This window comes from Streptomyces sp. NPDC059895, assembly GCF_042731035.1.
Classification (GTDB): Bacteria; Actinomycetota; Actinomycetes; order Streptomycetales; family Streptomycetaceae; genus Streptomyces.
Map to the genome: position 1 here is coordinate 56,964 of NZ_JBHWKO010000029.1, position 56,409 is coordinate 113,372.

At 72.2% G+C, this 56,409-nt stretch carries 46 protein-coding genes, 1 tRNA gene, 2 pseudogenes and 1 riboswitch (1 of these 50 cut by a window edge); of the genes and pseudogenes, 17 read left to right on the top strand and 32 right to left on the bottom strand.

Going from position 1 to position 56,409, the window contains the following annotated elements; translation table 11 throughout:
* Window positions 1–840, top strand: partial view of an oligopeptide:H+ symporter gene (locus ACFV9M_RS27925; protein WP_385069303.1) — the 3' portion only. 657 nt of this gene lie to the left of the window's left edge; only the last 840 of its 1,497 coding nucleotides appear in the window; the start codon falls outside the window, past its left edge; it ends in the stop codon at window positions 838–840.
* 409 nt (window positions 841–1,249) lie between these two features.
* On the opposite strand, the gene ACFV9M_RS27930 is transcribed toward ACFV9M_RS27925, so the two are convergent.
* The 3 genes from ACFV9M_RS27930 to ACFV9M_RS27940 form a co-directional block, all read right to left on the bottom strand.
* Window positions 1,250–1,732 carry an ATP-binding protein gene (locus tag ACFV9M_RS27930; RefSeq protein WP_385069305.1) on the bottom strand — a complete coding sequence of 161 codons (483 nt, stop codon included), beginning with the start codon at window positions 1,730–1,732 and terminating at the stop codon, window positions 1,250–1,252.
* Window positions 1,733–1,760: 28 nt separating this feature from the next.
* Window positions 1,761–1,952, bottom strand: a complete 192-nt coding sequence (locus tag ACFV9M_RS27935) for a hypothetical protein (RefSeq protein WP_385069307.1) — start codon at window positions 1,950–1,952, stop codon at window positions 1,761–1,763.
* A gap of 216 nt (window positions 1,953–2,168) precedes the next feature.
* Complete coding sequence (locus ACFV9M_RS27940; protein ID WP_385069309.1) at window positions 2,169–2,546, bottom strand: STAS domain-containing protein; 378 nt, start codon at window positions 2,544–2,546, stop codon at window positions 2,169–2,171.
* Window positions 2,547–2,782: 236 nt separating this feature from the next.
* On the opposite strand from ACFV9M_RS27940, the gene ACFV9M_RS27945 reads away from it, so the two are divergent.
* On the top strand, window positions 2,783–3,712 hold the full coding sequence (locus ACFV9M_RS27945; RefSeq protein ID WP_385069311.1) for an RNA polymerase sigma factor SigF: 930 nt from the start codon (window positions 2,783–2,785) through the stop codon (window positions 3,710–3,712).
* A 220-nt stretch (window positions 3,713–3,932) separates the two neighbouring features.
* A complete protein-coding gene (locus tag ACFV9M_RS27950; RefSeq protein ID WP_385069312.1) occupies window positions 3,933–4,913 on the top strand; it encodes a DMT family transporter in 981 nt (326 codons plus the stop codon).
* Here ACFV9M_RS27950 and hutI read toward each other — a convergent pair.
* The 4 genes and pseudogenes from hutI to hutU form a co-directional block, all read right to left on the bottom strand.
* On the bottom strand, window positions 4,853–6,166 hold the full coding sequence (hutI, locus tag ACFV9M_RS27955; protein WP_385069314.1) for an imidazolonepropionase: 1,314 nt from the start codon (window positions 6,164–6,166) through the stop codon (window positions 4,853–4,855). The two genes, ACFV9M_RS27950 and hutI, sit on opposite strands and share 61 nt — an antisense overlap.
* The gene (locus ACFV9M_RS27960; RefSeq protein WP_385069316.1) at window positions 6,163–7,512 is read right to left on the bottom strand and encodes a formimidoylglutamate deiminase; all 1,350 of its coding nucleotides are present in this window, start codon (window positions 7,510–7,512) and stop codon (window positions 6,163–6,165) included. The genes hutI and ACFV9M_RS27960 overlap by 4 nt, the downstream gene beginning before the upstream one ends.
* On the bottom strand, window positions 7,509–8,711 hold the full coding sequence (locus tag ACFV9M_RS27965) for an allantoate amidohydrolase (protein WP_385069376.1): 1,203 nt from the start codon (window positions 8,709–8,711) through the stop codon (window positions 7,509–7,511). Before ACFV9M_RS27965 ends, ACFV9M_RS27960 begins: the two co-directional genes overlap by 4 nt.
* Before the next feature lie 383 nt (window positions 8,712–9,094).
* Window positions 9,095–10,753 (bottom strand): annotated as a pseudogene (hutU, locus tag ACFV9M_RS27970) (urocanate hydratase); the annotation flags it as partial.
* Between the two features lie 502 nt (window positions 10,754–11,255).
* On the opposite strand from hutU, the gene ACFV9M_RS27975 reads away from it, so the two are divergent.
* Genes ACFV9M_RS27975 through ACFV9M_RS27990 form a run of 4 tightly spaced genes read left to right on the top strand, consistent with a single transcriptional unit; the run spans window position 11,256 to window position 13,544 of the window.
* On the top strand, window positions 11,256–11,654 hold the full coding sequence (locus ACFV9M_RS27975; RefSeq protein WP_385069318.1) for a hypothetical protein: 399 nt from the start codon (window positions 11,256–11,258) through the stop codon (window positions 11,652–11,654).
* Entirely contained in the window at window positions 11,651–12,475 is an 825-nt protein-coding gene (locus tag ACFV9M_RS27980) for a transcriptional regulator (protein WP_385069320.1), read from the top strand. The genes ACFV9M_RS27975 and ACFV9M_RS27980 overlap by 4 nt, the downstream gene beginning before the upstream one ends.
* 34 nt (window positions 12,476–12,509) lie before the next feature.
* The gene (locus tag ACFV9M_RS27985) at window positions 12,510–13,157 is read left to right on the top strand and encodes a roadblock/LC7 domain-containing protein (protein ID WP_385069321.1); all 648 of its coding nucleotides are present in this window, start codon (window positions 12,510–12,512) and stop codon (window positions 13,155–13,157) included.
* A 12-nt stretch (window positions 13,158–13,169) separates the two neighbouring features.
* Window positions 13,170–13,544, top strand: coding sequence for a hypothetical protein (locus ACFV9M_RS27990; RefSeq protein ID WP_189934487.1), 375 nt, complete (start codon window positions 13,170–13,172; stop codon window positions 13,542–13,544).
* 51 nt (window positions 13,545–13,595) lie between these two features.
* Here the strand turns inward: ACFV9M_RS27990 and ACFV9M_RS27995 are convergent, their stop codons facing one another.
* A complete protein-coding gene (locus ACFV9M_RS27995) occupies window positions 13,596–14,180 on the bottom strand; it encodes a hypothetical protein (RefSeq protein WP_385069323.1) in 585 nt (194 codons plus the stop codon).
* A gap of 198 nt (window positions 14,181–14,378) precedes the next feature.
* The gene (locus ACFV9M_RS28000) at window positions 14,379–15,248 is read right to left on the bottom strand and encodes a MurR/RpiR family transcriptional regulator (protein WP_385069325.1); all 870 of its coding nucleotides are present in this window, start codon (window positions 15,246–15,248) and stop codon (window positions 14,379–14,381) included.
* Window positions 15,249–15,564: 316 nt separating this feature from the next.
* Between ACFV9M_RS28000 and ACFV9M_RS28005 the strand changes: the two genes are divergently transcribed.
* On the top strand, window positions 15,565–15,993 hold the full coding sequence (locus tag ACFV9M_RS28005; RefSeq protein ID WP_385069377.1) for a hypothetical protein: 429 nt from the start codon (window positions 15,565–15,567) through the stop codon (window positions 15,991–15,993).
* Between the two features lie 602 nt (window positions 15,994–16,595).
* Here ACFV9M_RS28005 and ACFV9M_RS28010 read toward each other — a convergent pair.
* The gene (locus tag ACFV9M_RS28010; protein ID WP_385069326.1) at window positions 16,596–17,984 is read right to left on the bottom strand and encodes a cystathionine beta-synthase; all 1,389 of its coding nucleotides are present in this window, start codon (window positions 17,982–17,984) and stop codon (window positions 16,596–16,598) included.
* Between the two features lie 161 nt (window positions 17,985–18,145).
* On the opposite strand from ACFV9M_RS28010, the gene ACFV9M_RS28015 reads away from it, so the two are divergent.
* The 3 genes from ACFV9M_RS28015 (at window position 18,146) to ACFV9M_RS28025 (ending at window position 21,826) form a co-directional block, all read left to right on the top strand.
* Window positions 18,146–19,186, top strand: a complete 1,041-nt coding sequence (locus tag ACFV9M_RS28015) for an SGNH/GDSL hydrolase family protein (protein WP_385069328.1) — start codon at window positions 18,146–18,148, stop codon at window positions 19,184–19,186.
* Window positions 19,187–19,352: 166 nt separating this feature from the next.
* Window positions 19,353–20,573, top strand: a complete 1,221-nt coding sequence (locus ACFV9M_RS28020; protein ID WP_385069330.1) for an acetyl-CoA C-acetyltransferase — start codon at window positions 19,353–19,355, stop codon at window positions 20,571–20,573.
* Window positions 20,574–21,043: 470 nt separating this feature from the next.
* Window positions 21,044–21,826, top strand: coding sequence for a hypothetical protein (locus tag ACFV9M_RS28025; RefSeq protein WP_385069379.1), 783 nt, complete (start codon window positions 21,044–21,046; stop codon window positions 21,824–21,826).
* Window positions 21,827–21,873: 47 nt separating this feature from the next.
* Here ACFV9M_RS28025 and ACFV9M_RS28030 read toward each other — a convergent pair whose 3' ends face one another.
* A complete protein-coding gene (locus tag ACFV9M_RS28030) occupies window positions 21,874–22,185 on the bottom strand; it encodes a hypothetical protein (RefSeq protein WP_385069331.1) in 312 nt (103 codons plus the stop codon).
* 103 nt (window positions 22,186–22,288) lie between these two features.
* On the opposite strand from ACFV9M_RS28030, the gene ACFV9M_RS28035 reads away from it, so the two are divergent.
* Window positions 22,289–22,516 carry a DUF4287 domain-containing protein gene (locus tag ACFV9M_RS28035; RefSeq protein WP_385069333.1) on the top strand — a complete coding sequence of 76 codons (228 nt, stop codon included), beginning with the start codon at window positions 22,289–22,291 and terminating at the stop codon, window positions 22,514–22,516.
* Between the two features lie 135 nt (window positions 22,517–22,651).
* Here ACFV9M_RS28035 and ACFV9M_RS28040 read toward each other — a convergent pair whose 3' ends face one another.
* The 3 genes from ACFV9M_RS28040 to ACFV9M_RS28050 all read right to left on the bottom strand — a co-directional run bounded on the left by ACFV9M_RS28040 (window position 22,652) and on the right by ACFV9M_RS28050 (window position 25,782).
* A complete protein-coding gene (locus ACFV9M_RS28040) occupies window positions 22,652–23,566 on the bottom strand; it encodes a Bax inhibitor-1/YccA family protein (RefSeq protein WP_385069335.1) in 915 nt (304 codons plus the stop codon).
* A gap of 367 nt (window positions 23,567–23,933) precedes the next feature.
* Window positions 23,934–25,325: an IS1380 family transposase gene (locus tag ACFV9M_RS28045; RefSeq protein WP_385069336.1), complete on the bottom strand. Its 1,392-nt coding sequence runs from the start codon at window positions 25,323–25,325 to the stop codon at window positions 23,934–23,936.
* Between the two features lie 374 nt (window positions 25,326–25,699).
* Window positions 25,700–25,782: transfer RNA gene (locus tag ACFV9M_RS28050), tRNA-Leu, on the bottom strand.
* Window positions 25,783–26,185: 403 nt separating this feature from the next.
* Here ACFV9M_RS28050 and ACFV9M_RS28055 point away from each other — a divergent pair.
* Window positions 26,186–26,956 carry an ABC transporter ATP-binding protein gene (locus ACFV9M_RS28055; RefSeq protein WP_385069338.1) on the top strand — a complete coding sequence of 257 codons (771 nt, stop codon included), beginning with the start codon at window positions 26,186–26,188 and terminating at the stop codon, window positions 26,954–26,956.
* A 52-nt stretch (window positions 26,957–27,008) separates the two neighbouring features.
* Window positions 27,009–29,537 carry an ABC transporter permease gene (locus ACFV9M_RS28060; protein WP_385069340.1) on the top strand — a complete coding sequence of 843 codons (2,529 nt, stop codon included), beginning with the start codon at window positions 27,009–27,011 and terminating at the stop codon, window positions 29,535–29,537.
* A gap of 63 nt (window positions 29,538–29,600) precedes the next feature.
* Here ACFV9M_RS28060 and ACFV9M_RS28065 read toward each other — a convergent pair whose 3' ends face one another.
* From ACFV9M_RS28065 to ACFV9M_RS28120, 12 genes are all read right to left on the bottom strand, one after another.
* On the bottom strand, window positions 29,601–30,890 hold the full coding sequence (locus tag ACFV9M_RS28065; RefSeq protein WP_385069341.1) for a class I SAM-dependent methyltransferase: 1,290 nt from the start codon (window positions 30,888–30,890) through the stop codon (window positions 29,601–29,603).
* Window positions 30,891–31,068: 178 nt separating this feature from the next.
* Entirely contained in the window at window positions 31,069–32,460 is a 1,392-nt protein-coding gene (locus ACFV9M_RS28070) for an NAD(P)/FAD-dependent oxidoreductase (RefSeq protein WP_385069343.1), read from the bottom strand.
* A gap of 507 nt (window positions 32,461–32,967) precedes the next feature.
* A complete protein-coding gene (locus tag ACFV9M_RS28075) occupies window positions 32,968–33,909 on the bottom strand; it encodes an exopolyphosphatase (protein WP_385069344.1) in 942 nt (313 codons plus the stop codon).
* On the bottom strand, window positions 33,906–34,547 hold the full coding sequence (locus ACFV9M_RS28080) for a DUF501 domain-containing protein (RefSeq protein WP_385069346.1): 642 nt from the start codon (window positions 34,545–34,547) through the stop codon (window positions 33,906–33,908). The genes ACFV9M_RS28075 and ACFV9M_RS28080 overlap by 4 nt, the downstream gene beginning before the upstream one ends.
* Window positions 34,548–34,792: 245 nt before the next feature.
* Window positions 34,793–35,269 carry a septum formation initiator family protein gene (locus ACFV9M_RS28085; RefSeq protein WP_385069348.1) on the bottom strand — a complete coding sequence of 159 codons (477 nt, stop codon included), beginning with the start codon at window positions 35,267–35,269 and terminating at the stop codon, window positions 34,793–34,795.
* A gap of 103 nt (window positions 35,270–35,372) precedes the next feature.
* Entirely contained in the window at window positions 35,373–36,665 is a 1,293-nt protein-coding gene (gene eno, locus ACFV9M_RS28090; protein WP_385069350.1) for a phosphopyruvate hydratase, read from the bottom strand.
* Window positions 36,666–37,015: 350 nt separating this feature from the next.
* A complete protein-coding gene (locus ACFV9M_RS28095; protein WP_385069352.1) occupies window positions 37,016–37,753 on the bottom strand; it encodes a transglycosylase family protein in 738 nt (245 codons plus the stop codon).
* Window positions 37,754–37,757: 4 nt separating this feature from the next.
* Window positions 37,758–37,924: riboswitch (cyclic di-AMP (ydaO/yuaA leader) on the bottom strand.
* A gap of 204 nt (window positions 37,925–38,128) precedes the next feature.
* Window positions 38,129–39,241: a transglycosylase family protein gene (locus tag ACFV9M_RS28100; protein ID WP_385069353.1), complete on the bottom strand. Its 1,113-nt coding sequence runs from the start codon at window positions 39,239–39,241 to the stop codon at window positions 38,129–38,131.
* A gap of 247 nt (window positions 39,242–39,488) precedes the next feature.
* A complete protein-coding gene (locus ACFV9M_RS28105; RefSeq protein WP_385069354.1) occupies window positions 39,489–40,775 on the bottom strand; it encodes a cytochrome P450 in 1,287 nt (428 codons plus the stop codon).
* The gene (locus tag ACFV9M_RS28110) at window positions 40,772–42,298 is read right to left on the bottom strand and encodes a sel1 repeat family protein (RefSeq protein ID WP_385069356.1); all 1,527 of its coding nucleotides are present in this window, start codon (window positions 42,296–42,298) and stop codon (window positions 40,772–40,774) included. Before ACFV9M_RS28110 ends, ACFV9M_RS28105 begins: the two co-directional genes overlap by 4 nt.
* A gap of 49 nt (window positions 42,299–42,347) precedes the next feature.
* Entirely contained in the window at window positions 42,348–43,343 is a 996-nt protein-coding gene (locus ACFV9M_RS28115) for a nucleoside triphosphate pyrophosphohydrolase (RefSeq protein ID WP_385069358.1), read from the bottom strand.
* A gap of 320 nt (window positions 43,344–43,663) precedes the next feature.
* Window positions 43,664–44,314 (bottom strand): SurA N-terminal domain-containing protein, encoded by a 651-nt coding sequence (locus ACFV9M_RS28120; protein ID WP_385069359.1) that lies wholly within the window; start codon window positions 44,312–44,314, stop codon window positions 43,664–43,666.
* Between the two features lie 234 nt (window positions 44,315–44,548).
* Here ACFV9M_RS28120 and ACFV9M_RS28125 point away from each other — a divergent pair, with 234 nt between their 5' ends.
* On the top strand, window positions 44,549–44,947 hold the full coding sequence (locus tag ACFV9M_RS28125) for a hypothetical protein (RefSeq protein WP_385069360.1): 399 nt from the start codon (window positions 44,549–44,551) through the stop codon (window positions 44,945–44,947).
* A 42-nt stretch (window positions 44,948–44,989) separates the two neighbouring features.
* On the opposite strand, the pseudogene ACFV9M_RS28130 reads toward ACFV9M_RS28125, so the two are convergent.
* Together ACFV9M_RS28130 and ACFV9M_RS28135 are read right to left on the bottom strand one after the other, a co-directional pair.
* A pseudogene (locus ACFV9M_RS28130) lies at window positions 44,990–45,289 on the bottom strand (N-acetyltransferase); the annotation flags it as partial.
* A 190-nt stretch (window positions 45,290–45,479) separates the two neighbouring features.
* Window positions 45,480–46,199, bottom strand: coding sequence for an HNH endonuclease family protein (locus tag ACFV9M_RS28135; RefSeq protein ID WP_385069362.1), 720 nt, complete (start codon window positions 46,197–46,199; stop codon window positions 45,480–45,482).
* 201 nt (window positions 46,200–46,400) lie between these two features.
* On the opposite strand from ACFV9M_RS28135, the gene ACFV9M_RS28140 reads away from it, so the two are divergent.
* On the top strand, window positions 46,401–46,592 hold the full coding sequence (locus ACFV9M_RS28140) for an antitoxin (RefSeq protein WP_385069364.1): 192 nt from the start codon (window positions 46,401–46,403) through the stop codon (window positions 46,590–46,592).
* A gap of 194 nt (window positions 46,593–46,786) precedes the next feature.
* Here the strand turns inward: ACFV9M_RS28140 and ACFV9M_RS28145 are convergent, their stop codons facing one another.
* Window positions 46,787–47,728, bottom strand: coding sequence for a hypothetical protein (locus tag ACFV9M_RS28145; protein ID WP_385069366.1), 942 nt, complete (start codon window positions 47,726–47,728; stop codon window positions 46,787–46,789).
* 106 nt (window positions 47,729–47,834) lie between these two features.
* Between ACFV9M_RS28145 and ACFV9M_RS28150 the strand changes: the two genes are divergently transcribed.
* Complete coding sequence (locus tag ACFV9M_RS28150) at window positions 47,835–48,398, top strand: TetR/AcrR family transcriptional regulator (protein ID WP_385069368.1); 564 nt, start codon at window positions 47,835–47,837, stop codon at window positions 48,396–48,398.
* Between the two features lie 81 nt (window positions 48,399–48,479).
* Here ACFV9M_RS28150 and mfd read toward each other — a convergent pair whose 3' ends face one another.
* From mfd to ACFV9M_RS28165, 3 genes are all read right to left on the bottom strand, one after another.
* Window positions 48,480–52,013 (bottom strand): transcription-repair coupling factor, encoded by a 3,534-nt coding sequence (mfd, locus tag ACFV9M_RS28155; protein WP_385069370.1) that lies wholly within the window; start codon window positions 52,011–52,013, stop codon window positions 48,480–48,482.
* 570 nt (window positions 52,014–52,583) lie between these two features.
* Entirely contained in the window at window positions 52,584–55,163 is a 2,580-nt protein-coding gene (locus ACFV9M_RS28160; RefSeq protein WP_385069372.1) for an ABC transporter permease, read from the bottom strand.
* On the bottom strand, window positions 55,160–55,948 hold the full coding sequence (locus ACFV9M_RS28165; protein WP_385069374.1) for an ABC transporter ATP-binding protein: 789 nt from the start codon (window positions 55,946–55,948) through the stop codon (window positions 55,160–55,162). Before ACFV9M_RS28165 ends, ACFV9M_RS28160 begins: the two co-directional genes overlap by 4 nt.
* Between the last annotated feature and the right edge of the window lie 461 nt (window positions 55,949–56,409).

Consider the following 56,409-nt stretch of genomic DNA (forward strand, 5'->3'; position numbering starts at 1 on the left):
CCGCTGTCCGCCGACGAGAAGGCCTCGACGCTGCGCAAGTCCGCGATCTGGGCCGCCATCGCCGTCGTCTTCTACGCGATCGTCGGGTTCTCCGGCCACTACACCCTGAACTGGGTCCTGGTCCCGCTGACCCTGCTCGGTGTGATCATCCCGGTGATGGTGCTGGTCAACATCAAGCGGGACAAGGATCTCGACCGCTCCGAGCAGTCGAAGATGTCCGCGTACATCTGGTTCTTCGTCGCCGCGGCCGTCTTCTGGATGATCTACGACCAGGGCGGCTCGACCCTGTCGATCTTCGCCGACTCCTCGGCCGAGAACAGCGTGCTGGGCTGGGACTTCCCGGTCTCCTGGTACCAGTCGGTCAACCCGGTCCTGATCATGGCGCTGGCCCCGGTCTTCGCCTGGATCTGGCTGGCGCTCAACCGGCGCGGCAAGGAGCCGAGCACGATCGTGAAGTTCGCCTCGGGCCTGGTGCTGATCGGCGCGTCCTTCTTCCTCTTCATGGCCCCCCTGTCCATCGCGGAGGGCGGCCACAAGGCGGCGGCGCTGTGGCTGGTGGCGATCTACTTCGTGCAGACCGTCGGCGAGCTGACGCTCTCTCCGGTCGGCCTGTCGGTCACCACGAAGATGGCGCCCGCGAAGTACGCCTCGCAGATGATGGGTGTGTGGTTCCTGGCCGTCACCGCCGGTGACGCCACGACCGGTCTGCTCTCCATCGCCGGCGTCGACCTGAACAAGACGGGCATCGTCGCCCTGGAGGCCACGCTCGCCGTGATCGCCGGTGTCGCCGTGTGGATGTACCGCAACAAGGTCAAGGAGCTCATGGGCGACGTCCGCTGACGTCCGGCCACGACCTCGCGGAGGGCCGTCGCACCGACAGGGTGCGGCGGCCCTCCGGGCTTTCGCGTCGCCCGCGCCGTCTGTCCGCTGTCGTGTGCCGACTGCCGCCTACCGGCTGTCGGCTGCCGACTGCCGCCTTACCGCCTACCGGCTGCCGGATGCCGGCTGCCGGCTGCCGCCTACCCGCCTGCCGCCCGGCCACTGACGCTGCCTCACGGCACGCCGGGAGGGCGGGGAAGGACGGGAGGGGGGCGCACCGGAGGTGCGGGCTCAGCCGTGCGGGTGGGCGAGAGGGCGGCTCAGGTCGGGCGGTTCAGGTCGGGCGGCTCGGACACCGCGACTTGGACGAGCAACGCGGACAAGGCGACTCGGACAAGGCACCTCGGACAGCGCGGCGCGGTCGGTGCCGCTACGCCGGAGCGCCCAGTTCGGCCCAGACGGTCTTGCCCGAGACGCCCGGTGTCCGGACGACCCCCCAGTCCAGGGAGAGCCGCTGGACGATGAACATGCCGTGGCCGCCGGGGCGTCCGGCGCGGTGGGGAGTGCGAGGGGCCGGCTGGCCGGTGCCGCGGTCGGAGACCTCCACCCGGATGACCTTGTTGTCGCAGCCCAGGAAGAGCTGATCGGGTCCCTCGGCGTGCAGGCAGGCGTTGGTGACCAGTTCGGAGACGACGAGCAGCACGTCCTCGGCCGCGGCCCGCCGGTCGGCGGTCGCGGCGGGCAGCCAGCCCCACGCGTACAGCGCCTGGCGGGCGAAGTCGCGGGCGAGCGGGACCACGCCGCTCTCGCCCTCGAAGCTCAGCCTGCGGACCTGACGACCCTCCGACACCCCGGAAGCGCCGCTGGGCTCCGGCCCGCGGTCGCCCGGCGAGTAAGGCCGGGTGGTGCTCATCAGCGCTTCACCTCACCGATTCACCAGTTCACGATGGACACGATTCGAGATTCCCGGAGTGCACGAGCTCCTCCCACGGGCACCGGATCCAGTACACACGGTCGACGGCCGTCGCACGGTCGGTCCGCTCATCCCGCCCCTCCTCGAGCTTGCGGAGCTCCTCGCGCTCCTCGTGCCGTACGTGGCGTACGGGCCGCACCACGCGCTGTGTCATCGACATGTTCAGGATGTCTCCTGCCCGACGGAACCGGCGGAACACCCCTCGTTCGCCCGCAGGTGAGCCGTCCCGTCCGCCCGGCCGCCCACGCGGCCGCCCCTCCCGCACCCCTTGCGCGCCCGTCCTGTGCGCCCCCGTACACCCTTCGGCACAGGTGTGACGCGCGTAACACGTCGACCGTGCGGGGGTGTGCGGAAGCCGGGGGGGCCACCCGCCGGGTCAGCCGTCGCCGTCGGCGAGGGCGGCCCCGACCGTGTCGTGCACGGTGAAGACGGCGTCCGCGCCGGTGATCTCGAAGACCCTGGCCACCACGGGCTGCATGCCCGCCAGGTGCACCGCGCCGCCGGCCGCCTCCGCCTTCAGGCGGGCGCCGAGCAGCACGTTGAGCCCCGTGGAGTCGCAGAACTCCAGCCGGGAGCAGTCCACGACCAGTCGGCTCAGCCCCTTGTCGAGGCAGCCCTCGAGTGGCTCACGCAACAGGTCGGCCGTGTGGTGGTCGAGCTCACCCGCCGGTGTCACGACGGCACTGGAGCCCTCTTCCCGCACCTCCACCAGAAGCCGGCCAGACTGTGCGCTGCCGACCGTCCCGCGGTCCATGCCGTGTCTCTCCCGAGGTCGTGACTGCTTGCTGACGCCCTCGAACACTACGCCCTCGATCCGCGCTCCAACAGCCGAACAATCACACACAAACGGACATAACTCAACAAAACGCACTTGCGATCGGCCGAGTAAAGCGGGTAGGGCTAGGAGGAACACGTACCCGACACGCCGGCTTTGGAGGCGCCGCACACCGTAGTGCACGCACTGGCTTCGGCAGCCATATGCCGAGAACGATGGAGGACATCATGTCATCCCGGCTCGACGCACCGCATACCCACAAAGCGACGTCGACACCCCCACCGGACCGTCTGAATCCCCTCGCGCAGGACAGCGATGCCACCGCGGACCCCGCCGACGCGCTCGCCGGGCTTCCGGAGATCCCGCCGTACGACGAGGTCGGACCCGTCGACGCGCGGGCCCTGTCCAAGACCCTCTTCGAGCGGCTGGAGTCGCTGGAGGAAGGAACGTACGAATACTCGTACGTCCGCAACACCCTCGTCGAGCTGAACCTCGCGCTGGTCAAGTTCGCGGCCTCCCGCTTCCGCTCCCGCAGCGAGCCGATGGAGGACATCATCCAGGTCGGGACGATCGGCCTGATCAAGGCGATCGACCGTTTCGAGCTGAGCCGGGGTGTGGAGTTCCCCACCTTCGCGATGCCAACCATCATCGGCGAGATCAAACGTTTCTTCCGTGACACCTCGTGGTCCGTGCGCGTCCCGCGCCGGCTCCAGGAGCTCCGCCTCGACCTGGCCAAGGCCGGGGACGAGCTGGCCCAGAAGCTCGACCGCGCCCCCACCGTGGCCGAGCTGGCGGAACGTCTCGGCATCTCCAACGACGAGGTCGTCGAGGGCATGGCCGCCTCGAACGCGTACACCGCCTCCTCGCTGGACGCCCAGCCCGAGGACGACGACGCCGAGGGCGCCCTCGCCGACCGCATCGGCTACGAGGACCACGGACTCGAGGGCATCGAGTACGTCGAGTCCCTGAAGCCGCTGATCGCCGAGCTCCCGCACCGGGACCGGAAGATCCTCTCCCTGCGTTTCGTCGCCGGCCTGACCCAGTCGGAGATCGGTGACGAACTCGGCATCTCCCAGATGCACGTCTCACGGCTGCTGTCGCGGACCCTGGTGCGGCTGCGCAAGGGCCTGACGCTGGAGGAGTGAGACCCGCCTCCGACGGGAGACCGAACGTCCAGTGCGGTCCGCGCCCGGGCGAGCAGCATGGTCTGCTCACCCGGGCGCGGGCGTGCCCCGGCGCGACGGGCGGGGTCGACGTGGGGTCCTCGTCCCGAGACGGGCCGCTGACCTGGCGTGCCTACGCCGCTTACGCTGAGCCGGCCCTCCGGCCCGCGGTGGGCGCACCGCGACCGCCGCGAGGAGCACGATGCCCGCCACCCCTGCCCGCCCCGGCCGGCTCGCCGACCTGCCCGTGCTGCTGGTCGCCGCGGTGTGGGGGTCCAGCTATCTCGCCGCCAAGGGGATCACCACGGCGGACACCGTCCTCGCGGTGCTGGTGCTGCGGTTCGCCGTCGCGCTGCCGGTGCTGGTCGTCGTGGGGTGGCGGCGGCTGCGCGCGCTGAGCGGGACGCAGGTACGCGGGGCGGGGCTGCTCGGGCTGGTCCTCGCCGGGATCTTCCTGCTGGAGACGTACGGGGTGGTGCACACCTCGGCGACGAACGCCGGTCTGATCATCAGCCTGACGATGGTGTTCACGCCGCTCGCGGAGAGCCGGGTGCGCGGGGTGCGGCTGCCGGGGTCGTTCCTGGCGGCGGCCGGTGTGTCGGTGCTCGGTGTGGCACTGCTGACGCAGGGCGCCGGGTTCACCGCCCCGTCGGGGGGTGATCTGCTGATGCTGGGGGCCGCCGTCGCGCGGACGGTGCATGTGCTGGCCATGGCGCGGATGGAGTCGGTACGGGGCGCGGACGCGCTGTCGCTGACGACACTTCAGCTGGGCGGCGCGGTGGCCGTGTTCGCGGTGCTGGTGGCGGTGCCGGGGACGGGCGCCTCGCCGTGGGCGGCCGCGGGGGCGTTCGACGCCGGGGACTGGCTGGGGCTTCTCTACCTGGCGGTGTTCTGCACGCTGTTCGCGTTCTTCGTGCAGATGTGGGCGGTCCGCCGCACCTCCCCGTCGCGGGTCAGCCTGCTGCTGGGCACGGAACCGGTGTGGGCGGCGGCCGTGGGCATCGCGCTGGCGGGGGACCGGCCCGGTGCGCTCGGGTTCCTTGGCGCGCTGCTGGTGCTGGTGGGGACCGGATGGGGGCGGGCGGTGGCGGACCGGGGGCGCGTGGTGGCGGGGGCGGGCGCTCAGGCGACGCGTACACCTCGCCGCCACACCTGTGACACCAGCGGCACGCCCGGCCGGTAGGCCAGGTGGACGTGGCTCGGGGCGTCCAGGAGGACCAGGTCGGCGTAGGCGCCCGGGGTGAGGCGGCCGATGTCCGTGCGGCGCAGCGCGGCCGCTCCGCCGGCGGTGGCGGACCAGACGGCCTCGTCGGGAGTCATGTGCATGTCCCGCACCGCGAGCGCGATGCAGAACGGCACGGAGGACGTGAAGGACGAGCCCGGGTTGCAGTCGGTGGACAGGGCCACGGTGACACCCGCGTCGAGGAGGCGGCGGGCGTCGGGCCACTCGGCGCGGGTGGAGAACTCCGCGCCGGGCAGGAGGGTGGCGACGGTGTTCCCACTGGCGAGGGCGTCGACGTCGGCGTCGGTGAGGTGGGTGCAGTGGTCGGCGCTGGCGGCGTCCAGTTCGACCGCCAGTCGCACGCCGGGGCCGTAGGAGAGCTGGTTGGCGTGGATGCGGGGGTGCAGTCCCCGGGCCTTGCCGGCGGTGAGGACGGCGCGGGCCTGGTCGCCGTCGAAGGCGCCCTCCTCGCAGAAGACGTCGATCCAGCGGGCGTGCGGGGCGCAGGCGTCGAGCATCTCGCCGGTGACGAGGGCGACGTAGGCGGCGGGGTCGTCGGCGTGGTCCGGCGGGACGATGTGGGCGCCGAGGTAGGTGACCTCGTCGGTGTGGCGGGCGGCGATGCGCAGGGCGCGGGCCTCGTCGGCGACCGTCAGGCCGTAGCCGGACTTGGTCTCGAGGGTCGTGGTGCCCTGGTGCAGCGCCTCGCGGAGGTAACGGGTCAGGTTGGCCTCGAGCTCCGCGTCGCTGGCGGCACGGGTGGCGGCGACGGTGGTGCGGATGCCGCCGGCGGTGTAGCCGCGGCCGGACATACGGGCGTTGAACTCGGCGGTGCGGTCGCCGGCGAAGACCAGGTGGGAGTGGGAGTCGACGAAGCCGGGGATGGCGGCCCGGCCCGCTGCGTCGACCCGATTGTCAGTGGCGGGTGCTTTGCTTCGGTCACCGGTCCACACGACGCGGTCGCCTTCGATGGCGACGGCCGCGTCCTGGATCAGTCCGAGGGGGGATCCTTCCCCGCTCTCGAATCCGCTCGAGCGGGAGGGATCGTTGGTGACCAGGGCGGCGATGTTGGTGATGAGCGTGCTCGCGGTGCTCGCGGAGTGGGCGGGGCTGACGGTCGTCGCGTTGCTCATGGCGTCCTTGCTGGCCTGGTCGGCGGTGGGATGGGGTTCGGGGGCGGGGGCGGGCCGTGCGGGTGGGCGGCCCGCGGTCATCCGCGCAGGGCTGCGACGGCGTCCGCGAGGGCTTTCGGCACATCCGGTACGAGGGAGTGGCCCCCGTCCCGTACGACGTGCCGACCCCCCACGACCGTGTGCGACACGTCTGCCGCCGACGCGGCGAATACGGCCGTCTCGGCCCCGAGCCGCGGAAGCGGCCCTGCCGTCCTGACCGAGTCGAGGGCGATCGTCGTGAGGTCGGCGCGCGCGCCGGGCTCGATGGTGCCGGCGTCGTTCCAGCCGAGGGCCGCGTGGCCGTCGGTGGAGGCCGCCCGCAGAAGGGCCGCCGCCGTCCAGTGGCCTCGCGTACGGCTGCGCAGCCGCTCGTTCAGCTCCATCGCGCGGGCCTCTTCGAGCAGGTCGATCACGGCGTGGCTGTCGGAGCCCAGGCACAGGGGTGAGCCGGCGGCCTGGAGGGCGACGGCCGGGCCGATGCCGTCGGCCAGGTCCCGTTCGGTGGTCGGGCACATGCAGGTGCCGGTGGAGGACTCGCCGAGGAGGGCGATGTCCTCGGCGGTGAGGTGCGTGTTGTGCACGCCGGTGGTGCGCCGGCCGAGGACGCCGTGCTCGGCGAGGAGCTGGGTCGGTGTGCACCCGTGGGCCTCGCGGCAGGCATCGTTCTCGGCGGTCTGCTCGGACAGGTGCACGTGCAGCGGCGCCCCGCGTTCCTCTGCCCATCGCGCCACGGTGGCCAACTGCCCGGCGGGCACGGCCCGTACGGAGTGGACGGCCGCTCCGATCCGTGTGTGATCCCGTTCCTTGAGAAGTGAACAGCGTTCGGCCCAGGCGTCCGCGCTGCCGTCGGAGAAGCGGAGCTGGTGGGTGTCGGGCGGCTGTCCGAAGCCGGAGGACAGATAGGCGGTGTCGAGGAGGGTGATGCGGATGCCGGCTTCGGCGGCGGCCTCGATCAGGGCCTCGCCCATCGCGTTCGGGTCGGCGTAGGGGGTGCCGCCGGGGGTGTGGTGCACGTAGTGGAACTCGCCGACCGCCGTGATGCCGGCGAGGGCCATCTCGGCGTACACCGCGCGGGCGAGCGCGTGGTAGGTCTCCGGGGTCAGCCGGTCGGCGACCCCGTACATGACCTCGCGCCAGGTCCAGAAGGTGCCGGAGCCGACCTGGACGGTGGAGCGCAGGGCGCGGTGGAAGGCGTGGCTGTGGGCGTTGGCCAGGCCGGGCAGGGTGAGGCCGCGCAGCACCTCCGCACCGGGCGGCGGGGCGGGCGTGCCGGTGCGGACGGCGGTGATCCGGCCGGCCGCCGCCTCCACCGCGACTCCTGGCTCGACGCGGGTGCCGAGCCAGGCGTGCTCCAGCCAGTACGTCCGTGTCGACTGCGTGGGGGTCACGTGCAGGCCAGTCCTTCCAGTACGTCGGCGAGCGCGCGTACCCCGGCCAGGCAGTCGTCCTCGGCCGCGAACTCGTCCGGGGAGTGCGAGACGCCCGTGGGGTTGCGCACGAACAGCATGGCGGTCGGGACGCTCCCGGAGAGGATCCCGGCGTCGTGTCCGGCGCCGGTGCCCAGGACCGGGACCTTCAGGCCGGTGTCGTGGCCCAGGATGCGGGCGAGTTCGTCGCGCAGGGCGTGGTCGAACTCGACGACGGGGGTGAAGGACTCGCGGACGACGTCGAGGTCGACGCCGTGGGCGTCGGCGTACTCGCGGGCGGCCTTCTCGATGCCGCCGACGACGGTGTCGAGGCGGTCCTGGTCGGCGGCGCGGGAGTCGAGCCAGCCGCGCACCAGGGAGGGGACGGCGTTGACGCCGTTCGGCTCGACGGAGATCTTGCCGAAGGTGGCGACGGCGTCCGCGAGGCGCGCCTCGCGCCGGGCGGCGAGCACGGTCTGCGCGTACGGCAGCATGGGGTCCCGCCGGTCGGCGAGCCGGGTGGTGCCGGCGTGGTTGGCCTCGCCCCGGAAGTCGAACCGCCAGCGCCCGTGCGGCCAGATGGCGCTGGCGACGCCCACCTGGTCGCCGCTGAGGTCGAGGGCCCGCCCTTGTTCGACGTGCAGTTCGACGAAGGCGCCGATGCGGGCCAGCCGCTCCGGGTCGGGTCCGATGGCGTCGGGGTCGTACCCGGCGGCCTCCATGGCCCGCGGGAGGGTGACGCCGTCGGCGTCGGTCAGCCGGTGGGCCTGCTCGGCGGTGAGCCGGCCGGCGGTGAGCCGGGAGCCCACGCAGGCGAGGCCGAAGCGGGCGCCTTCCTCGTCGCCGAAGTTGACGATGGCGAGGGGCCGGGTGAACGTCGCCCGCCGGGCGCGCAGTTCGTCGAGGGCGGCGAAGGAGGACACCACTCCGAGGGGCCCGTCGAAGGCGCCGCCGTCGGGCACGGAGTCGAGGTGGGACCCGGTGACGACGGCGTCGCCGGCGGTGGGATCGCCGAGCCAGGCCCACTGGTTTCCGTTGCGGTCGATCTCGTGGGTCAGCCCTCGGGCCTCGGCCTGCTCGGTGAACCAGGCCCGGCACTCGGCGTCGGCACCGCTCCAGGCGAAGCGCCGGTAGCCGCCGGAGTCGGGGTGCCGGCCGATGGGCAGCAGCTCACGCCACATCCGGTGGAACGACCCGCCGGCCGTCCCGGTCCGTGGGGGCTCGTTCCGCGGGGCGGCGGGGGTGTCTCCGGCCGGGTGGGGCGGGTGCGGCCGGGAGGCGGGGCGGGGCCGGGAGGCGGGGCGGATGGGCTCGGCCGGACCGGCCACCGACGGCGACGGCGACGGCGTCTGCGACGGCGACTGCGACTGCGACTGCGACTGCGACTGCGACGGCTCGGTACCCACCGGGCGGTCGCCGCCGTGCGCGCTTGCGGGCCGGCTCACGCGTCGTCACCCTGACGGCCCTGGCGACCCTCACGGCCCCCGCGGCCCGCACCGTCCAGACCGCCCTCGCCGCCCTCGCCGCCCTCTCCGCCCACGCCGCCCTCTCCGCCCTCTCCGCCCTCTCCGCCCTCGCGCATGGGAACGCGCACGCCCCGCTCGTCGGCGACCGACTCCGCGAGGTCGTAGCCGGCATCGACGTGCCGGATGACGCCCATGCCGGGGTCGTTGGTCAGCACCCGCCGGATCTTCTCGCCGGCCAGCCTGGTGCCGTCGGCCACCGTCACCTGGCCCGCGTGCAGGGAGCGGCCCATGCCGACGCCGCCGCCGTGGTGCAGGGACACCCATGACGCGCCCGAGGCCACGTTGACCATGGCGTTGAGCAGCGGCCAGTCGGCGATGGCGTCGGAGCCGTCGAGCATGGCCTCGGTCTCGCGGTAGGGGGAGGCGACGGAGCCGCAGTCGAGGTGGTCGCGTCCGATGGCCAGCGGGGCGGCCAGCTCCCCGCTCGCGACCATGTCGTTGAACCGCTCGCCGGCCTTGTCGCGCTCGCCGTAGCCGAGCCAGCAGATCCGGGCGGGCAGGCCCTGGAAGTGGACCTTCTCCCCCGCCAGTTGGATCCAGCGGGCCAGGGACTCGTTCTCCGGGAAGAGGTCGAGGATCGCCCGGTCGGTCTTCGCGATGTCGGCCGGGTCGCCGGACAGCGCCGCCCAGCGGAAGGGGCCCTTGCCCTCGCAGAAGAGGGGGCGGATGTAGGCGGGGACGAAGCCGGGGAAGGCGAACGCCCGGTCGTACCCGGCCAGTCGGGCCTCGCCGCGGAGGGAGTTGCCGTAGTCGAAGACCTCGGCGCCGGCGTCGAGGAAGCCGACCATCGCCTCGACGTGCCGGGCCATGGACTCACGGGCGCGGGTGGTGAAGCCCGCCGGGTCCTTGGCCGCGTACCCGGCCATGTCGTCGAAGTCCACGCCGGTGGGCAGGTAGGCCAGCGGGTCGTGGGCCGAGGTCTGGTCGGTGACGATGTCGATGGGCGCCCCCGCGGCGAGGAACCGCGGGACGAGGTCGGCGGCGTTGCCGAGGACGCCGATGGAGAGCGGGCGGCGCGCGTCACGGGCCTCGACGGCCAGGCGCAGCGCGTGGTCGGGCGAGTCGGCCTTCACGTCGAGGTACCGGTGCTCGATGCGGCGTTCGATGGCGCGCGGGTCGCAGTCGACGCAGATCGCGACGCCGTCGTTCATGGTCACGGCGAGCGGCTGGGCGCCGCCCATGCCGCCGAGGCCCGCGGTGAGGGTGATCGTGCCGGCGAGGGTGCCGCCGAACTTCTTGGCGGCGACGGCGGCGAAGGTCTCGTAGGTGCCCTGGAGGATGCCCTGGGTGCCGATGTAGATCCAGGAACCGGCCGTCATCTGGCCGTACATGGTCAGTCCCAGCTGTTCCAGCCGGCGGAACTCCTCCCAGGTGGCCCAGTCGCCGACGAGGTTGGAGTTGGCGATCAGGACGCGGGGCGCCCACTCGTGGGTCTGGAGGACGCCGACGGGGCGGCCGGACTGGACGAGCATGGTCTCGTCCTGCTTCAGGGTGCGCAGGGTGCGGACCATCGCGTCGAAGGAGCGCCAGTCGCGCGCCGCCTTGCCGGTCCCGCCGTAGACGACGAGCTTGTCGGGGTGTTCGGCGACCTCGGGGTCGAGGTTGTTCTGCAGCATCCGCAGGGCGGCCTCCTGCTGCCACCCCAGGGCGCTCAGTTCCGTGCCGCGCGGCGCTCGTACGGGGCGGGGTCCTGACATGGTCTGCCTCCTCGTGGCGGGGACGGTCCCGACGGATGTTGCTGCTGTTATTCACATCCTGGCTTCATGAATAGAGCTAGTCAACACCGGGGCGCGACAGGAGAGGCGACGGACACGCCGCCACAAGGCGCGCCACCACAAGGCGCGAGGCTCACGAGTTCTGGACCGGGGGGGGACACACCGGACGGCGCACCGGGGGCTCATCGGCGCCGGGGGCGCATCGGGGGACGCGCCGGAGGGCGCACAGCATCACCCCCGCCACCCCAGCCGCACCCCCACCACCCCAGCCACACCCCCACTCCCTTGCCGCGCGCCCGCGGACGGTGTTGAAACAGGAACAGGAGGGACAGCGGACAACGGGGATGAGAAAGAGGGCAGTCGACCCACCCTAGCCACGCGGCGCATGTTCCGCTGGAAAATGCCAATTCCCTCACCCCCTCGCGCCTACGTTGCGTAGCGTCTCCCTCACTCAGCCGAACCGCAGGCGGGAGGGGAGCCAACGGTGCCCGGAATCGACGAGTGCCTACTGGAGGCCATGCGGCTGCCCGGGGCCCGGGGAGCCGCACTGGTCGACTGGACCAGCGGACTGGCCCTGGGCACCGTCGGGGAGTTCCCGGGCGGAGACCACGAGGCCGCCGCCGCCGAGGCCGCGGAGGTGGCACGGCTCACGGCCGAACAACGGGCGTTCACGCCCGGCGACGGGGACGCGGCCGAGGCCGCCGACCCTCCGGTCGAGGACCTGATCATCAGCAACCGGGACAGCTACCACGTCCTGCGGTTCGTGCCGACCTCCTTCGACAGCAGCCTGTTCCTGCACGTGTGGCTGGCCCGGCCGGACGGCAATCTCGCACTGGCCCGCATACGGCTGGGCGAGATGGCCGGACGGCTGGTGCTGGGATGACCGTCGTGGGGACGACCCCGCCTCCCCGGCTGCCGATGCGGGACAGAGCGGCGGCTCGGGACCACGCGGGCGGCGGGGTGTCGCCGATGCTGACACGGCTCGCCGCCGAACGGGCCACCGGCGTCCTGGAGCGCGAGTGCGGCGCCCTGCACCTCGTCGAGGGCCGGGTGGCGCACGCCGAAAGCCCCTACGCCCCCGGTCTCGACGTGCTCCTGCCGGCCCACGGCACGCTCGACGCCGCTGTCTGGCGGGAGGCGGTGGAGCGCGCCGACGAGCGCAACGGCGCGGCCCGGCTGCTGCTCGACGCCGGGCGCATCGGACAGGGCGCGCTGGAGATGTGCCACCTGGGGGCGCTGTACGACGCGGCGTACTTCGCCCTCGCCCCCAGCAGCGCGCCGGGCCGGTTCCATTACGGCACCGGGCACTGGTTCGGGGTGCTGCGGCCGGTCACGGTCGACGCCCTGGAGCGGGAGACGCTGCGCCGCCGTGAGCTGCTGCACCGGCTGTGGCCGGACCCGCTGCCGGACACCGCGCCGCTGCTGCGTACCGAGCCCGTCGCCGCGCCGGGGCTCACCGCCCGGCAACGGGCGGTGCTGGCGCTGGTGGACGGGGTGCGCACCGCGTCGGACATCGCCCGGGCGCTGGGCCGGCAGGCGTTCGCCACGCTGGTGGACGCGCGCCGGCTGGCGGCGGCCGGTCTGGTGGCCGCGCGGTTCCCGCCCTCCGCGCCCGAGGCCCCGCCGGACCTGGACCTGCCCCGTGTCGACGACCCCGACATCACGTTGCTGAAGAGGCTCAGGGATGCGCTGGAGGCCCTTTGAACGGCAGCGACCGCGTGCCGAGAGGAGGGCGCTGATGGCGGCCGAGCCGGAGATACGCGCCGAGTTGCGGCGGCTGCGGGCCCGGGTGCCCCAGCTGACCGGAGCGCTGGCGGCGGGCGTGGACGGCCTCGTCCTCGCCCACGACATCCCCGGTGTGGAGCCGGAGGGCGCGGCCGCGCTCACCTCCGCCGCGCTCGCCGTCGCCGTGCGCATGACGGACGCGACCGGCCGGGGCGCCTTCCGCGAACTGCTCGTCCGCGGGGTGCACGGCTACGTCGCGACGTACGCGGCCGGGGAGGGCGCCGTGCTGACGGTGCTCGCGCAGGACCGCGTCAACGTCGGCCGGCTGCACCTGGAGGGACGCCGGTCGGGAGCCCGCATCGGGGAGCTCGTCGACGCCGCGGCGCCACCCCCGGCCGCCCCGGCCGCCCCGGCCAAGCCCGCCCCGCGCACGCGGAGGAGCAGCGGCGCCGCAGACACCACAGGTGCCACGGGCACCACAGACACCACAGGTGCCACGGGCTCCACAGACACCACAGGTGCCACGGGCACCAGAGACAGCACTGCCGCCGCAGACACCACCGACCCCACCCACCCCACCGACACCGCCGGCGCGCGTTCGAGACGCGCGCGCAGGGCACGCACCACGACCGCCAACGCCCGCACCACCGCAGAAAGTTGAGAGGAACCAGTCATGGCCAACACCGAAACCGCGCTCAAGGAAGCACTCGCCTCCATCGAGGGCGCCACCGGCGTCGCGCTCGTCGACTACACCAGCGGCATGGCGCTGGGCACGATGGGCGGAGGCAAGAGCTTCGACCTCAACGTCGCCGCCGCGGGCAACACCGACGTGGTGCGCGCCAAGATGCGCACCATGGAGCACCTCGGTCTCAAGGCGCAGATCGAGGACATCCTGATCACGCTCTCCGACCAGTACCACCTGATCCGCCTGATCAGCGGGCGCGGCGGCAACGGGCTCTTCCTCTACCTGGTGCTGGACGCCAAGCGGGCCAACCTGGCGATGGCCCGCCACCAGCTGAAGAAGATCGAGGAGGACCTGGAGGTCTGAGCCGCCGGGGCCCGTCCCCCAGGTCCGAAGAGCCCGTCCGCCCGAGGGGACCTACACGAGTGCCGCGGTGCGGCGGCGCGCCCCGCCCGGGGCCGCGTCGCCCGCCGCGATACCCGTACTGCGGTAGGCCCTGACCTGCTTGCCGGCCGGACGGCCGCCGTTCCGGGCGAGCCAGTCGACCCGCACCCACAGCAGCGCGTCCTCGGCCCGCTCCAGCCGGCCCAGCCAGGCCGCCTTCAGCCGCAGCCCCGTACCGCATCCGGCGAGCAGCATGCCGCCCGCGGCCGGCACGGCGAACGCGCTGCCCAGCGCGGCGGCGAACGCCAGCAGCAGCCACCAGCGGTGACCGCGCCGCCAGACCCGCACGGTCACCCCACGGTCCTGCAACACGTCGTGCCGGCCCGCGCGGGCGGCACCCCGGGCGAGGGCGGCGTACCGCTTGCGGCGCGGCAGTACCACGACCGCCACCGCGACGACGAACAGCGCGGCGCCCGCCATCACCCCGATCCTCCGGCCCGTCACGCCCGGAACCAGTAGGCCGATGCCCGCCGCGAACGCGCCGAGCCACCACATCGGCGCGGCTCCGGCCCGCACGACGACGGCCACCCGAGCCAGTCCCTGACCTCCACGTGCCACGTTCCGCCTCCTCGTCGCCTCGACAACACACCTGAAATCTCTGGTCGAGGAGCGTAGCGAGCGAACGTGAGACCAGTCTGAGAACGCGTCATCTTCCGTGAGAACGCGCACCTCCGCGCGAACGGCACACCTGAGCGAACCGAACCGCGCACCCCCGCGAACCGCGCACGGCACAGCGGCCACGGCCGGCGGCAGCCGTCACTCCACGAACAGCCCCCGCGCCGCCGCCCTGGTGTCGAACTCCTCCAGCCGCGCCTGGGCGTCCGGCAGGTCGTCGCACATCGCCTCCAGCAGTACGCGCCCGAGCAGCATCGGGGCGCACGCGGTGTCGAAGGCGAGCCCCGTGCCGACGGCGGCGGGCAGCAGCAGGTCGGAGACCTTGGCGACCGGCGCGAACGCCGAGTCGGCGACCGTCACCACGGTCAGCCCGGACTCCTTGGCGTAGGAGAGGGTGTCGACGACCTCGCGGGGGTGGCGGGGCAGCGCGAAACAGAGCAGGGTGGAGGCGCCGGCGTGTACGGCGGCGTCGACCCGGTCGTGCAGCATCGACCCGCCCTCGTGCAGCAGCCGCACGTCGGGGTGGACCTTGGCGGCGAAGTACGCGAAGCCGTACGCCTGGGAGGCGGCGGCCCGCAGGCCGAGCACGGGGAGCGGCCGGGAGGCCGCCAGCAGCCGTCCCGCCCGCTGCACGGGACGGGGGTCGGCGAGCAGTTCCGCCAGATGCCTGAGGTTCTCGATCTCGGCCTCGACGGCCTGCTGGTACTCGTTGTACGAGCCCGCGTCCGCCGTCTGCTCGGCGGGCGCGACCTCGCGCAGGTGCTTGCGCAGGGCCGGGTAGCCGTCGAAGCCGAGGGCGACGGCGAACCGGGTGACGGAGGGCTGGCTGACCCCGGCCAGCTCGGCCAGCTCGACGCTGGAGAGGAACGGCACGTCGGCGGCGCGCCTCACCATGCTGTGCGCGATGCGCCGCTGGGTCGGTGTGAGCCGGTGCCCCTCGAAGAGCGCTTGCAGCCGTGCGGCCGGGCTGTCCGTCCCGTCGGTCGCCGCGTCCCTGTCCTCGCTGCTCACGCCTCGCTCCCCCTCCGTCTCGCGCCCGTCCGGCCGCGCCTATTCAGTCAGCAAGAACTCTGCATGACGCTATACAGCGAGGCAAGCCGCCCACGGGCATCCCGCCCCGGCCCCCGCCCCACGGGCATCCCGCCTCGCCCCCCGTCCCACGGCATCCCGCCCCGGCCCCCGCGCCGCGGCCCCCACACCGGCCCCGCCGCCCGCCCGGCGCGGTCACCACCCCACCGCCGCGACCGACCGAACACGGGGGCTACCCCCAGTGCCACCCCCGCGCCCCGTCCCTAGCGTGGACGGCATGACGGGACGGGAGACCACCATGGACGCGCGGGACGCCGAACTGAAGAAGGAACTCAACGCGACCCTGCGGGCCCGCGGAGAGCTGGGCGAGGAGTACGAGTCGGCGCTGGTGGACTCCTTCCTGGAGAAGGTCGACCAGCGCATCGACGGCGCGGTCGAGCGCAGGGTGCGCCGACAGTTCGCGGAGCAGCAGATGGTCGCGGCCCGCGACGGCCGCTCGTCCGGGGCGACGGACTCCTGGGGCGAGCGCTTCGGCTTCGGCATCGTCTCGCTGGTGCTGGCCGTCCCGCTGTCCGCGATCGGCGTGGGCGCGGCGGACCTGCCGGGGCTGCTGGTCTCCTGGGCCGGCATCGTCGGCGTCAACGTGGTCCAGGCCGCCCGCACCCAGCCCGGCCTGTTCGGTGGGCTGCGCCGCCGGCCCTCCGGAGACGGCGGCTGGAAGGACTGACCGGGCCGGCACCCACCGGGGCGGACACACGGGCGCAGAGACAGCCGACACAGGGACACTCGGGCACAGAGGCACACAGGCACAGAGGCACACGGGCACACGGGCACAGGGCACAGAGAGCGGGAGCGGCCCGCGGGCACGGCCCGGAGAGCACCGGGACGGACGCGACCGGCGACCGGTGGGCCGTGCGGAAAAAGGCCACCGGTGGGTCATGAGAAAAAGGGCGGCCGATGGGCCGCGGGGAAAAAGCTGTGCGCGGGGACCGCCGCACCCCCGTCACCGGGGGGCGGGACGACGGCGGTCCCCGCGTGGGACGCGGGCCGGCCGGAGCCGGGCTTGCGCGTCCTGGCGTCTGTGGAGGTCCGGGAGCCGCTCCGGAGGTCCGTGACGCCGTTTCGGTGCCGGCCGGGGCGGGGAGCCGCTCCCGCCCTGCCGACACCCACTAATGTGCCGGACCCGTGTTAAGCGTGTGCTGCGCGGACGTGACGCGCGCGTACCACTTCCGCGAAGTCCACCTCTTCGGTAGACAAACGGAAGTTCACCGCCGACGGGCCCGGTTCACCGCAGGTTTGCCCGGAGTCCGCCCCCGCGCCCCGTGGAAGCTACTTCCCGCCCTTGGCCAGGAACGCCAGCAGGTCCTGGCGGCTGACGACCCCGCTGGGCTTGCCCTCGACGAGGACGATGGCCGCGTCCGCCGCGCCCAGCACGGTCATCAGGTCGCCGACCGGTTCGCCGGAGCCGACCTGCGGCAGCGGGGCGGACATGTGCTTCTCCAGCGGGTCCTCCAGCGAGGCCTTCTTGCTGAAGAGCGCGTCGAGCAGCTCGCGTTCGACGACCGAGCCGACGACCTCGGCGGCCATGACGTCCGGGTGACCGGCGCCCGGCTTCACCACCGGCATCTGCGAGACGCCGTACTCGCGCAGGACCTCGATGGCCTGGCCGACGGTTTCGTCGGGGTGCATGTGGACGAGGGACGGCATGGCGCCGGCGGCCTTGTCGCTGAGGACGTCGGCGACGCGGGCGCTGGGGCCCTCGTCCTCCAGGAAGCCGTAGTCGGCCATCCACTCGTCGTTGAAGATCTTCGAGAGGTAGCCGCGTCCGCTGTCGGGCAGCAGCACGACCACGACGTCGTCCGGGCCGAGCCGCTCGGCGACCCGCAGCGCGGCGACGACGGCCATCCCGCAGGAGCCGCCGACCAGCAGCCCCTCCTCCTTGGCCAGGCGCCGGGTCATCTGGAAGGAGTCCTTGTCGGACACGGCCACGATCTCGTCGGCGACGGTCCGGTCGTAGGCGGTGGGCCAGAAGTCCTCACCGACGCCCTCGACGAGGTACGGCCGGCCGGATCCGCCGGAGTAGACGGACCCCTCGGGGTCGGCGCCGACGACCTGCACCCGGCCGTCGCTGGCCTCCTTCAGGTAGCGGCCGGTGCCGGAGATGGTGCCGCCGGTGCCCACGCCCGCCACGAAGTGGGTGATCCGGCCCTCGGTCTGCTCCCACAGCTCGGGGCCGGTGGAGTGGTAGTGGGAGAGCGGGTTGTGGGGGTTGGAGTACTGGTCCGGCTTCCACGCGCCCGGCGTCTCGCGCACCAGCCGGTCGGAGACGTTGTAGTAGGAGTCAGGGTGCTCCGGGTCCACGGCGGTCGGGCAGACGACGACCTCGGCGCCGTACGCCCGCAGCACGTTGATCTTGTCGGTGCTCACCTTGTCGGGGCACACGAAGATGCACTTGTACCCCTTCTGCTGGGCCACGATGGCGAGCCCGACGCCGGTGTTGCCGCTGGTCGGCTCGACGATGGTGCCCCCGGGCCGCAATTCCCCGCTCTGCTCCGCCGCCTCGATCATGCGCAGGGCGATGCGGTCCTTCACGGAGCCGCCCGGGTTGAAGTACTCCACCTTGGCCAGGACGGTGGCCCGGATGCCCTTGGTCACGCTGTTGAGCTTCACCAGCGGGGTGTTGCCGACGAGGCTGATCATCGAGTCGTGGAATCGCACCGTTGTCTCCGGTCGCTTGCAAAGAACAGTGGTCTTGGTGGTGCCGCCAGCGTACGGCGCGGACCGCGGGCGGGACGTACGTTCACTCGCCGTGAAGATTGGACGACGGTCAGTACGGGGCAAGGAGTGGGTGTACGGACTCGAGGAGGTGGCGTCGAGGCATGACGAGCATGTCCAGGGCAAGAGTGGCCCGGCGCATCGCGGCCGGCGCGGCCTACGGCGGCGGCGGGATCGGACTGGCCGGCGCGGCGGTGGCCGGACTGCTGCTGGCGGAGGCGCAACTGGCCCGGCGCCATGTCAACGGCAACGGCGCCCATCCGCGCGTCCCGCAGGCGGACGGCCTGTACGGCCGGAACTTCGCCGCCCCGGGCGTGGAGGCCCTGCGGCTGACCCTGCTCGGCGACTCCACGGCGGCCGGCCAGGGCGTCCACCGGTCGGGGCAGACCCCGGGAGCCCTGCTGGCCTCCGGTCTGGCGGCGGTGGCGGAGCGGCCGGTGAAGCTGCGGAACGTGGCGCTGCCCGGCGCCCAGTCCGACGACCTCGACCGGCAGGTCGCGCTGGTCCTCGGCAACACCGGCCGGGTGCCCGACGTCTGCGTGATCATGATCGGCGCGAACGACGTCACCCACCGCATGCCCCCCACCCGCTCGGTGCGCCACCTCGCGGCGGCGGTACGGCGGCTGCGCACGGCCGGCGCGGAGGTCGTCGTCGGCACCTGCCCCGACCTGGGCACGATCGAGCCGGTCGGCCAGCCCCTGCGCTGGCTGGCCAGACGCGCCTCCCGCCAGCTGGCGGCCGCCCAGACGATCGGCGTCGTCGAGCAGGGCGGCCGTACGGTGTCGCTGGGCGATCTGCTGGGGCCGGAGTTCGAGGCGAACCCTCGCGAGCTGTTCGGGCCCGACCACTACCACCCCTCGGCGGAGGGGTACGCCACGGCGGCGATGGCGGTGCTGCCGACCGTGTGCGCGGCGCTGGGCCTGTGGCCGGCCGAGGAGGAGCGCCCGGACGCCTCCCGCCGCGAGGGGTTCCTGCCGGTGGCGCGGGCGGCGGCGGAGGCCGCGTCCGAGGCCGGTACGGAGGTCACCGCGGCCATGCCGACCGGGCCGCGGGGCCCGTGGGCGCTGCTGAAGCGGCGCAGGCGGCGCCGGCTGGCCGAGCCGGAGACGGCCACGGCGTCGCCCGGCAGCCGGTCGGGGGTCTGAGGCGCCCGCGCCGGGCGGATCCCCCGCCCGACCACCCAAAGCAAGCGCTTAGAAAGTGCGGCCAGGGTCACACCTCCGCGGCCGTGACCCTGCCTCTACGTACAGGTAACTTCCCAGAGAGCCGTTGCCGGAAGTTCTCCGTACCCTCGACGCCCCTGGAGCCGTGATGCCCGAAGCCGTCATCGTCTCGACCGCCCGCTCCCCCATCGGCCGCGCCGGCAAGGGCTCCCTCAAGGACCTGCGCCCGGACGACCTGACCGCCACGATCATCCAGGCCGCCCTCGCCAAGGTCCCCGAGCTGGACCCGAGGGACATCGACGACCTGATGCTCGGCTGCGGCCTCCCCGGCGGCGAGCAGGGCCACAACCTCGGCCGGATCGTCGCCGTGCAGATGGGCATGGACCACCTGCCCGGCTGTACCGTCACCCGCTACTGCTCCTCGTCCCTCCAGACCAGCCGCATGGCCCTGCACGCCATCAAGGCCGGTGAGGGCGACGTCTTCATCTCGGCCGGCGTGGAGATGGTCTCCCGCTTCGGCAAGGGCAGCTCCGACGGCCTCCCGGACACGCACAACCCCTTCTTCGCCGAGGCCGAGGCCCGCACGGCCGCCGTCGCCCAGCAGGAGGGCACCGCCTGGCACGACCCGCGCGAGGACGGCCTCGTCCCCGACGCCTACATCGCGATGGGCCAGACCGCCGAGAACCTCGCCCGCCTCAAGGGCGTCACCCGCCAGGATATGGACGAGTTCGGCGTCCGCTCCCAGAACCTCGCCGAGGAAGCCCTCGAGAACGGCTTCTGGGAGCGCGAGATCACCCCGGTCACGACGCCCGACGGCACGGTCGTCAGCAAGGACGACGGCCCGCGCGCCGGCGTCACCATGGAGGGCGTGGCGGGCCTCAAGCCGGTCTTCCGGCCCGACGGCATGGTCACCGCCGGCAACTGCTGCCCGCTCAACGACGGCGCCGCCGCGCTGGTCGTCATGAGCGACACCAAGGCCCGCGAGCTCGGCCTGACCCCGCTGGCCCGCATCGTGTCGACCGGCGTCTCCGGCCTCTCCCCCGAGATCATGGGCCTCGGCCCGGTCGAGGCGAGCAAGCAGGCCCTGCGGCGCGCCGGCCTCACCGTCGACGACATCGACCTGGTCGAGATCAACGAGGCGTTCGCCGCGCAGGTGATCCCCTCCTACCGCGAGCTCGGCATCGACCTCGACAAGCTGAACGTCAACGGCGGCGCCATCGCCGTCGGCCACCCCTTCGGCATGACCGGCGCCCGGATCACCGGCACGCTCATCAACTCCCTCCAGTTCCACGACAAGCAGTTCGGCCTGGAGACGATGTGCGTCGGTGGCGGCCAGGGCATGGCGATGGTGATCGAGCGCCTGAGCTGATCCGCCCGACAGGCGCGGCGGTGACCGCCCGAAGGCCACGGCGGTGACCGCCCGACAGCCACGGCGGTGACCGCCGGGCAGGCGCGCCGGTGAGCGCCGGGCAGGCGCGCCGGTGAGCGCCGGGCAGGCGCGCCGGTGAGCGCCGGGCAGGCGCGCCGGTGAGCGCCCGGCGCGCGCGTCGGCGCGGTGACCTCTCGGTAGCCGCCGGGGCACCCCTGGTGAGCCATTGGCCCGGAGTCCGGGATTCTCCCGGACTCCGGGCCGTTTCGTGATCCAATCTCCCCCAGGATGTGACCTATCTCCCTCGCGGTGGGGATTCGCCCAGGTCAGAGCCGATCCGCCAACATATCTCGACCCGAAAATCCTGTCCGTTTCGTGACGTTACGCACTGACAGCTTGGTAGTCCGCCCTTCAAGCTGATGTAGGAAGTCGGGGGTCGACCTTGAACCGGGAGTACGTCAGTGAGCGCCATGCCGATCGCCCTGCTGGTCACCACGGCCGCCACCGGTGCCGTGGGCGTCGCCGTCCTGCGCACCCTCGTGCAGCTGCGCCGCCAGATCGCCGGTCTGCGCGCCGAGCTCACCGAGACCCGCGCCGTTCACCCGCACGGGTTCGTCCCGGCCGCCCGCACCTCGGCCGACACCGACGAGATACGTGCCGCGGTGGCCGAGGCGCTCGCCGAGGAGCGGGAGCGGGAGCTGGCCGAGGCGCGCGCCTTCTGGGCGGCCCAGGAGTCCCATGACGCCGTCGACGCGCCCTCCCTGCTGGGCCTGCCGGACAGCGAGCTGTTCCTGCCCCGCCAGGCCGACTTCGCCGGCCTGGAACCGCTGGAGCCGGTGACCGAGCCGACCGCGGACACCGACGAGTTCGCCGGGGAGTCCGCCGAACTGGCCGCGGCCCGCCGACGCCACCCCTCGCACCCGGACTTCGTCCCGGTCCAGTCCCCGGTCGTCGACGACCACGAACGCACGGTGACCGCCCTCGAGGAGCTCGCCGCCTCCCGCACCGAGCTGACCGACGTCCGCCCGGGCCCGCTGGGCACCCTGGACGTCTACGTCTTCGCCGACGGCACCACCTTGTGCATGACCCCGGGCCACCGTGAGACCGCCGAACGCCTGGCCGCGGCCCTGACCGCCGGCGAGACCCCGTACCTGCTGGGCGGATCGGGCATCTCGGGCGGCTACACGCTGACGTTCGCCTGCGGCGAGGAGAACGTCTACATCCTGGCGGACCGGGTCATCGCGAGCCTGTAGGGGCCGGGGGACCAGGTCAGCGGGAGCCTGCCCGTAGGGGCCGGGCGTCAGACGCCCGCGCGCTGCTGCGCCTCCTCGACGAGGGCGACCGCCTCGGCGACCTCGTCCGCGCTCCGCAGGACGACCTCCAGGTCGTGCCCGGCGACGGTGATCTGGTCGGCGGCCGCGAACATCCCGGCGTCGGGCATCTGCCGGGGCTCGGTGCCGGGGTCCTCGATGCGCTGCGCCCACCGGGCCAGCTCCCGGGCCAGTTCCAGGGCCTCGGCGGCGGCCCCTCGCTGGAGCCGGCTCTGGGGTGCCGCCCGCAGACGGTCGGCGAAGTGGTCCACCGCACGGGACAGAGACGTCGTATCCACCACGCGGTGAGCGTACGCGCCGTACCGGGACTGTTGCCAACGGGCGAACGCTCAGGCACGGTGACCTGAAGGACCGGCTTACAGCCCATTGCGTTCGGAGGCGCCGATGTCCCAAGTCTTCTCCGCGGAGACCCATCGCAACCTGCTGGCTCGTATCCCCCACTGCACCGGTCGTGAGGTCTCCGACTGGCTGCGCACCGTCGACGAAGGACCCGCTCTCCGTTTCGAGGAGAAGGTCAGCTGGCTGCGCCACGAGTACGACCTCGCGTACGGCCATGCCAAGGCGATCATCCACGAGTACGACCTGAGGAGGGCCGCGCGCAAGTTGCTGTAGCGCGCCCACGACACCCCGACCCGGACACGGATCACTGACCCACAGCCCCGCAGATCCACGGATTCACGGATTCACGGACACGACGAAGGGCCCCGGGAGAACCCGGGGCCCTGTGCCGGCGTCGAACCGGTCGCGTCAGTCGCTGCTGTTCAGGATGGACAGGAGCCGCAGGAACTCCATGTAGATCCACACCAGCGTCAGCGTGAGGCCGAAGGCCGCGAGCCAGGCCTCCTCGCGCGGAGCGCCGTAGGCCACGCCGTCCTCGACCTGCTTGAAGTCCAGGGCGAGGAAGCAGGCACCGAGGATGATGCCGATGACACCGAAGACGACGCCGAGGGCGCCGCTGCGGAAGCCGAGGCCGTCGCCGCCGCCGAAGACGGTGAACAGCAGGTTCACGGCCATCAGCAGGACGAAGCCGAGCGCGGCCGCCATGACGAAGCCGTAGAAGCGGCGGTTGACGCGGATCCAGCCCGCCTTGTACGCCACGAGCACACCGGCGAAGACCGCCATGGTGCCGAGGACGGCCTGGGCGACGACCCCGTCCGCGATGTACGTGGACACCGCGCTGGAGATGACGCCGAGGAAGACGCCCTCCAGGGCGGCGTACGCCAGGATCAGCGGGGGCGACGGGCGGCGCTTGAAGGACTGGACGAGCGCCAGCACCATCGCGACCAGACCGGCGCCGATCGCGATGCCGTACGACTTGCCGAGGTTGGCCTCGTCGACGGGCAGCAGCAGCCACGACAGGACGGCGGTCACGACCACGGTGCCGAGCGTCGTCGCGGTGCGCGCGACCACGTCGTCCATGGTCATCGCACCGGCGGTGGTGACCGGGGCCTGCGGGGCGCCGTACTGCGCGTCCTGCTGGGCGTAAGGGTTCTGCGCGTAGGGGTTGCCGGCCGGCTGGGCGTACGGGTTGCCCTGCGCGTACGGGTTGCCCTGCTGCGTGCCGACAGCGGGTCCCCCGGCCTGCGGCGCGGCGTTGAAGCCCGCGTAGCCGTTGTCGCGGCTGAACCCCCGTCGCGAGAAGACCGGGTTTCTGCTCCTCATTTCACTCCTCCATGGCCACACAGCGCGGCCTTGGCATCAAGAGTAATAGGTAGGCAAAGGATTGACCCTAGTGCTTGGGGAGGATCTTTCCCTCGTCGTGCTGCGCAACACGCTACGTGGATCGCTGATTCCCGGCACCGGGCGGATCCATTCATGACCAAGCCGGTACACGCCCGGAACCTGCCGGCGATCACCCGCTCGTGTGAGCCTGGATCCACCGGCTTGATTCCGGAGTGATCGTTTCGGGGTTGTCCTGGCGGTCGGCGAGATGATCTGGCTGTTCGGGCAGGGAGTATCCGCTGGTCTGTCCAGCTCTTCCACGTGTTCGGTGGTCTCGGGCCCTTGCGGGCGGGGTGGTCAGGGCTTCTCAGGCGGTGGGTGGTGGCGCGTGCACCAGGTCGAAGAGCTGGGTGAAGTCGTCGGCCCAGGGCCAGTGTTCGGGCAGGTGGAGGGTGAGGCGCCGGGCCGAACGGGCCAGGCGGGCCGGCACGTTGATCAGGTGGTCGCGGATCGTTGCGGTGGTGGCCTTGGCGTGGAAGGCGGACGCCAGGGCGCCGGCGGCGCGGGTCAGATTGTGCGCGAGAGCGGCCAGCGCGAGCCAGGCGGCGTTCGCCTGGAAGTGCCCGGAGGGGGCGTGGGCGAACGGGCCGTTCTTCAAGTCCGCGATCACCTGTTCCACGACAGCGTGCCGCCTGTGATCACGTTCGGCATCGGCGAGGGAGAGCGGAGAGTCGGTGAACGCGGCGTGGTAGCGCCAGGTATCGAAGAGCGTGCCCTGTCCCTGGGGCACCGCCGCCGGGTTGAGCCGTTTGACGCGGCGCACGATCAGACGGGCGGTGACCTGCTGCTTCTTTGGCTTGGAGGTGAAGGCGGTGTAGGTGGTCTCGGCTATCTCGGCATCCGAGATCCAGCATTGCCCCTCCTCGTCCCACACCGCCTTGGGGTACTTGATCGCTTTCCACGCGGCTTCGTCGATGCCCGCGATCGCGGCCTTGACCGAGGCGTTCATCCGCACCGTGACCGAGAAGCGGACGCCCAGGGCCCGGCAGGCGTTCACGACATCGGCGCCGTAGTACGCGGAGTCGGCCCGCACGAGCAGCAGCCCGCTCGCGCCGCACGCTCTCGCGGTGCGGATCGATTCGGCGACGAACGCAGCCGCACCTCGGGCGGAGTTGGACGGTCCCTTGCGCAGGCGGGTGGCGGCGATCACCGGAGCGGCCAGCGGGGTGGAGACGATCCCGATCAGCGCGTTCAAGCCCTTGACCTTGCTATATCCGTAGCCGGCTCCCTGCTTGGCGTAGCCGTAGGTGCGGCGGATCGTGTCGTCGATGTCCACGTAGGCCACCTGGTCGGCGCCGGGCAGCAGCGGGGTGTGCGCGGCCAGTTCGGGCAGGAACCGGCGGGCCACCGCGTGCAGTTGCTTCACGTGTCCGTGGCTGAAGGAGCGCAGGTACGAGCCCAGCGTGGACGGCGCCCGCACCCCGCTGAACAGCCGCGGCAGCCCACCGTGCCGCAGCCGGTCCATGTCATCGATGCTGTCCGCCCCGGCGACCATGCCGCCGACCAGCGACATCAGCTTCGCCGCGGGGAAGGCCCCGGTGCCGTCCTTCGAGGCCGGCAGCCGGACGTGCTCGTCGACGAGCGCGGGCAGCCCGCACCGCTCGGCCAGCCGCATCACCGGGGCCAGCCCGCCGTAACCGACCAGATTCGGATCATCAAACCGTGCGGAGACCCTCGCTATGGCATGGGAAGATTGCATCTCGGAAGTGCCTTGCTGATCGTGCGTGCTGGAAGCGTGAAGAACTCCCATCATCGCAGGTCACAAGGCACTTCCTCGTTTCCGGAGAAGCTATCCACAGGCATCAAACCGGTGGATCCGGGGTGAGCCGGTCGCCGGCGGTCTGGAAGCGGCGCTCCTGCCGTCGTGGCGCGTCCCCACGACGGAGCCGATGCCGGCGTTGCGCGGGAGGCGGACGAGGAGGAGGAAGAGGCGAAGGAGGCGGCGGGGCCGGCGGCGGTGATGCCGGCGGCGGCGGTGCGCACCGTGGCGTTCCGCCTTCCGGCGGTGCCAGGGCCCCGCAGGGCGCGGCATGGAGGGAGGCGCCGCGGGGGCGAGGAGAAAGGCGTGGGAGGTGCCCGGAACCGGACTCGAACCGGTACGCCCGCGAGGGGCAGCGAGGTTTAAGCTCGCCGTGTCTGCATTCCACCATCCGGGCAGGCCATGGGCCCCGCATCGAAGTCCTGAGCCTATCGGGACGCGTCCCCCGAACAGCGGACGAGCGGACCGATGTTGTCTTATTTTATTGACGTCTGAGGGTGCATCAGGCCATGGAACAGGCCGTCCGCACGTGCCACCAGGCTCGCGTGCGGCGTACGGGCGCGCATGCGGAATGACGGAATTTCACCGCCCGAACGAGGGTGCTCCACCGGTTCTCGACGTTTCCCCACCACACGGCGTCTCAGGGACGGGTCTCATCCCCTGGTATGACACGGCGCTCCGCGGTCCGACCCGAGTCTGCCCTCGGAACCGGAACAGCGGCTGACTACACGGCGGCGGACCGCCGGGACGATGGTTCACGTCCCCCAGAGCAACGACGTCGCCCCGACAGGAGTCACCCCGTGCCCACCACCCCCCTCGCCGACCGGACCACCACCGTGGCCGCACGTGCCACGGACCTGTCGAAGATCTACGGACAGGGCGAGACCCAGGTGGTCGCCCTCGACCGGGTCTCCGTCGACTTCCGGCAGGCCGAGTTCACCGCGATCATGGGCCCGTCCGGCTCCGGCAAGTCGACGCTGATGCACTGCGTGGCCGGTCTGGACACGTTCTCCTCCGGCTCCGTGCGGATCGGCGACACCGAGCTGGGCTCGCTGAAGGACAAGCAGCTCACCAGGTTGCGCCGCGACAAGATCGGCTTCATCTTCCAGGCGTTCAACCTGCTGCCCACGCTGACCGCCCTGGAGAACATCACCCTCCCGATGGACATCGCCGGCCGCAAGGCGGACAAGGAGTGGCTGGACACCGTGATCGGGATGGTCGGGCTGGCCGGCCGGCTCGGCCACCGGCCCTCGCAGCTCTCCGGCGGCCAGCAGCAGCGCGTCGCCGTCGCCCGCGCGCTGGCGTCCAGGCCGGACATCATCTTCGGCGACGAGCCGACCGGCAACCTCGACTCCCGCTCGGGCGCCGAGGTGCTGGGCTTCCTGCGCAACTCCGTACGGGAACTGGGACAGACGGTGGTGATGGTGACCCACGACCCGGTGGCCGCCGCCTACGCGGACCGGGTGGTGTTCCTCGCGGACGGCCGGATCGTCGACGAGCTGCACGGGCCGACCGCCGAGACGGTGCTGGACCGCATGAAGCGGTTCGACGCCAAGGGCCGCACCAGCTGATCCCCCGTCAGGACCACCGGATCCGCACGCCGGACTGAGAAGAAAAGAACCCATGTTCCGCACTGCCTTGCGCAACGTCCTCGCGCACAAGGCCCGGCTCCTGATGACCGTGCTCGCCGTGATGCTCGGCGTGGCCTTCGTGTCGGGGACCCTGGTCTTCACCAACACCCTCTCCAACGCCCTCCAGAACAGCTCCGCCAAGGGCTTCGACCAGGTCGACGTCGCCGTGACCGCCGAGACCCCGAAGGACACCGGCGACCGGATCGCCCGGACGCCCGAGCTGACCGAGGAGCTGCGCGAGCGGAGCGCCGAGGTGCCGGGCGCCGCGTCCGCGGTGGGCGTCGTCACCGGCTTCACCGCCCTCGCCGACAAGGACGGCAAGCTCGTCGGCGGCGGCTTCCAGTCCCAGGGCGGCAACTACTGGGGCGAGGAGGACCCCCGGTACCCGCTGACGGAGGGCAGCGCCCCGCACGGCGGGAACGAGGTCGCCATCGACTCCGAGACCGCCCGGCGGGCCGGCTACGAGGTCGGCGACACCGTGCGCCTGTCGGTGGACGGTCCCGTACTGACCCCGAAGATCACCGGCATCTTCACCACCGACGACGGCAACGTCGCCGCCGGCGGCAGCCTCGCCCTGTTCGACACCGCCACCGCCCAGCAGCTGTTCGGCAAGACCGGCACCTACGACGAGATCGACGTGAAGGCCGCCGCCGGCACCTCGCAGGCCGCCCTGGAGGCCGCGCTGGACAAGGCGCTGTCCGAGGACCTCGTCGAGACCACCACCGGCAGGCGGCTCGCCGACGACCAGGCGGAGACGATCGCCTCCTCGATGAGCGGGCTGAAGCAGGTCCTGCTGGTCTTCGCCGGCATCGCGCTGTTCGTCGGCACCTTCATCATCGCCAACACCTTCACCATGCTGGTCGCCCAGCGCACCAAGGAGCTGGCGCTGCTGCGCGCGGTCGGCGCCTCCCGCCGGCAGGTCACCCGGTCGGTGCTGATCGAGGCGTTCGCGGTCGGCGCGGTCGCCGGAGTGGCCGGTCTGGTCGCGGGCATCGGCATCGGCGCCGGGCTGCGCTCCCTGGTGGGCACCCTGGGCGCGACGATCCCGGACGGGCCGCTCGTGGTCTCGCCCGGCACGGTCGCGGCCGCCCTCGTGGTCGGCGTCGTCATCACCGTGCTGGCGGCCTGGCTGCCGGGCCGCCGGGCCGCGAAGATCCCGCCGGTCGCCGCGATGAGCAGCGTGCACGCCAAGGCGTCCACCAAGTCGCTGGTGCTGCGCAACACCCTCGGCGCCCTGTTCTCGGCCGCCGGTGTCGCGGTCGTCCTGGCCGCCACGACGATGGACGGCTCCGACGGCCAGGCCCCCATGGGGCTCGGCGCGGTCCTGCTCATCATCGGCGTGTTCGTGCTGACCCCGCTGCTGTCCCGCCCGCTGATCGCGGCCGCCGCGCCCGTGCTGCGCGTCTTCGGGGTGTCCGGCAAGCTGGCCCGCCAGAACTCGGTGCGCAACCCGCGCCGTACGGCGGCCACGGCCTCCGCGCTGATGATCGGCCTGACCCTGATCACCGGCATGACGGTGATGGCGGGCAGCCTCCAGACGTCCATCGACAAGATGGCCTCGGCGGCGATCGAGGCCGACTACGTGGTGTCGATGGCCAACGGCAACGCCCTCTCCCCCGACGTCGAGAAGAAGCTGAGCTCCACCGCCGGGGTGACCGCCTCCAGCCCGCTGCGCAACGCCCCCGCGCGCATCGACGGGAGGACCGAGTACCTCACCGGCGTCACCGGCTCCACCATCGGCGAGCTGACCGACCTCACGGTCGACGACGGCTCCTTCCAGGTCGGCGGCGCGCGGGTCGTCGTGGACGGCGACACCGCCGCCTCGCACGGCTGGAAGGCCGGCTCCGCCTTCACGGTGACGTACGAGGACGGGCAGAAGCAGCGGCTGACCGTCGCCGGGGTCTACCAGGGCAACCAGATGATCCGGGGCATCATGCTCGACAACACGGCCCTCGCCCCGCACCAGGACGATCCCGCCGACATGCAGGTCATGGTCAAGACGTCCGGCGGCGCGTCGGAGGCGACGACGGACGAGCTGGAGAAGGCCCTCGGTTCCAACCCGGCCATCAGGGTCCAGAGCAAGCAGGACCTCTCCGACCAGATCGCGCAGACGTTCACGCTGATGCTGAACATGCTCTACGGCCTGCTCGCGATGGCGGTGATCGTCGCGGTGCTCGGGGTCATCAACACCCTGGCGATGTCGGTGTTCGAGCGCTCCCAGGAGATCGGCATGCTGCGGGCCATCGGCCTGGACCGCAAGGCGGTCAAGCGGATGGTGCGCCTGGAGTCGCTGGTGATCTCCCTCTTCGGCGGGGTGCTCGGCATCGGGCTCGGCGTGTTCTTCGGCTGGGCGGCCGGCGAACTGCTCGGCACGAGGATGGCGACGTACGAACTCGTCATGCCGTGGGGGCGGATGGCTCTGTTCCTGGTGCTGGCCGCCGGGGTGGGCGTGCTCGCGGCGCTGTGGCCGGCGCGGCGGGCGGCCCGGCTGAACATGCTGGCGGCGATCAAGTCCGAGTGACCGGAGGGCGGCGGGGCCCCGGTGCGCGGTGGCGCACCGGGGCCCTTCGTCGTCGGGACCGGTTCAGTTCCAGGTGCGGGCGCGCAGCGGCAGTCCGGAGGTGCCGGCGGCCGGGGTGCGGACGGCCAGGACCTGGTTGACGCCGATGCGGTTGTGTTCGAAGGCGAGGGCGGAGGCCGCCATGTACAGGCGCCAGACCCGGGCGCGGCCGGGCGAGGTGAGCCGCGTCGCCCGCGCCCAGCCGGCCTCCAGGCGGTCGACCCACCGGCGCAGTGTGAGGGCGTAGTGCTCTCGGATCGACTCCACGTCGCGCACCTCGAAGCCCGCGCGCTCCAGTTGGGTGACCGTGGTGCCCACGGGGGCGAGTTCGCCGTCCGGGAAGACGTACGCGTCGATGAACTCGTCCACGTGGTAGGCGGACTCGTCACGGTGGGGGCGGCGGGCGATCTGGTGGTTGAGCAGCCGGCCGCCCGGCCGGAGCAGGGCGTACAGGGCGTTCGCGTACTCCAGGTAGCGTTCGGCGCCGACGTGTTCGGCCATGCCGATGGACGAGATCGCGTCGTAGGGCCCGTCGGTGACGTCGCGGTAGTCCTGGACGCGGATCTCGACCCGGTCGGTGAGGCCGGCGTCCGCGACCCGCTTGCGGGCGTAGATCGCCTGCTCCTGGGAGAGCGTGATGCCGACGACGCTCACGCCGTGCTCGCGGGCCGCGTGGACGGCCATCGAGCCCCAGCCGCAGCCGACGTCCAGCAGGCGCTGTCCCGGGGCCAGGGCGAGCTTGCGGCAGACCAGTTCGAGCTTGTCCCGCTGGGCGGCTTCGAGGGTGCTGTCGGGGGACTCCCAGTAGGCGCAGGAGTACACCATGGACGGGCCCAGGACGAGTTCGTAGAAGTCGTTGCCGACGTCGTAGTGGTGGCTGATGGCGCGTCTGTCGGTGCGGCGGGTGTGCAGATGGCCGGTGCGGCGGACCTCCTCGGGGGGCGGGGCGGGAGGCAGCGGCGGGCCGGCGAGCTTCAGCAGACCGCGGACCGCCGAGCGGAAGCTAGGGTCGCGCAGCGCCTCGGAGAGGGTACGGGCGTCGTCGCCGCGTTCCCAGATGAGGCCGGAGACGAGGTCGAGGGCGGTGTAGAGGTCGCCCTCGACGTCCAGGTCACCGGCCACCCAGGCGCGGGCCAGGCCCAGTTCGCCGGGTTTGAACAGAAGGCGGCGCAGGGCCCGGCGGTTGCGTACGACCAGGGTCGGCGCGTCGGGCGGACCCGCCTGCGAACCGTCCCAGGTGCGGACGCGGACCGGGAAGGGGGCGGCCAGCAACTGTTCGACGAGGGCATGGAGCCGCGGCGCGGCGTCAGCCATGGTGCACACCTCCATGGGAGTGATCCCAAAAAGTTCTGACACCACGTAAACACCTGCGGGGGCCCGTCGCAGTCCCCCACGCGTGTCATGACTGGGCAAACCCTGCGCGGGAACGCCGAAGGGGCCGCCCGCACCACGGATGGCGGGCGGCCCCTTCGGGGCGTTCGGTGAGCGGAGGTCAGGAGGCCTTCGCCTTCTCCTCCGTCTTGCCGGAGACCGGCTTGGCGGCGACCGGGGCCGGCTTGGCGGCCTCGTAGAACTCCTCGCGCGGGGACTCCAGGGCGCCGAGGGCGACGACCTCGCGCTTGAGGAACATGCCGAGCGTCCAGTCGGCGAAGACGCGGATCTTGCGGTTCCACGTCGGCATCGCCAGGCCGTGGTAGCCGCGGTGCATGTACCACGCCAGCCGGCCCTTGAGCTTGATCTTCATCTTGCCCATGACGATCATCGCGACGCCCTTGTGGAGGCCGAGGCCGGCCACCGCGCCCTTGTTGGCGTGCGCGTACTCCTTCTGCGGGAAGCCCCGCATGCCGGAGATCACGTTGTCGCCGAGGACCTTGGCCTGACGCAGCGCGTGCTGCGCGTTCGGCGGGCACCAGGCGTTCTCCACACCGGCCTTGCGGGCGGCGAGGTCGGGGACCTGCGCGTTGTCGCCGGCGGCCCAGATGTAGTCCGTGCCCTGGACCTGGAGGGTCGGGGCGCAGTCGATGTGGCCGCGCGGGCCGAGGGGCAGGCCGTAGCGCGCGAGGGCCGGGTTCGGCTTGACGCCGGCCGTCCAGACGATCGTGTTGGAGTCGACCTCGAGCCCGTTCTTCAGCACGACGTGGCCGTCGACGCAGGAGTCCATGGAGGTGGAGAGGTAGATCTCCACACCGCGGCTCTCCAGGTGCTGCTTGCCGTACTGGCCCAGCTTGGGGCCGACCTCGGGGAGGATCTTGTCGGCGGCGTCGACGAGGATGAAGCGCATGTCCTCGCGGGACACGTTCTTGTAGTACTTGGCCGCGTCACGGGCCAGGTCCTCGACCTCGCCGATGGTCTCCGCGCCCGCGAAGCCGCCACCGATGAAGACAAAGGTGAGCGCCTTGCGGCGGATCTCCTCGTCGGTGGTGGAGTCGGCCTTGTCGAGCTGCTCGAGGACGTGGTTGCGCAGACCGATGGCCTCCTCGATGCCCTTCATGCCGATGCCCTGCTCGGCGAGGCCGGGGATCGGGAAGGTGCGGGAGACCGCGCCGAGCGCGACGACCAGGTAGTCGAAGGGCAGCTCGTACGCCTCGCCGACCAGCGGGGCGATCGTGGCGACCTTGCGGTCCTGATCGATGGTGGTGACCCGGCCGGTGAGGACCTCCGCCTTGGGCAGCACGCGTCGCAGCGGGACGACGACGTGGCGCGGGGAGATGTTGCCGGCGGCGGTTTCGGGGAGGAAGGGCTGGTAGGTCATGTACGACCGGGGGTCGACGACCGTGACGGTCGCCTCGCCGTAGCGCATCTTCTTCTGGATGCGCCGAGCCGCGTACAGGCCTACGTACCCACCGCCTACTACGAGGATCCTGGGACGCTCCGTGGTGCTCATGCCATCGAGTATCCACCCGCCTCAGGGGGGTCGCTCGTGCGCCCCTTCACAAGCAACAACATAGGGTGTGCTATCCTCCGCGATCCGCGTGACCCAGGTCATGGCGCGGAAGGGGAACCCGTGCATAGGGCGGGGCGTTGTCAATGCCGCGTGAGCTGCCTCTCCGGGCCGCGAGGGTCCTCGTGAGGCCTTCGAAACACCTCCGCTCCGGGCTCCGCGAAACGTCCGCGCGCGCCTCTTTTGAACACGTTCACACGGGCGTCGGGGCCCCGGAAGGGTCAACCGGGGCGCGCGCGTCCTCCGACGGGGCCGAATTCCTTGTGAAGAACTTCACGAAGTTTTCCGACGGGGTGTCGCCGAAGGGCCCCGGACGACCCTTCCGGCGTGCTCATACGGTGTCCGTACTGCTCAGGAGAGTGCCGGGAAGGGCCGTCGCGGGGGTCGGAGAAGGGGCCGGGCGAGGGGGTCAGGCCACCGACCACGCTCGGCGAGAGGCCGGGCGAGGGGTCAGGCCACCGACCACGCGATGCCGTCGAGGATGTCGTGCTCGCTCACGACGACCTCCTCTGCGCCCGTCCGCTCCATGATCGAGAGCAGGACCAGGGCCCCGGCGGCGATCACGTCCACCCGGCCCGGGTGCATCGAGGGCACCGCGGCGCGCTCGGCGTGCGTGGAGCGCAGCAGCCACTCGGTGATCTCGCGGACCCGCTCCCGGGAGACGCGGGAGTGGTGGATGGCCGCGGAGTCGTACTCCGGCAGCTCCTGCGCGATCGCCGAGACCGTGGTCACCGAGCCCGCGAGGCCCACCAGCGTGTGCGCCTCGCGCAGCGGCACGGTCCGCTCCGCCACGTCCAGGGCGTGCTCGATGTCGGCGCGCATCGCCGCGATCTGCTCCGCCGTGGGCGGGTCGCTCACCGCGCCCTCGTGCACCAGGTGGCGCTCGGTCATCCGGACGCAGCCGACGTCGACCGAGCGGGCCGCGCGGACATGGTCGTCGCCGACGACGAACTCCGTGGAGCCGCCCCCGATGTCCACGACCAGGTAGGGGCGGGCGAGGTCGTCCCGGCCCGACAGCTCCCTGGTGGCGCCGGTGAAGGAGAACTCCGCCTCCTGGTCGCCGGAGATGACCTCCGGTTCCACGCCCAGGATGTCCAGCACCCCGCGCACGAAGTCGTCCCGGTTCTCGGCGTCGCGGGAGGCGGAGGTGGCGACGAAGCGCAGCCGTTCGGCGCCGAGCCGCTTGATGACGGCCGCGTACTCCCGGCAGGCCGCGAAGGTCCGCTCCAGCGCCTCGGGCGCGAGCCGCCCGGTGCGGTCGACGCCCTGGCCCAGGCGGACGATCGTCATACGGCGGTCCAGCTCGACCAGTTCACCGGTCGCCGGGTCCGCGTCGGCGACGAGGAGGCGGATGGAGTTCGTACCGCAGTCGACGGCGGCGACCCGGGTCACTTCCCGTCCTCCTCGGACTCGACGGACTCGACGGACTCGACGGACTCGACGGGCTTGACGGGCTTGAAGGCGAAGTAGCCGGAGTCGTCGCCCTCCACCTGCCACCCCTCCCCGGAGGGCGGTCCCGGCGGCATGACGCACGGCCCCTTGCGCCACCACTCCGGCAGCATCTCCAGCGCCTCGTCGCCCAGCGGGTTGACCCCGGGGCCGGCCGCCAGGGAGTGGGCGACCAGGACGTGCAGGCACTTGACCCGGTCCGGCATGCCGCCCGCGCTGGGGAAGCCCTTCAGCTCCTCGATCTCGTCCCGGCGCCGGATGTAGTCCTCGTGGGCGGCGCGGTAGGCGGCGGCCAGCTCCGGGTCGGTCTCCAGGCGGGCCGTCATCTCCTTCATGACGCCGTTGGCCTCCAGGGTGCCGATGGCGGAGGAGGCCTTGGGGCACGTCAGGTAGTACAGCGTCGGGAAGGGCGTGCCGTCGGGGAGGCGGGGGGCCGTCTCCACGACGTCCGGCTGGCCGCAGGGGCAGCGGTGCGCGATCGCGCGCAGGCCGCGGGGCGGGCGCCCGAGCTGCTGCTGGAAGGCCTCGACGTCCGCGTCGGTGGGCTCGGTGCGCGGAGTGGGCGGCGGGGGCGTTTTCATGCCTGTCTTTCTATCGGCTCTGGGATCTCACGGGTCGAGCCCCGCGTCTGTCGTGGCTCGCGCTCCGCGGGGTCTCACCGGACCTCACGGAAACTCACGGGATCTCATGGGATCTCATGGGATCTCATGGGGTCCCACGGGATCTCATGGGGTCCCATAGGGTCCCTCGGGGTCCCACGGGATCTCGCGGGATCCCTCGGGGTCCCATGGGGTCCCTCGGGGTCCCTCGGGGTCCCACGGGGTCGTCACTGGTCGGAGGCGTCGGACCGGTCGACGCCGTCCCAGACGTTCGTGTACCAGGGGCGGTCCGCCGCCCCCAGGTCGGCGCGGGTCTGCCGGGCGGCGGCCGGGTCGATGACGATGAAGCCCGTCTCCCCCGGCATGACGTAGTGCAGCCGCTCCCGGATCTGCTGCTCGGCGTACGCGTCGTCCTGCCAGCGTGCCTTGAGGTCGCGCAGTTCTTCCACCCGTTGCCTGGCCTGTTCCTTCTCGCGCTCCAGATCGGCGATGTCGGCGCGCTGCGAGACGTACTGCCGCATGGGATAGGCCAGGGCGACGATCATCGAGCACAGCACGAGCGCGAGCAGTGCCGCGCGGCCGGTGAGGCGCGAGCGGCGGGCCTGCCGTTTGGTCTGGGAACGGTAGACGCGGGCCGCCGTCTGCTCGCCGAGCAGCCGGATCCTGGTAGCGGTCGAGAAACGGTCCCGGTCCTTCACGGCCACCTGTCCCCGCCTCCCGTCTCACACGTGCGTACGTCCCCGGACACGGTACGGGACCGAGTACGGGGACGTACGTACGACTGGCTGAGCCTCACCCGGGGGCTGGTCAGCCCTTGGAGACCTCGCGGAAGCGCGGGAAGGCGCTGCGGCCGGCGTACACGGCGGCGTCGTCGAGGATCTCCTCGATGCGCAGCAGCTGGTTGTACTTGGCGACGCGCTCGGAGCGGGCCGGGGCGCCGGTCTTGATCTGGCCGCAGTTGGTGGCGACGGCCAGGTCGGCGATGGTGACGTCCTCGGTCTCGCCGGAGCGGTGGGACATCATGCACTTGAAGCCGTTGCGCTGGGCCAGCTCGACGGCGTCGAGGGTCTCGGTGAGCGAACCGATCTGGTTCACCTTCACGAGCAGCGCGTTGGCGGCGCCCTCCTCGATACCGCGGGCGAGGCGCTCGGGGTTGGTGACGAACAGGTCGTCGCCGACGAGCTGGACCTTGTCACCGAGCTTGGCGGTGATGGTCTTCCAGCCCTCCCAGTCGTCCTCGAACAGCGGGTCCTCGATGGAGACGAGCGGGTACGCCTCGACGAGCTCGGCGTAGTACTCGGTCATCTCGGCGGCGGAGCGGTCCTTGCCCTCGAAGGTGTAGGAGCCGTCCTTGTAGAACTCTGACGCGGCGACGTCGAGCGCCAGGGCGATCTGCTCGCCGGGGGTGTAGCCGGCCTCCTTGATCGCCTCGAGGATGAGGTCGAGGGCCTCGCGGTTGGAGCCGAGGTTCGGGGCGAAGCCGCCCTCGTCGCCGAGGCCGGTGGACAGGCCCTTGCTCTTCAGGACCTTCTTCAGGGTGTGGTAGACCTCGGTGCCCCAGCGCAGGGCCTCGGAGAAGGACTCCGCGCCGATGGGGGCGATCATGAACTCCTGGATGTCCACGTTGGAGTCGGCGTGCGAGCCGCCGTTCAGGATGTTCATCATCGGCACCGGCAGCAGGTGCGCGTTCGGGCCGCCCAGGTAGCGGAAGAGGGGCAGGTCGCTGGCCTCGGAGGCGGCGTGGGCGACGGCGAGGGAGACGCCGAGGATGGCGTTGGCGCCCAGGGAGCCCTTGTTGTCGGTGGCGTCCAGGTCGAACATGGCCTGGTCGATCAGGCGCTGCTCGGTGGCGTCGTAGCCGACCAGCTCCGGGCCGATCTGCTCGATGACGGCGAGGACGGCCTTCTCGACGCCCTTGCCCTGGTAGCGGTTCGGGTCACCGTCGCGGAGCTCGATGGCCTCGAAGGCTCCGGTGGAGGCGCCGGACGGAACGGCGGCACGACCCGTGCTGCCGTCGTCGAGGCCGACCTCGACCTCGACCGTGGGGTTGCCTCGGGAGTCCAGGATTTCCCGGGCTACGACGACGTCGATGGACGGCACGAGCATCTCCTTCGTGGGATGTGACGCTGGTTGTGCGGGGCACGTGGGCCACGGGCGGCCCTTGGTGATCCCTTGTTGTGGCCTTGCGACTAGAGCCTAACCGTCCCGGGGCCGCCGGCAGCCGACCGACCGCCCCGTGGACAGGCTGACGGTACACATTGTTCCCGCCCGGAACAAAGAGGGTGACCAACAGGCGGATGGCGGGCGGGCAAAGAAAAGCCCCGCTCCGGCGCGTACGGGGGAACGCGCGCCGGAGCGGGGCGCTCGTGGGGACGGGGGGGACCCTCACGAGGTCTTCAGTGTGCGGACCGCGGCTGTGCGGGAGCTGTGGCCGCCCTGGGAGTCAGGTGTCACTTCAGGTGCAGCTGCTGGCCCGGGTAGATGAGGTCGGCGTCGTCGACGATGTCCTTGTTGAGCTGGAACAGCTTCTCCCAGCCGCCCGCGACGTCCTGCTCCTGGGCGATGGAGCTGAGGGTGTCGCCGGTGACCACCTTGTACTCGCCGTCGCCCTTCTCGACCTTCTCGCCGGTCGGGGTGGTGACCGTCTTCTGGCTCTGGGCGGCCGGGCGCTCGGCGGAGCGGGAGGCGCTCTGCTGCTCGGTCGAACGGCTCGTGGTGCCGGAGTCCGAGGAACCGGAGTTCGAGGAACCGGAGCCGGACGAGGAGTCGGTCGAGGAGCCGGAGGAGGAGTCGGACGAGGAACCGCCGGTGTAGGCGGCGCCGGACAGGCCCTTGCCGCAGACCGGCCACGCGCCCTTGCCCTGGCTCGCGAGGACCTTCTCGGCGATCTGGATCTGCTGGGACTTGGTGGCCTTGTCGGCGGTGGCGGCGTACTGCGTGCCGCCGTGCGCGGCCCAGGTGGAGGCGGAGAACTGCAGGCCGCCGTAGTAGCCGTTGCCGGTGTTGATGGACCAGTTGCCGCCGGACTCGCACTGGGCGACCGTGTCCCACTCGGAGGCGGTGGCGGCGGAGGCGTTGCCGGCCGCCATCAGCGGGGCGGCGACGGCGGCGCCGGTGACACCGGCGACGGCGATGGCGCGGGTGGCCTTGGACGGACGGCGGTGCTTGCCCTTGCCGGAAAACAGCATGGATCGATCCCCTCACCGACGCCTGCGAGGTGAGCTGTCGGGTTCGGGCCGGTTGAGTTGCCCGGCCACGCCTCTCCGGGAGGCGTGGCTTCACCCCTAGCCGCGTCCGTCGACCACCCGGTGCGGCACTTACCTTGGGTCCCCCGCTCCTGCCTGCGGCGCTTGACGCGACGACTGTTCCCGGATGGCCGCTGGCAGGATTCGGCGTTGCGACGGCCGGGGCTCGGGTTGCCGAGCGGTCATGACCGTAGGCAGGCGATCGGCGGAATATCAAAGACGATCAGCGCTTCTGAGACTCATCCCACACTTTCGCCAAACCGGACATTCAGCGCGAAGCATGACGCGAACTCCCCCCGTTTTCACGGCTTTTACGCCCTATTCGACCCCTGTCGCGAGCGTCTGACCGGGCACGATGTCGCCCGGGTCGGCTCCGATGACGTCCTTGTTCTCGGCGTAGAGCGCACGCCATCCGCCGTCGAGGTCAAGGGAGTCGGCGATGGTGACGAGGGAGTCGCCCGCCTGGACGGTGTAGGTGGCCGCCGTGCCGCCGAGGGTGTCGGCGGCGTGCCGGCCGGAGGAGGCGGTGGTGGTGCCGTCGGCCGTGTCCTCGTCGGCGCTGCCGCCGCGGTGGCGGCCGGAGGAGGACGCGGTGTCGTCAGACGCGGTGGCGCCGGCCGTGGTGCCGCCGGTCACCGCGTCGGCCGAACCGGTGTCGACCAGGCTCCAAGCGCCCGCGCTCTGACCCGGGTTGCCCGAGTCGTCCGCTTCCGGGGTCGCGGTGGACGAGCCGCCGCCCGCCGAGGAGCCGCTCGCGCCGGAACCGGTGGACGTGTCGGACGTGGCGGACTTGTCCGACGCGGAGGCGGAAGAGGAAGAAGGGGACGACGCGGACGTTTCCGGAGAATCCGTGGCGGATTCGGTGGACGAGTCCGTGGAGTCCTCGCCTGCATCCGCCGAGGAGCCGGAGGAGTTGGAGGAAGAGGCGGAGGAGTCCGAGGAGTCCGAGGAGTCCGAGGAGTCGGACGACTCCCGGGACAGGTCGGACAAGCCGGACGTCACGGAGGAGTCGGACGAGTCCTCGGCCACCCCGGTGTCCAGGTCCTCCGAGCCGGAGTCCGCGCTCAGACCGGACGTCAGCCCGCAGGTCCCCCACGCGCCGACGCCCTGGTCCGCGAGGACCTTCTGGGCGACGGATATCTGCTGGTTGCGGCTGGCCAGGTCCGGGCGCGGGGCGTAGTCGAGCCCGCCGTACGCCTCCCAGTTCTCCTGCGTCAGGGACAGGCCGCCGTACTCGCCGCCGCCCTCGTTGGCGCTCCAGGAGCCCCCGGTCTCGCACTCCGCCACCGTGTCCCACACCGTGTTGTCCGCGGCGCTCGCGCCGGTGGCGCCGAGCAGCGGGATGGCGATGGCCGAGCCGGTCACGCCGGCCGCGACGAGGAGGGCCGGGGCCTGGCGGGGGCGACGATGACGACCGTTCCCGGTGAGCATGCGGGGGGCCTTTCTCGAGACAGCATTGACCGCGCGACGGGTGGTGCCGAGGCGCCGCGCTGACGAGTGAACGTATCGGCACACGATCACTTGTCACAAGTTAATGCCGCGCGGATCACGTGAAGATCACAGAGTCGAGAAGCCGTCACCTCCGCTTCGCCGTTCCCTCACACGACGGTCGGTCAGCGGACGGCTGCGGCGTGTGGGCCGGTCAGCGGGGTGTGGGCGGTCAGCGAGGTGTGGGCGCTCAGCGGGGCGCGGGGGGCGTGAACTCCACGGGGAGGGTGCGCAGTCCGCGCATGATGAGACCGCCGCGCCACCTCAGGTCGGCCGGGTCCGCCGCGAGGCGCAGGTCGGGCAGCCGGGTGAGGAGGGTGGCGAGCGCGGTCCGGCCCTCCAGCCGGGCGAGCGGGGCGCCCAGGCAGTAGTGGATTCCGTGGCCGTAGCCGAGGTGCTGGTTGTCGCGGCGGGAGAGGTCCAGTGTGTCGGGGTCGGTGAAGCGCTCCGGGTCGCGGTCGGCGGCCGCGAGGACGACGAGGACGGGGTCGCCGGGGGCGATGTCCTGGCCGCCGATGGTCAGCGGGCGGGTGGCGAAGCGCCAGGTGGCGAGTTCCACGGGGCCGTCGAAACGCAGGAGTTCCTCGACGCCGGTCTCCAGCAGGCCGGGGTCGCCCGCGGCCAGGGAGTCCTGGAGCCGCCGGCGCTGTCCGGGGTGGGTGAGCAGGGCGTAGGTGCCGTTGCCGATGAGGTTGACGGTGGTCTCGAAGCCCGCGAACAGCAGGATGAAGGCCATGGCGGCGGCTTCGTTCTCGGTGAGGTGCTCGCCGTGGTCGGAGGCGCGGATGAGGCCGGAGATGAGGTCCTCGCCGGGGGCGGGCTCGGCGGGGAGCGCCTCGCGCTTGCGGTGGATGAGCTCGGACAGGTAGCCGCGCATCTTCTTCACCGACCGCGCGACACCGCCGCGCGGTCCGCCGCCGTGCCGGATCATCATCCCGGCCCAGTCGCGGAAGTCGTCCTGGTCCTCCCTGGGGACGCCCAGCAGGTCGCAGATGGCGTAGATGGGGAGGGGGAAGGCGAAGTCGTGGATGAGGTCGGCGGTCCCCTGGGCGGCGAACCGGTCGATGAGCTGGTCGGTCAGTTCCTGGACGCGGGGGGCGAACTCGGCGACGCGGCCGGGGGTGAACGCCTTGCTGACCAGGCGCCGCAGACGGGTGTGGTCCGGCGGGTCGATGTTCAGCAGATGCGTCATCAGCTCGGCCTTGCGCTCACCGGGGATGCCGGTCCTGCCCCTGGCGTGCGCGGGCTCGTCGTGGTGTGCGGGGTTCTTCGACAGCCGCTGGTCGGCTAGGGCCTGCTTGGCGTCCGTGTACCGGGTGACCAGCCAGGCCTCCACTCCGCTGGGGAGCCTGGTGCGGTGCACGGGGGCGTGCTCGCGCAGCCAGGCGTAGGCGGGGTAGGGGTCGGTGGCGAACTCCCAGGTGAAGAGTTCGGGGGCCGGTGGGGTGTCGGTGTCGCGGCGGGGCTGGTCGGTCACTCCTCGACGGTAGCCCGGTCCTCGGCGAGGGCCGCGCGGAGGGCGGTGAGCTGCTCGGCGGCGGGCGTCGAACCGGCGTCGGCGGCGCGGGCGAGCCAGTGTTCGGCCCGGGCGAGGAGGAGGGGGCCGAGGTCGTTCACGGCACGCTCGTGGCCGGCCCCGGCCGCCTTCATGAGGTAGCAGACGGCTTCGTCGTCCTCACCCCGCCGCCGGAGGTACTCGGCGAAGGGCTGGGCCAGCCTCGGCACCAGCTCCGCCAGTCTCCGGTACCAGAAACGGGCGTCGGTGTCGTCCCCGGCCAGGGCCGCGAGGTCGGCGAGGGCCCACACCGCGTACTCGTCGTCCGCCTCCGCCCATCCGAGCAGCGCGGCACGGCCCGCCCGGACCACCGCGTCGAAGTCGTCCGGGCCGTGCTCCCGGGCCGTCTCGGCGGCGAACGACCACAGGTCGGGTCCCGGTGGCGGCAGCTCGGAGGACCGCAGGGCGTCCGCGACCAGGGGCCCGCTCGCCCGCCAGGTCCCGGTCTCCTCCCCCGGGACCAGCAGGCCCACGACGCCGAGCCGGGGCCTGGCCGCCCAGTCGAGGTCGGACGCGGGGAAGGACCGTGCCGTGCGCTGCTCGAACTCCGCCAGGGGCACGGCCGCCATGACGCCGCAGCGGGCCAGGTCGACGGCGAGGCGCACCAGCAGGTGTCCGCTCGGCCGTGCCGCCGGCCGGCCGGCCCGCCGCCACTCCTCCCACAGTTCCGGGCCCACCGCGAGGAACTGGGTGACGCCGAGGGCACCCCGGTACCGCCGTGCGTCCACCAGGCGCGGGTCGGCGGCCGCGGTGAGGCGGGCCAGTTCGGTCTCGCTCCAACGGCAGGTGAGCCCGACCGTGGGCGCCCCGCTCAGCACGCGGGCGGTCGGCCCGTCCCCGAAGCGGTGGGCGTCGTACGCCTCGTCGCGCATCGTCGCCAGGACGAGGACGCTCTCGTGCACGCACTCCGCCAGCAGCGCCGCCGTCAGTCCCTGGGCGCCGAGGTGGCCTTCGAGATCGTCCAGCCAGAGGACGTGGCGGCCGGAGCGGTCGCGGCCGCGCAGGGCGGCGGGCAGTCCGCGCAGGTCCGTGCCCGGCTGGGCGATGTGGACGCGCGTCCCGGCGCCGCCGGCGCGGCGCAGTGCCGCCCAGGCCGTCCTCGACTTGCCCGAGAGCGCCTCCCCGGTGACCACGGCCAGTCCGCCGGTGCGCAGCCGGTCCCCGACGATCCGGTCGAGCGCGTCGTCCACGTCACGGCGCACGTACGGCGGCAGCGTCGGCTCCTCGCCGAAGCGGCGGACCGGGCGTATGCCGAGGGTGAGACGGCGGACGGCGCGCAGCCGGGGCCAGGTGTCGGCGGGGGCGACGGGAGCGGGCACCGCTGGCGCGTAGTTGTACTGGGCCCCGATCACGGGGGCGTGGAAGGTGCCGTGGCGGAAGTCGACGTGGTCACCCGCGGGACCGGCCGCCCGCCCGGCGGTCCGCTCCTCCTGCTCCCGCTCCATACGAACCCCCCGCGCCGTCCCACCACGGAATCAAGACCCCGCCACGGTACTAATCCCCCACGCCCTCGACCGCACGGATCGCGTCCCGGTAGGTCCGGGCCGCCGCTCTGAGCGCCGCTTCCGGATCCACTCCCCGCGCCTCGGCCCGCGCCGCCAGGGTGAGCAGTTCGTAGCCGATTCCCCCGGCGGCCGGCACCGGCACCTCCAGGGCCGCCGACCGCACCCGGGACGCCAGCTTGGCCGCCAGGGCGAGGGCCGGCTGGTGGAGGGGTATGCCGTCGGTGACCGAGTCCCGGCGCTTCTCCACCGCCTTGGTGCGCAGCCAGTGCTCCTTGACCTCTTCGGGGGTGGTCGCGGTGGCGTCGCCGAAGACGTGCGGGTGGCGGTGGACGAGTTTGGTGACGATCGTGCCCGCCACGTCGTCGACGGAGAAGGGGGACTCCTGGTCCTCCTCGGCGATACGGGCGTGGAAGACGACCTGGAGGAGGACGTCGCCCAGTTCCTCGCGGAGTTCGTCGCGGTCGCCGTCCTCGATGGCCTCGACGAGTTCGTACGCCTCCTCGATGCCGTACTTCGCCAGTCCCTTGTGGGTCTGCTGGGAGGACCAGGGGCATTCGGCGCGGATGCGGTCCATGACCTGGACGAGGTCGAGGAGGCGGGCGCCGGGGAGGTCGTAGGAGGCGGGGAGCAGCTCCAGCTCCGGCATCGCGACGCGTCCGGAGCCCGCCAGCCGGGCGAGGCCGTCCGTCAGGGCCGGTTCGCCCTCACCGGTCGCCACGACGACGACCGTGCGGCCGCCGGCGGAGGCGGCGACCAGGTCCTCGGCGGTCGGGGAGACCTCCTCGACCCGTATGTCCGCCTCGCGCAGGTACGGCAGCTGGGGGTGTGCGGTGTCCGCGCACAGCACACGGTCGGCCGTGCGCAGCGCCTGCCAGGCGGGCCAGGAGAGCAGGCCGGGGGCGACGCGGTGGCTGGTGGTCAGCAGGACGACCCGGCCGGGGGCGCCGTCCTGCACGGCCTCTGCGGAGCTGCTGGTTGCGTTCACACCCCGAACGTAACCCACACCACCGACGGGCCGACCGGTTGTCCACAGGCGGGCCGGGTGGTTGTCCACAGGGAGGGGGTGGGGGGTGAGGGTTGGGGGGTGGGGGTGGGACTGCAGGGGTGGGCGCGGGCCGGTGCACGGGCTGGGGCGGGCGGGCGCCGCGTCGCCGGGCGGGCGGCTGCGGGTGGGGTGGGCGGCCGTGGACCGGGGGCGGGCGGGCGGCTGCGGGTGGGGTGGGCGGCCGTGGACCGGGGGCGGGCGGGCGGCTGCGGGCCGGGCGACCGGTGCTCCGCGGGCGCGGGCCGGTCGCCGGCCTCGGGTCACGTCGTCTGCTGGTTCCCGGCCGCGGTGACCTCCCGCACCCACGGTGTCTTCGCGTCGACGCGGCTGACCTTGCCCGCGTCCCAGTCGCCGTAGCGCGGGTTGAGGTCGACGCCGAGGTCCTGGGACGCCTTCGACAGGGCGCTCCAGAAGGCGGGCTGGCTGGTGTCGGTGCCGAGCGCCGCGGCGAGTTTCTGGGCCTCGAGCTGGAGGCGGAGGTTGTCGTCGAGGCGCTGCGGCGGGATGCCGTACTGCTGGAGCCAGGTCATCTCCAGGCCCTGCACGCCGCCCGCCTGCTGTTCGAGGCCGGTTCGCATCGCCTGGACCTCCTTGCGGCTGACGGTGACGCCGGCGTCCTCGGCGGCGCGGTGCAGGACCCGGTCGAGGACCATGCCGTGCAGGGTGTCGCGGGTGAGGCTGCCGGTCTGGGCGACGGCCTGGGCGTACTGCGCGTCGTCGGTGACCGCGGCGCGCTGGGCCGCGCGCACCTCGTCGACCCGGTTCTCCAGTTGGGAGACGGTGATCCGCTGGCCGCCGACGACCGCCGCCGCACCGGGGTGCGCGTCGTTTCCGCAGGCGGTGAGGAGGGGGCCGGCCGCGACGATCGCGGCGGACAGCAGGAGCGCGGTGCGACGACGGCGGCTGTGCAAGGAAGCCTCCCGAGGAGATTGTGCGACGGTGCACAAAGTCTTGCGGTGATCGATGGTAGGCAGTGGTACGGCTGTGGCCAACCCATTCGACCAACGATTCACCGCCGGTTACGGCACCGCCGCGCCCGTCCCCGGTCCGTCCCCCGCGCACGGGTGCCCGCGGCCTGCGCCGGACGTCGGCTGCCGTGCGGCGGCGTGCCCTACGCTTGCCCTCTGGCAACTTGGGGGGCGGACATGACGATGGGGGCGACGATGGGGCCGGAGAAGAGGCTGGAGGGCGGCTGGTTCCAGCGGCTCGCCTGGGTGGTCCTGGCGTGGGTCTCGCTGGGCATCCTGGTGTGGGTGCCGTTCCTGTACGTGGCGATCCGGCGCGGCCGGGCCTCGGACTGGTTCGCCTTCGCCTCGTTCGCGCTGTACGAGTGCGTGACCCTGCCGTGGCTGGCGACGGACGACAGCGCGGACGGGGGCGAGTTCGTAGGCCTCGCCATGATCGTGACCATGCTGAACGCGGCGTGGATGCTGGCGTTCGCCGTGTTCGACAAGAAGTCGACGGTGCCGGCGATGGCGTACGCGGCGGCACCGGCCCCGCAGGGGCATCATCCGTACCAGCAGGGCTACCCCTACGGGCGGTAGACGGGGCGGCGCTCGGAGCGCGTGGCGCATCCACGCGTTGGGCGCGTGTACGCGCGGCCACGGGTGGTACGGGGCAGCCCGTCCTCACGCACCCGGTGCGCGTACTCCTCGATGGGGGTGCGCGGTTCGCGGTGCTTGGCGTTCGGGGCGGACCGGGGCGACGACCTCGCCGCGCTCGTCCTCCGCGAACAGCACGTACTCCGGGAGTTCGGCGGGGATCCGCCCGTAGTGTGCGTTGCCCAGGGGGTCCTGGGTGGCGAACTCCGGCCCGTTGTCCGGCCTGTCGAGCACCGGTCCGAGCATCTCGGGGCGGTCGGCGAGCGACGAGACCTGCGGTTCCACGCGGTCACCGTAGGCGGAGGGACCTCACCGCGGGATCGGATTTCCCGGCCCGCTCGGCCCGTTCGCCCGCTCCCGCCACCGCTCCCGTCCCTTGGACGGTTCCGTCCACGCGACCGGTCCCGTCCGCGTGACCGGCTCAGTCCGCTCGACCGGTCCCGTCCGCTCGACCTACTCAGTCCGCTCGACCGACTCAGTCCGCGTGGAAGCGTTCCGGTGCCTTCGTCGGGTTGCCTCCCGTGGGGAGTTTCTGGTCGGGGCACCCGGAAAGGACCTTCTCCATCGCGGTCCTCTCCGCCGCGGTGACCCACAGTTCGTACTTCTTCTTCACCGCGACCTGTGCCGCGACGTACGTGCACCGGTACGCCTTGTTGGGCGGCAGCCATGTCGCCGTGTCGCCGTCCCCCTTGGAACGGTTGGTGCTCGCGTCGACGGCCAGGAGGTTGAGGGGGTCGTTGGCGAGGGCGATGCGCTTGCTCGCGTCCCAGTACCGGGCGCCCTTCTGCCAGGCGTCGGAGAGGGCGACGACGTGGTCGATGTCGACCTGGCTGCTGCCGCGCCGGTAGGTCACCTCCTTGCCGGAGTACGGATCCGACTCCAGGACGCCGTAGGACACCTTGCAGGTGCCTCCGGTGAAGCGCACCTCCTCCAGGTCGCGTTTGAGTATGTCGTCGCGGGTGCCGCAGTCGTTGGAGTCCGTGTCCGCCCAGGGGCTGCCGAACTCGTCGCGGTCGTAGCCCGTCTTCGGGGCGCGCCCCTTCACCGGCAGCGACTCGGCGGCGGCGAGGGCCGCTCCCCCGCCCGTGGTCCGTCCCGGCCCGGCGGTTCCGGTACCCGTGGTCGCGTCGGTGCAGCCGGCCACCGAACACACCAGCACGACGGCGGTCGCCGCCCCACCCCTCAGACGCCTCACCTGCGCCCCTCCCCTTGCCCGACCGTCGGCACCCCGCACTGGGCGGCTTCCCCTGACGGGATCGCATACACCGTAGGCGTGGGGGCGGGCGAAGGCGGACGGGAGGGCTGACGGGAGGTACAGACCACCCAGGCTCCAGTGGGCATATGGAGTGAACCGTGCATATCGTCGGTGGTGAGTCAACTCTGGAAGGAGTTCCGCATGGGCATCTTCGACAGGTTCAAGAACCAAGGGCGGAACAAGGCCAAGGACGTGTCCGACACCGCGGAGCGGCAGGCCAACGAGAAGACGGGCAACAAGTACGAGTCCCAGATCGACTCGGCGCAGCAGCAGGCGCACCGGCGGCTCGGCATGGACGAGGACCGGCCCGACCGGCCCGAACAGCAGCCCTAGGGCGCGCCGGACCGATGAGTCGAGGCCGGCGGGCCGGCCCCGGCGCGCCGGCCTTCGCCCCGGCCCTCACCACCTCCGCCCCGCCCTCGCCACCTCTATCCCGCCGACGCCTCACCTCTCCCCGCCGGGCCCCTGCCAGCCCCTGCCAATCCCTTCCCCCAGGACAGCCCCGGCGTCGGCGAGGACCTTGCCGGTCACACCTTGCCTATCCCCAGCGTCGACTCCGAGGGCAGCAGCCCCGAGCCGAGGACCGCGACCCAGTAGTCGCCGAGCAGGGCGGCAAGGCGCTCGGCGTCCTCCGCGCCGAGGATCTGCCATGGCGTGAGGGCGAGCCGGTCGGTGTCCTGTTCGACGCGTCGGCGCAGGTCCCTGCCGGCCTCGGTGGCCGCCCCGTCGGCGTCGACCAGCCCCCGCGCCCGCAGGCGCTCCCGGGCCGCCGCCCACTCCTCCGCCGTCCAGCCACGACTGGCGAACCGCTCCACAGGCGCGGCGCCTATCGCCGCGAACGACACCAGCGCCTCGGCGGGGTCGAGTTCCGCGGTCAGCAGGGCGGCGAGATGGCCGTCGCCACGGTGTTCGCGCAGGATCGTCGCCGCCTGCCACAGCTGGAGGTGGGGCTCGGCGGGCCACTCCAGTGCGGCATTGGCGGCGGCGAGGGGGCGTCCCGCCAGGTCGGCCGCTTCGGCGGCACGCCGGGCCAGGGCGGCTGCCTCCGCCAGGCCTGGGTCGGCGACACGGTCGCCGAAGAGGCCGCGGTAGGTCCGGTCGATTCCGCGCAGCCGCGCCGCCAGTACCGCCGCCGGGGAGGCGGTCCGCCAGGCGCTGTCGGTGTACCGGGCGACCATGCCCGGCTGGAAGCTGTAGAAGGCGGAGGCCACCGCCCTGCCGCCGACCGGCCCCATCGGTGCGGCACGCAGCGGGAAGTAGCTCGCCCAGCGGTCCTCGACGGAGTAGCCGAGCGTCTCGGCTTCCTCGAAGACCTCCGGCGCGAAGTACAGCACCGCGTGCAGGGGCTCCAGCAGGTGCCAGAGGCGGCGCGCCTGATCCGGCTGAACCGCCGGCACCCCGCTCACCTCGCGATCCGCCTCCCGCTCCCGCTCCCGAGAATCCACCTGGCTCATCGCACTTTCGGACATGACGACTCCCCCTGTCCCGTTCGACTCCCGCCATAACTTGACACTGACAAGATTGCCCGACCCCCACAAACTTGTCAATGCCTAGATGCGGCGTACGCTGCTGTCCATGAACGACCGCCCGTACCACCACGGTGACCTGCGCCGTGCCGTCCTCGCCGCCGCGCTCGACGTCATCGCCGCCGACGGCCCCTCCGGTCTGAGCCTGCGCGACCTCGCCCGGCGCGCGGGCGTCTCGCACGCGGCACCGGCCCACCACTTCAAGGACCGCACCGGCCTGCTGACGGCGATCGCCGCCGAGGGGTTCGGTCTGCTCGCGGCCACCGTCGGCGAGGCCACCGACCTGAAGGACGCGGGCGTGCGCTACGTCCGCTTCGCCCGCGAGCACCCCGCGCACTTCCAGGTGATGTTCGCCCCCGGCCTCCTGCGCGCCGACGACCTGGAGCTCACCACGGCGCGCGCCCTGGCCACCGACGCCCTGCGCACGGCCGTGGCCGGGGTGCGCCCCGAGCAGCAGGGCGACGACGCCCGTCTCGCCGGTGTCGCCGCCTGGTCACTGGCCCACGGCTTCGCGACCCTGCTGCTGAGCCACAACCTCGACGGACCGGTCGGCGGCCGGGACCCCGAGGAGGTCTTCAGGACGCTGTCGGGCCTGCTGTTCCGGCACGGCTAGGGCGCAATGCCGGCGCGTCTCACCAGCACTGCGGCTAGAGCCCTGTCGTCGCATTCCCGTCGTCGTCCGAAGGGCGGGGCCCTACGACCCCAGCACCGTCGTCAGGAACTCCCCGACCCACGCCAGCAGTTCCCGCCCGACCAACGGCTTGCCGCCGACCTTCGCGGTCTTCGGGCGGGGGACGAGGACCTGGTGGGCGGCGGGCTTGAGGACGCTGCCCGGGTAGAGCCGCTTCAGCCGCAGTTCCTGCGACTCCCGCAGCTCCACGGGCGCGAAGCGGATGTTGGTGCCCTGGAGGACGATCTCGCCGACCTCGCACGCCCGCGCCAGCATCCGCAGGCCGGCCACCAGCAGCAGGTTCTCCACCGGCTCGGGCAGCTTGCCGTAGCGGTCGACGAGTTCCTCGCGTACGGCCTTGACGTCCTCCTCCGTGTTGGCGGAGGCGATGGCGCGGTAGGCCTGGAGGCGGAGACGCTCGCCGGGGGCGTAGTCGTGCGGGACGTGCGCGTCGACGGGCAGCTCGATCTTGACCTCGAGGGGCGGCTCCTCCTCGACGCCGCCGGTCTCCAGCTGCCGCCGGTAGTCGGCGACGGCCTCGCCGACCATGCGGACGTACAGGTCGAAGCCGACGCCCGCGATGTGGCCGGACTGCTCACCGCCCAGCAGGTTGCCCGCGCCGCGGATCTCCAGGTCCTTCATCGCCACGTACATGCCCGCGCCCATCTCGGTGTGCTGGGCGATGGTGGCGAGACGCTCGTGGGCGGTCTCCGTCAGGGGCTTCTCCGGCGGGTAGAGGAAGTAGGCGTAACCGCGCTCCCGGCCCCGGCCGACCCGGCCGCGCAGCTGGTGCAGCTGGGACAGGCCGAAGGTGTCGCCCCGCTCGACGATCAGCGTGTTGGCGTTGGAGATGTCGATGCCGGACTCGACGATCGTCGTCGAGACGAGCACGTCGAACCGCTTCTCCCAGAAGTCGACGACGACCTTCTCCAGCGCCGCCTCCGACATCTGGCCGTGCGCGGTGGCGATGCGCGCCTCGGGGACGAACTCACGCAGGCGGGCGGCCGCGCGGTCGATGGACTCGACCCGGTTGTGGATGTAGAAGACCTGGCCCTCGCGCAGCAGTTCGCGGCGGATGGCGGCGCCGATCTGCTTCTCCTCGTACGGTCCGACGAAGGTGAGCACCGGATGGCGCTCCTCCGGGGGTGTGGTGATCGTCGACATCTCGCGGATGCCCGTCACCGCCATCTCCAGGGTGCGCGGAATGGGCGTGGCGGACATGGTCAGGACGTCGACGTTGGCCCGCAGCTTCTTCAGCTGCTCCTTGTGCTCGACGCCGAAGCGCTGCTCCTCGTCGACGATGACCAGTCCCAGGTCCTTGAACTTGGTTTCCGAGGAGAACAGGCGGTGGGTGCCGATGACGATGTCCACGGAGCCCTCGCGCAGCCCCTCCAGGACCGCCTTCGCCTCCGTGTCGGTCTGGAAGCGGGAGAGGGCCCGCACGTTCACCGGGAACTGCGCGTACCGCTCGCCGAACGTGCCGAAGTGCTGCTGCACCAGCAGCGTGGTGGGCACCAGTACCGCCACCTGCTTGCCGTCCTGGACGGCCTTGAAGGCGGCGCGGACCGCGATCTCCGTCTTGCCGTAGCCGACGTCGCCGCAGATCAGCCGGTCCATCGGGACCGACTTCTCCATGTCCTCCTTGACCTCGGCGATGGTGGTGAGCTGGTCGGGCGTCTCCGCGTAGGGGAAGGCGTCCTCCAGCTCGCGCTGCCAGGGCGTGTCCGTGCCGAAGGCGTGCCCGGGGGCCGCCATCCGCGCGCTGTACAGCTTGATGAGGTCGGCCGCGATCTCCTTGACGGCCTTCTTGGCGCGCGCCTTGGTCTTCGTCCAGTCGGCGCCGCCCAGGCGGTGCAGGGTGGGTGCCTCGCCGCCGACGTACTTGGTGATCTGTTCCAGCTGGTCGGTGGGGATGTAGAGGCGGTCGCCGGGCTGTCCGCGCTTGGCGGGCGCGTACTCCACGACCAGGTACTCGCGGGTGGCGCCCTGCACGGTGCGCTGCACCATCTCGATGTAGCGGCCCACGCCGTGCTGTTCGTGGACGATGTGGTCGCCCGCCTCCAGGGTGAGCGGGTCGATGGTCTTCCTGCGGCGCGCGGGCATCCGGGCGCCGTCCTTGCCGGCCGCCTTCTGGCCCGACAGGTCGGTCTCCGTCAGGACGGCGAGCCGGAGCGCCGGGTCGACGAAGCCGTAGTCGATGCAGCCGCAGGAGACGTGGACGAGGGACGGGGACAGCTCGGTGAGGTCGATGTCCAGACGCGCCGCGACGCCCTCGCCGCCGAGCACCTCGACGGTGCGGGCCGCCGGGCCGTGGCCCTCGGTGACGAAGACGACGCGCCAGCCGTCGGCCAGCCAGCCCTTGGTGTCGGCGAGCGCCTTCGCCGTGTCGCCGCGGTAGGTCTCCGGGGCGTGCATGCCGAGCTGGAGGGTGTCCGCCTCCAGCTCGAGGTCGGCGGCGAACGGCGACACCGACCACCACATCATGTCCAGCTCGCGCGCGCGGTCGCGCACGTCCGCGATGGACCACAGGGAGGCCGCGCCGACGTCGATGGGCGCCTCGCCGCCGCCCGCGGTGGCGGCCCAGGACGCCTGGAGGAACTCCTGCGAGGTGGCGACGAGGTCGGCGGCACGCGTGCGGACCCGCTCCGGGTCGCACACGACGGCCATGGCGCCCTTCGGCAGCACGTCGAGCAGCAGCTCCATCTCGTCGACCAGCACCGGGGCCAGGGACTCCATGCCCTCGACCGCGATCCCCTCGGCGATCCTGCCGAGCAGCTCGCCCAGTTCGGGGTGCTGTTCGGCCAGGGCACGCGCGCGTGTGCGGACGTCGTCGGTGAGGAGCAGTTCCCGGCAGGGCGGGGCCCACAGGCCGTGGGGGGCGACTTCGAGCGACCGCTGGTCGGCGACCTTGAAGTAGCGGATCTCCTCGACGTCGTCGCCCCAGAACTCGATGCGCAGAGGGTGTTCCTCGGTGGGCGGGAACACGTCCAGGATGCCGCCGCGCACGGCGAACTCGCCGCGCTTCTCGACCAGCTCCACGCGCGCGTACGCGGCGGCGGCGAGGGCTTCGACGACCTCGTTCAGGTCGGCGGTCCCGCCGCTCCGGAGCGCGACGGGCTCCAGCTCGCCGAGTCCCTTGACCTGGGGCTGGAGGACCGAGCGGACGGGCGCCACGACGACGGACACCGGGCCGGTCTCGGGGTCGTCGGCGCTCGGGTGGGACAGGCGGCGCAGCACGGCGAGGCGGCGGCCGACGGTGTCGCTGCGGGGGCTGAGGCGCTCGTGCGGGAGGGTCTCCCAGGAGGGGTACTCCACGACGCCGTCCGGGGGCAGCAGCGAGCGCAGCGCCGCGGCCAGGTCCTCGGCCTCGCGGCCGGTCGCCGTCACCGCCAGGACGGGGCGGCCGGTCTCGCGGGCCAGGGCGGCGATCGCGAAGGGGCGGGCCGCCGGGGGGCCGACCAGGTCGACGTGCATGCGGTTGCCGTCGACGGCGGCCGGGATCGCTTCCGCGAGGGCGGTGTCCTTGACTACGGCGTCGAGCAGACCGTGCAGGCTCATGGAGGGCTTTCCGTCCGAGGGACCGGGCGCCGGGTGCGCCGGTCCGGGGTGGGCAACGCGAAGGGCCCGACGCGTGTCACGGGCCGGGGGTGTCCAGAGTACGACGGGGCGGGGCGGTGTGCTGGGGGCTGTGGATGACACGGGGGGCTGTGGACGACGCGGGGCTGTGGACGACGCGGGGCGGTGGCCGGTGGCGGGGGCGGAGTTCTTCGCCCCCGCCGCCCCTTCCCTTCCCGTCCGTCCTCAGGGGGCTCCGCCCCCTGAACCCCCGATCGGCCCTGAAGGGGCCTCGTCCTCGAACGCCGGACAGGCTGGGGCGGTGCCCCGGACGGGCCATGTCGACGCCCCGGAGATGCTGGGGTGACGCGTGGAGCCGGCGCCGACGAGCCCCCGTGGCTCTTCGGCGCCGGCTCCCGGCGCGGGTGGCTCCCCCGTCGCGGGTGGCTCCCCCGTCGCGGGTGGCTAGTCCGGCGCGGGTGGCTCCCCCGTCGCGGGTGGCTCCCCCGTCGCGGGTGGCTCCCCCGTCGCGGGTGGCTCCCCCGGCGCGGGTGGCTCCCCCGGCGCGGGTGGCTAGTCCGTCGCGATCGCGTTCAGGACGTTCATGCGGCCTGCCCGGAAGGCGGGGATCAGGGCTGCGAAGAGGCCCACGAAGGCCGAGGCGACGAACACGCCGATGATCGTCGGCCAGGGGATGTCGAGGACGGTCAGGCCCTCCAGGGCGAGGAGTTGCTGGGCGGTGGCGCCCCAGCCCATGCCCAGGCCGAGGCCGAGGAGGGCGCCGAAGAGGGCGATGACGACCGACTCCATGCGGATCATCCTGCGCAGCTGCCGCCTCGACAGGCCGATCGCGCGCATCAGGCCGATCTCCCGCGTGCGTTCCACCACCGACAGGGCCAGGGTGTTCACCACTCCGAGGACGGCCACGATGATCGCCAGGGCCAGCAGGCCGTAGATCAGGTTCAGCATCTGGCCGATCTGGTCCTTCAGCGCCTCCTTGTAGTCGGTCTGGTCGCGGACGGTGTACTGCGGGTAGTCGTGCAGCGCGGACTTCAGGGACGCGTACGCCGCGTCCTGCTGTCCTTCCTTCGCCGTGGCGAAGACCAGCGCGTCGAGCGGCATCCGGTCGGCGGGCACGTACCTGGCGGCCGTCGCGACGGAGGCGTACATGGCGCCCTTGTCGATGACGACCTCGTCGCTGGTGATCGCGCGGACCGTCAGCGTCGCCGTCGTCCCGTCCTTGAAGGCGACCTCCACGGGGGAGCCGACCTTCAGGCCGTGTTCCTCGGCGAAGCCCTCGAAGACGGACATCGAGTCGGGCCGGTAGGCGTCGGCGAGGTCGCCGGCCACGGTCTCGGTGCGCACGTCCTGTGCGTAGGACGGGTCCGCGGCGTTGATCGTCTCGCCCTTGGACGTCTTGCCGTCGGGGGTGGTCAGGTCGGCGTCGAGGAGCTTGTACTCGGTGACCCGCTCCAGGCCCGGCGCGGACTTCACGGCCTGGACCGCCTGCGGCGTGATCAGCTGGCCGCTGTCGCTCTGCACGATGAAGTCGGTGCCGACGGACTTGTCGAGCTGGTCGGTGGCCGAGGCGACCATGGAGGAGCCGACCACCGACAGGCAGGCGACCAGCGCGAGACCGATCATCAGGGCGGCGCCGGTGGCGCCGGTGCGGCGCGGGTTGCGCAGGGCGTTGCGTTCCGCCATCCGGCCGACGGGGCCGAAGGCGCGCAGCAGGACGGCCCCCAGGACGCGGACCACGCCACCGGCGAGCAGCGGGCCGATCACCACGAAGCCGATCAGGGTGAGCACCACGCCCAGGCCCAGCCAGAGGGAGCCCTCGCCCGCCTTGTCGGCGGCGGTGGCCAGGTAGAGGCCGTAGACGCCGGCGCCGGTGAGCAGTGCGCCGAGGACGGCGCGTACGACGCCGGCCTTGGCGTCGGCCGGGGCGCCCGCGTCGCGCAGGGCGGCCATCGGGGAGACCTTGCCGGCGCGGCGGGCGGGCAGGTAGGCGGCGAGGACGGTGACGACCACACCGAGGACCATGCCGATCACCGGGGTCGTCCAGGCCACCGTGAGGTCGTCGGTGGACAGGTTCATACCGGTCATGCCCATGAGCTTCATCAGGCCGACGGCGATGCCGACGCCGGCGCCGACGCCGAGGACCGAGCCGACGACGCCGAGCAGCAGTGCCTCGGCGAGCACCGAGCGGTTGACCTGCCGGCGGCTGGAGCCGATGGCCCGCATCAGGCCGATCTCGCGGGTGCGCTGCGCGACCAGCATCGAGAAGGTGTTGATGATCAGGAAGATGCCGACGAGGAAGGCGATCCCGGCGAAGCCGAGCATCGCGTACTTCATCACGTTCAGGAAGTCGCCGACGTCCTGCTGGTTGGCGTCGGCGGTCTCCTTGGCGGTCTGCACCTTGTAGGCGCCGCCGAGGGCGGCCGTGACGTTCTTCTTCAGCTGCGCGTCGCTCACCCCGGCCGCGGCCGTGACGTTGATGTTCGTGTAGACGTCCGACGCGCCGACCAGGGTCTTCTGCGCGGTCTCGGTGTCCAGGTAGAAGATCGCCGCGCCGGGGTTGGTGACCTGGAAGGCTGCGATGCCGGAGATCTTCGCGGTGTGCGTGCCGACCGCACTGATCACCGCGATCTCGTCGCCGAGCTTCAGGCCGTGCTTGTCGGCGGTGTCCGCGTCGACCATGACCTGGTCGGCCGCCGTGGGCGCCGCGCCGTCGGTGATCTCCATGGTGCGGGCGTCGTTGCCGTTCCAGCTGCCGACGATGGTGGGGCCGCCGCTGGTGGGCGACAGGCTGTCCTTGTCGGCGTCGACGACGGTCACGGAGGTCGAGAAGACGGTGCCCTCCGCGGACTTCACGCCCTCGGCCGTACGGACCTCGCCGAGCACGCCGGACGGGATGACCGGCGGCCTGCCGTTGCCGGAGGTGGTCTCGCCGGTGTCCGAGGCGTTCTTCGCGCTGACCGTGACGTCGGAGGAGGTGGCCGCGAACAGCTTGTCGAAGGTGGTGTTCATCGTGTCGGTGAACACCAGCGTCCCGCAGACGAAGGCCACCGACAGCAGGACCGCCACGGCCGACAGGGCCATGCGTCCCTTGTGCGCGAGGAAGTTGCGCATCGACGTCTTCAGGACGGTCATGACGTACGCCCCCGCGCGTCGAAGTCCTTCATGCGGTCCAGGACCTGATCGGCGGTCGGCTGGTGCATCTCGTCGACGATGCGGCCGTCGGCCAGGTACAGCACGCGGTCGGCGTACGAGGCCGCCACCGGGTCGTGGGTGACCATCACGATGGTCTGGCCCAGCTCGTCCACGGAGCGGCGCAGGAAGCCCAGGACCTCGGCGCCCGCGCGCGAGTCGAGGTTCCCGGTGGGCTCGTCACCGAAGATGATCTCGGGGCGGGCGGCGAGGGCGCGCGCCACGGCCACGCGCTGCTGCTGACCGCCGGAGAGCTGGGTGGGGCGGTGCTTGAGCCGTCCGGCGAGCCCGACGGTCTCCACGACCCGGTCCAGCCAGGCCCGGTCGGGCTTGCGTCCGGCGATGTCCATCGGGAGGGTGATGTTCTCTATCGCGTTCAACGTGGGCAGCAGGTTGAACGCCTGGAAGATGAAGCCGATCCGGTCCCGGCGCAGCTGGGTGAGCTTCTTGTCCTTCAGGCCGGTGATCTCGGTCTCGTCCAGGTAGATCTGACCCGACGTCACGGTGTCGAGACCGGCGAGGCAGTGCATCAGCGTGGACTTGCCGGACCCCGAGGGGCCCATGATCGCGGTGAAGCGGCCGCGGGCGATGTCCACGTCGACGTGGTCCAGGGCGACGACCCGGGTCTCCCCGGAACCGTACGCCTTGACGACCTGCCGCGCCCGCGCGGCAACGGCCGTACGCCCTCCAGTGCCCCCGTGCCTGGGAATGGTCACAGCCGATGTCACGGTATGTCTCCTATGTCGATCACTTGTCGAGATGCACCGGTGCACTGCTGGTGCGGTCGAGCCGGTGCGGTCGTACTGGTGCGGTCGTGCTCATGCGTGCCGGTGCGGTCGTGCTCATGCGTGCCGGTGCGGTCGTACTGGTGCGTGCTGGTGCGGTCCTGCTGGGTACGTCACTGAGTCTGTCGGCGCGGACGGGCCGGCGCGCTGGTGCTCGGGCCCGTCTTCGCGGGGGGTTAACCCCACCCCGGCAGCTGAGGACGGCCGCCCCCCGCGGCATGAAGCCAGGTTAAGGAAGGGCCGTGGCCCTTCTCGTCCTCCGACGGAACGACCCCTCCCCGAGCCCTTGTACAGAGGTACCCCTAGGGGCAATGCCGCTCGGTTAGGGGTTCCGCTGTCGGCGCGATGCTCGGCGTTTCGATTGGTGATGCGGGTGCAGCCCTTGTAGTGGTTCTCGGGTCCGC

Excerpts from the sequence above, each read along its gene's own strand:
- ACFV9M_RS28110 (WP_385069356.1), bottom strand. The coding sequence starts at position 42,298 with ATGGAGCGGGAGCAGGAGGAGCGGACCGCCGGGCGGGCGGCCGGTCCC.
- ACFV9M_RS27980 (WP_385069320.1), top strand. The coding sequence starts at position 11,651 with ATGACCGTCGTGGGGACGACCCCGCCTCCCCGGCTGCCGATGCGGGAC.
- ACFV9M_RS28070 (WP_385069343.1), bottom strand. The coding sequence starts at position 32,460 with ATGAGCACCACGGAGCGTCCCAGGATCCTCGTAGTAGGCGGTGGGTAC.
- ACFV9M_RS28060 (WP_385069340.1), top strand. The coding sequence starts at position 27,009 with ATGTTCCGCACTGCCTTGCGCAACGTCCTCGCGCACAAGGCCCGGCTC.
- mfd (WP_385069370.1), bottom strand. The coding sequence starts at position 52,013 with ATGAGCCTGCACGGTCTGCTCGACGCCGTAGTCAAGGACACCGCCCTC.
- ACFV9M_RS27940 (WP_385069309.1), bottom strand. The coding sequence starts at position 2,546 with ATGGACCGCGGGACGGTCGGCAGCGCACAGTCTGGCCGGCTTCTGGTG.
- ACFV9M_RS27985 (WP_385069321.1), top strand. The coding sequence starts at position 12,510 with ATGGCGGCCGAGCCGGAGATACGCGCCGAGTTGCGGCGGCTGCGGGCC.
- ACFV9M_RS28040 (WP_385069335.1), bottom strand. The coding sequence starts at position 23,566 with ATGAGGAGCAGAAACCCGGTCTTCTCGCGACGGGGGTTCAGCCGCGAC.
- ACFV9M_RS27945 (WP_385069311.1), top strand. The coding sequence starts at position 2,783 with ATGGAGGACATCATGTCATCCCGGCTCGACGCACCGCATACCCACAAA.
- ACFV9M_RS28025 (WP_385069379.1), top strand. The coding sequence starts at position 21,044 with ATGCCGATCGCCCTGCTGGTCACCACGGCCGCCACCGGTGCCGTGGGC.
- ACFV9M_RS28125 (WP_385069360.1), top strand. The coding sequence starts at position 44,549 with ATGACGATGGGGGCGACGATGGGGCCGGAGAAGAGGCTGGAGGGCGGC.
- ACFV9M_RS28100 (WP_385069353.1), bottom strand. The coding sequence starts at position 39,241 with ATGCTCACCGGGAACGGTCGTCATCGTCGCCCCCGCCAGGCCCCGGCC.
- ACFV9M_RS28035 (WP_385069333.1), top strand. The coding sequence starts at position 22,289 with ATGTCCCAAGTCTTCTCCGCGGAGACCCATCGCAACCTGCTGGCTCGT.
- ACFV9M_RS28015 (WP_385069328.1), top strand. The coding sequence starts at position 18,146 with ATGACGAGCATGTCCAGGGCAAGAGTGGCCCGGCGCATCGCGGCCGGC.
- ACFV9M_RS27930 (WP_385069305.1), bottom strand. The coding sequence starts at position 1,732 with ATGAGCACCACCCGGCCTTACTCGCCGGGCGACCGCGGGCCGGAGCCC.
- ACFV9M_RS28005 (WP_385069377.1), top strand. The coding sequence starts at position 15,565 with ATGGACGCGCGGGACGCCGAACTGAAGAAGGAACTCAACGCGACCCTG.
- ACFV9M_RS28160 (WP_385069372.1), bottom strand. The coding sequence starts at position 55,163 with ATGACCGTCCTGAAGACGTCGATGCGCAACTTCCTCGCGCACAAGGGA.
- ACFV9M_RS28145 (WP_385069366.1), bottom strand. The coding sequence starts at position 47,728 with ATGTCCGAAAGTGCGATGAGCCAGGTGGATTCTCGGGAGCGGGAGCGG.
- ACFV9M_RS27990 (WP_189934487.1), top strand. The coding sequence starts at position 13,170 with ATGGCCAACACCGAAACCGCGCTCAAGGAAGCACTCGCCTCCATCGAG.
- ACFV9M_RS28140 (WP_385069364.1), top strand. The coding sequence starts at position 46,401 with ATGGGCATCTTCGACAGGTTCAAGAACCAAGGGCGGAACAAGGCCAAG.
- ACFV9M_RS28065 (WP_385069341.1), bottom strand. The coding sequence starts at position 30,890 with ATGGCTGACGCCGCGCCGCGGCTCCATGCCCTCGTCGAACAGTTGCTG.
- ACFV9M_RS27965 (WP_385069376.1), bottom strand. The coding sequence starts at position 8,711 with ATGTGGCGTGAGCTGCTGCCCATCGGCCGGCACCCCGACTCCGGCGGC.
- ACFV9M_RS27950 (WP_385069312.1), top strand. The coding sequence starts at position 3,933 with ATGCCCGCCACCCCTGCCCGCCCCGGCCGGCTCGCCGACCTGCCCGTG.
- ACFV9M_RS28020 (WP_385069330.1), top strand. The coding sequence starts at position 19,353 with ATGCCCGAAGCCGTCATCGTCTCGACCGCCCGCTCCCCCATCGGCCGC.
- ACFV9M_RS28150 (WP_385069368.1), top strand. The coding sequence starts at position 47,835 with ATGAACGACCGCCCGTACCACCACGGTGACCTGCGCCGTGCCGTCCTC.
- ACFV9M_RS28045 (WP_385069336.1), bottom strand. The coding sequence starts at position 25,325 with ATGCAATCTTCCCATGCCATAGCGAGGGTCTCCGCACGGTTTGATGAT.
- hutI (WP_385069314.1), bottom strand. The coding sequence starts at position 6,166 with ATGACCGCGGGCCGCCCACCCGCACGGCCCGCCCCCGCCCCCGAACCC.
- ACFV9M_RS28080 (WP_385069346.1), bottom strand. The coding sequence starts at position 34,547 with ATGAAAACGCCCCCGCCGCCCACTCCGCGCACCGAGCCCACCGACGCG.
- ACFV9M_RS27935 (WP_385069307.1), bottom strand. The coding sequence starts at position 1,952 with ATGTCGATGACACAGCGCGTGGTGCGGCCCGTACGCCACGTACGGCAC.
- ACFV9M_RS28095 (WP_385069352.1), bottom strand. The coding sequence starts at position 37,753 with ATGCTGTTTTCCGGCAAGGGCAAGCACCGCCGTCCGTCCAAGGCCACC.